Raw genomic sequence first — 56,760 nt, forward strand, 5'->3', positions numbered from 1 at the left:
GCCGCATGTGGAGCGATTTTCTGCGCCGGGCGCAAGAGCAAGGACGGGTGGATTCAGGCCTCGATCCGGACGCAACGGCGAACATCCTGATCGCGCTCATCGACGGATCCCGCGCAATGCCGATCCGCAATCCCAAGCTGGATATCAGGCAGAGCGCGGAGCATCTGAGGACGATGCTCGTCCGCTTCCTGAGCCCGCCGGAAGCGCAGAGCGCAGCGAGCAAGCCGCGCCATCAAAGGCCCAGCCGTCCCCTCAAGCTGGTCAGGAAGCGATAGGATGACCGTGCTTGGACAAGCCGCTTCGCCCAGTCAGGCCCGAGCCGCCGCCATCGCGGCTTTTGGATCGGCCGGAGTCGACGCGGTTGTTACACGGCGATGTGAACCGCCCTGCTCCACCCCTCGAAAGAAGCGCCTTGACTTAAGAGCGCATGCTCCTATTTTGCCGATATAGGAGCATATGCTCTCATATGAACGAAGGAGCGCTATCGTGAGCGAGTCAACCATTCTGGTGAGCGGTGCAACCGGACGCACCGGAGGAGCCGCCGTCGACGAACTGCTCAAGATGGGCAAGAAGGTGCGCGCCTATGTGCGCTCGGACGGCGAACGGGCGGCTGCGCTGAGACAGCGTGGCGTCGACATCGCCATCGGCGATTTCACCGAAATCGACGCCATTCGCGCGGCCATGGAAGGCATTCAATCCGCCTATTTCCTTCATCCGATCTCGCCGGGAATCATCGGCGCGGCTGCCTATTTCGCCCAGGCTGCGAAGGAAGCCGGCGTCACCGCAATCGTGAACATGTCGCAGATTTCGGCACGCAGGGAATCGGCAAGCCGTGCGGCACAGGACCACTGGGTCTCGGAGCAGGTGTTCGACTGGTCGGGTGTCGCGACCACGCACCTGCGTCCCACCTTCTTTGCGGATTGGCTGGTCTATCCGCATTGGGGCAAGGAGATCTGGGCCAGCAAGAAGATCGAATTTCCGTTTGAGAACGGACGCCACGCGCCGATCGCCAGTGACGATCAGGGGCGCGTCATCGCCCACCTCCTGGCCAAGCCGCAAGGTCACGAAGGCAAGATCTATCCGCTGCACGGCCCAGTGGAGATGAACCACACCGAGATCGCAGCAGCGATGAGCGAAGTGCTCGGCGCCAGGATCGAGTACGCGCCGACCTCGATCGCAATGTTCAAGGAGAAGATGGAGAAGCTCTACAAGTTTCCTTCATTCCTTGTGCAGCACCTGGTCGAGGTCGCCCAGAATTATCGCGACGGCATTTTCTCGGGCACCAACGATGCCGTCGAGAAGATCACAGGAACGCCGCCTCTCTCGGTCCAGCAATTCATCGCGCAGAACCGCGCCGTGTTCGCCTGAGCACGATCAAAGCCAACATGGGGGTTGAAAATGTCCCACCCACGACCCGAGCGTCACCCGTTTCTGGATGATCTGACCGCTGATGCCGAACTGGTCAGCTCCGTGCTGCGCGGCCCCGTCACCGGACGCGACGACATCCGTCGCGTCGTCGACGCCGTCGGAACCTTCTACGCGTCGCAAACACCGACCTTTGTGCAGAATGTCGGCTCGCGGCTGTTTCTCGAATACGAGGCCGTTCTCAACGGCGGAGAGAAGCTGAGCGCGGCCGTCATCGTCGACCACGGTCCCGACGGCTCGGTGCCGCGCGTCAGCGTGCGCATGAGCCCGCTTGGCGCGGTGCTGTCCCTTGCCACTGGTCTGCGCGAGCGGCTTTCGAACCAGTTGCCGGAACGTCTTTTTCTCTGAACTGAAAGTGGGCCAGCGCCGGGAGCAAGCCTCGCTGGCACCGAAATCTGGAAAGGTAGACTGTCATGGATATCAAGAACGCAACCGTCTTCATCACTGGTGCCAATCGCGGCCTGGGCCTGGCCTTTGCGCGCGAGGCACGTCGCCGCGGAGCTGCGAAAGTCTACGCGGGCATGCGCAAAAGGGACGGCTTCAATGAGCCTGGCATCATCCCGGTCAAGATCGACGTCACCGATCCGGCATCGATCGCTGCAGCCGCAGAACTCGCTGACGATACGACGTTGCTCGTCAATAATGCCGGCATCGCCGCCCTGATCGACAGCCCCCTGTCAGCCGACGTCGCGACACAATCGGCTCGCATGTTCGATACCAATTATTACGGCGTCGTGCGCGTCACGCAGGCCTTCGAGCCGATCTTGTCGAAGAAGCCGAGCGCCGCGATCATCAACGTGCTGTCCGACATCGTCTGGCTGCCGCGTCCGATCCTGGCGCCCTATGCGGCGTCAAAGGCTGCGGCATGGAGCTATACCAACCAGCTTCGCTTTCATCTGCGCGAGCGCGGCGTCCAGGTTCTCGGCCTGCATGTCGGGTTCGTGGATACCGACCTGACCAACGGCATTGACGTGCCGAAAGCGAGCCCCGAAGACGTAGTGCGCCAGACCTATGACGCCCTCACCGCCGGCAAGAGCGAGGTGATGGCCGACAAGGGGACGGTGGTGCTGAAGGGTACGCTTGCGGCTGAAGAGCCCGGCTATATCACCCCACCACAAGGGTTTTGAGAATATCGTTGCGCCCGCGCTACGCCTATATTCGGCGGCGCGGGCCGACGATGGAAATGGGAAGGACAAGAGATGTTGCCGGTGAGCAAGCCTCTGGGACTAGATCAATGCAACTGCTCCGCGATGAGGAAGGCCAACCGGCAGATCTCGCGTTTCTACGATGCTCATCTCGAGCCCGCGGGCCTGCGCATCACGCAATTCCTGACCTTGTCGGCCCTGAACGAACTCGGCAGCGCCGCTGTCAATGCGCTCGCCGAGCGGCTCGACATCGAACGGACCGCGATGGGCAAGATGGTCGGCTTTCTCGAGCGTGATGGCCTCGCCCGAATCCGTCCCTCCCCCACCGATGGAAGAAGCCGCCTCATCGAGCTCACCGATGCGGGGCGGCGTCTTCACGACAAGGCCGCCCCGCTTTGGCAGCGCGCACAGCGCGAATTCGAAGAGCTGAACGGCGCGAAAAACGTTGCCGTGCTGCGGGGCGCCCTGCGGGACATGGTCGTCGGCGACATGAAGCCGGACTCATCCGAGGACTGAGCGCCGCGACCCGATGGCCTGCCGCCGCGCGTTAGTTGCGCCGCGTCTTCAAGGGACCGATCATCGCCGCCGGCGGTTTTGAGCGCGACAGCGGCGATGCCGACCTCGTCGCCTTCGGCCGGCACTTCGCTGCCAACCCGATCTCGTCGAGCGCCTCCGCCGCAACCTCGCAGTCAGCCCACACGATCGCGACACGTTCTACGGCCCGGGTCTCGCCATCATGACCGCCGCCGCGTCCTTAGAGGGGCGAAATCCGGTTCAGCAATTCGAGCAGCGTCCGCTGCTCGGTCTCGGTGAGCGGAGCCAGCATTCGCTCGTTATAAGGCTCCGTCAGCCTCGCCCCCTCGGCAATGAGCTTTGCGCCCTTTGGCGTCAGCATGAGCTCGACGGCGCGACGATCGGACTTCGAGCGATTGCGCTTGATGAAGCCGGACGATTCCAGTTCGTTCAGGATCTTGATCAGGTTCGGCAGACGCAGCCGGAGCAGGCTGGCGAGGCTGCTCGGCGGCACGCCGGGATTGTCGCGAATGACGGCGAAAATCGCATAGGTCGCGGGCGTCAGGCCCAATGCGGCGAATTCCTCGTAGAAGCCCTCGAAGAACTTCAGCTGCGCGAGCCGCAGCATGAAGCCGGGTGTCCGTTGAAGTGCACGCAGATCCAGCGGTTTCTCCGGTTGCTGAGCGGATTTCGCTCCGGGTCTAACGCGTTTCGAGCTCATGATTCTCACCTTCCGGAGGGGAAAAATACGACGAATTGACACTCTCAAAAATAGATATAAAATATAACTATTATTTAGCGGCACCAAGACCGCCCACGGGAGGGACACAATGAACAGCAAATTCCTGCATAAATTGTGCATTTCGGCCTTGATGCTGGCCGCGGCACCGGCATTCGCCCAGGACACGGTGAAGATCGGCATCCTCAACGACCAGTCTGGGCCGTTCGCGAGCTATCAGGGCATCGGTTCGGTCGTCGCCGCAAAAATGGCGGTCGAAGATTTTGGCGGAAAGGCCGCCGGCAAGCCTGTCGAGGTCGTCGCAGCCGATCACCAGAACAAGACCGACATCGGGATTGGCATTGCCCGGCGCTGGTACGAGAACGACGGCGTCGACGCGATCTTCGACATCCCCAACTCGTCGATCGCGCTTGCGGTGGCCGGCATGAGCGCCGAGAAGAACAAGGTCTTCGTCGGATCGGGCGCAGGAACGGTGCTGCTGACCGGCGAAAAATGCACGCCGAACACCGTGCACTGGACCTACGACACCTATGCCTACGGGCGCGGCCTCGGCAAGGCGATCGTCCAGCAGGGCGGCAAGAAGTGGTTCTTCATCACCGCCGACTACGCCTTCGGACATGACCTGGAGAAACAGGCGGCGGAGGCCGTGAAGGCGTCCGGCGGCGAAGTGCTCGGCAGCGTGCGGCATCCGCTGGGAACGGCCGACTACGCCTCGTTCCTGCTCCAGGCCCAGGCTTCGGGCGCGAACGTCGTCGGCTTCGCCAATGCCGGCGACGATACCATCACGTCGATGAAGCAAGCCGCCGAGTTCGGCCTGACCAAGGACCACAAGCTGGTCGGATTGATCCTCGGCATGAACGGGCTTCCCGCGCTCGGGCTGAAGTTCGCGCAAGGCGCGCAGATCATGAACCCGTTCTACTGGGATCTGAACGACGGCACGCGGGCTTTCGCCAAGCGGTTCGCCGAACGCATTCCGTCGAAGGCCTATCCGAACGACATGCAGGCCGGCGTCTATGCCTCGGTCATTCACTATCTCAAGGCGGTCGACAAGGTCGGCAGTGCCAAGGACGGCAAGGCGACGGTCGCGGCGATGAAGGAGATGCCGACCGACGATCCGCTGTTCGGCAAGGGCTACATCCGCAAGGACGGGCGCAAGATCCATCCGCTTTACCTCTTGCAGGTCAAGGCGCCGGAGGAGTCGCATTCGGCCTGGGATCTGCTGAAGGTCGTCGGCACGATCAAGGGAGAAGATGCGTTCCGGCCGGAGAGCGAAGGCAAGTGTCCGCTCTCCAGTCAATAAGTGCTTCAGGAGTTCACGATGACCGGCATCCCGTGCAGCCAAGCCGATCCGTTTGCACCTGATTTCCTGACCAATCCCTACCCCGCCTACGAAGCGCTGCGCGCGCTCGGACCGGTGTTCAGGCTCGAGCGTTACGACGTGTGGGCCATGGCGGGCTATGCCGGGGTCGAGGCGGCGCTGAAAGACTGGAAGAGCTTCATCAGCGGCGAGGGTGTCGGCCTCAACGGGATGAACCCCGCTTTGCCGAGACCGCTGACGCTTCAGATCGATCCTCCCGACCACGACAAGGGCCGCCGCGTCCTCGGCCGCACCCTGTCCCCGGGCGTCGCGCGGCGACTGCGCGAAACGTTTCAGCACGAGGCGGAGAAAAAGGTTTCGGAGCTGATCGACAGAGGCACGTTCGATGCCGTTACCGATCTCGCCGAAGCCTATCCGATGAAGGTCTTTCCGGACGCGATCGGCATCCGGCCAGATGGCCGCGAAAAGCTGCTGGCCTGGAGCACCTTTGTATTCGACAGCTTTGGTCCCGAGAACGATCTGCTGGCGGCATCGCGGAAGGAAGGTCTCGCGGCGCAGAGCTGGATCATGGAATGTTGCGCGCGAGACGCGTTACAGCCCGACGGGCTCGGCATGATGATCTATCAGGCGGCCGACGAAGGCGAGATCAGCGAGCACGAAGCAACCCATCTGGTGCGGCCGTTTCTCACCGCCGGGATCGACACCACCGTCAACGGCATCGGCAACACCCTTCTGGCGCTCGCCACGCATCCGGACCAATATCGCAGGCTCCACCACAAGCCGGAGCTGGCGCGCAACGCCTTCGAGGAAGGCCTGCGCTACGAGTCGCCGGTGCAGACGTTCTTTCGAACCACCTCGCGCGACGTCGAGATCGGCGGCAATTTGATCCCGGCGCACCGCAAGGTGCTGCTGTTCATGGCGTCGGCCAACCGGGACCCCGCGCGCTGGAATAATCCGGATCGTTTCGAGGTGGAACGGGTTGCGACCGGACATGTCGGTTTCGGCGCCGGCATTCACGCCTGTGTCGGCCAGATGATCGCACGCCTGGAAGGCGAGTTGATTTTTGGCGAGCTCGCCAGACGCGTGAAGACCATAGAGCTTACGGCGGAGCCCCGGCGCAAGCTCAACAATTCCCTGCGCGGGATGGAGAGCATGCCGGTCCGCGTGACGGCGGCCTAGGCCGCATCACGCGGCGCGACGGGCGTGGTCCTCAGTTCCGCGGAGCCGCTGCCGCCGCCGAGCGCGCCGGACGCGGTGCGCCCGGTTCGGCGACGGGCGCTGCCGGTGCGCGCGAGCGCATGATCGCGGCGTCGATCTCGCCGATGACGCGGCGCTGGATCGCCTCGTTCTTGTCGATCGAGATGTGGCCGACGCCGGTGCCGCGCACGTCGACGTTGTCGAGCTTGCCGCGCAGGCCCGCTGCAGCTCGCACCGGCTCGCCGGGGCCATCGCCGATATAGATGTTGATGTAGCGCTCGGCGCCGGTCGACAGTTTTGTCTTGAACACGGAATCGAGACCGATCGCGAGCTTCACGGGAACGCCGAGCTGATTGAGCTTGGCGATCATGTCGGGCAGCGCGGTCGCGCCCGAGGAATGGCCGACCAGGACGATGGTCTTGATGCGCCCGGCCCTGTAGTTGGCCGCGGCTTCGTCGGCGAGCGAGGACCAGGACACAAAGTTGGCGACGGTCACCGGGATGCCCTGCGCCTGGAGGCGGGAGCCGATCGTGTCGAGCCCGAGCGAGAAGATGTTGAGCACGCCGCGCAGCAGGTAGACATGCGTGGTCTGGGCCGCGGCCTGGCTCGGCGCTGCCTTGGCAGGGGCCGGGTTGATGGCAACAGCTGACAGCAGGAGCAGGCAGATCGCCCACATCCGGAGGGCGGGCAACTGGCTGGCGCCGGCGGTGTGACGGCCGTTCGGTCTCATCGATCTTTTCCCTGGGGACATACGCTTTGCGATTGGCCGGAATCGTAGCCACGACCTGCTCGCAGACGCAACAAAGAGGCGCGTGAACGGCAAATCTTAGCAGCACGCCGTGACCATAGCGCAACACCCGCCCGAAACCTGCCACCGAAGCGCCTGTTTTGAGACCATTTTTCTCCGGCCAATTGCGACCGGGCAAGGCCATTCCTATCTCAGGGCTCCGCTGACCCGCCTCCCCGCAGGTTCCAGCTTCCCTTCCCCTGCCATTGCCCCCTCAGACCTGCGGCCATCATGTCCTCCATCATTTCCGTCGCCAATTTGTCGAAGACCTATGGGTCCGGCTTCAAGGCGCTCAAGAACGTCAATCTCGATATCAAGCGCGGCGAGATCTTTGCGCTGCTCGGGCCGAACGGCGCGGGCAAGACCACGCTGATCTCGATCATCTGCGGCATCGCCAATCCGAGCGAGGGCAAGGTTCTCGTCGGCGGCGAGAACATCCAGACCTCCTATCGCAAGGCGCGCTCGCTGATCGGCCTCGTGCCGCAGGAATTGCACACCGACGCCTTCGAGAGCGTGTGGGCCACCGTGAGCTTCTCCCGCGGCCTGTTCGGCAAGCCGAAGAATCCTGCGCACATCGAGAAGGTGCTGAAGGACCTCTCGCTCTGGGACAAGAAGGACAACAAGATCATCACGCTTTCCGGCGGCATGAAGCGCCGCGTGATGATTGCGAAAGCGCTCTCGCACGAGCCGCAGATCCTGTTCCTCGACGAGCCCACCGCCGGCGTCGACGTCGAGCTGCGCAAGGGCATGTGGGAGGTGGTGCGCGGCTTGCAGCAATCCGGCGTCACCATCATCCTCACCACGCATTACATCGAGGAAGCCGAGGAGATGGCCGACCGCATCGGCGTCATCAACAAGGGCGAGATCGTGCTGGTCGAGGACAAGGCGACCCTGATGTCGAAGCTCGGCAAGAAGCGCCTGACGCTGCATTTGCAGGGCAAGGTCAATTCGCTGCCGGACAGTCTCGCGCATTACGAACTCGACCTCTGCGATGGCGGCGCAACGCTGGTCTACGATTACGACACCAAGGGCGAGCGCACCGGCATCACCAGCCTGCTCAGCGACCTCCGCACCGCCGGCATCCGCTTCAACGATCTCGACACGACCCAATCGTCGCTCGAGGACATCTTCGTCGACCTCGTGAGGACGTCATGAATCACCGCGCCATCCGCGCCATCTATCTGTTCGAAATGGCACGCACCTGGCGCACGGTGCTGCAAAGCATCGTCTCGCCGGTGGTCTCGACCTCGCTTTATTTCGTGGTGTTCGGTGCTGCGATCGGCTCGCGCATCAGCCAGGTCGAGGGCGTCAGCTACGGCACCTTCATCGTGCCGGGCCTGATCATGCTCTCGGTGCTGACGCAGAGCATCGCCAACGCCTCGTTCGGCATCTACTTCCCGAAATTCACCGGCACGATCTACGAGATCCTGTCGGCGCCGATTTCTTACTACGAGATCGTGCTCGGCTATGTCGGCGCGGCCGCGACCAAGTCGATCATTCTGGGCCTGATCATCCTGGCGACGGCCGGGCTCTTCGTTCCCTTGCACATCCAACATCCGATCTGGATGCTCGCCTTCCTGGTGCTGACGGCGGTGACGTTCAGCCTGTTCGGCTTCATCATCGGCATCTGGGCCGACGGCTTCGAAAAGCTGCAGATGATCCCGATGCTGGTGGTGACGCCGCTGACCTTCCTCGGCGGCAGCTTCTATTCCATCGACATGCTGCCACCGGCCTGGCACACGGTCGCGCTGCTCAACCCGGTCGTCTATCTGATCTCCGGCTTCCGCTGGAGCTTTTACGAGATCGCGGATGTCAGCGTGGGCGTCAGCATCGGCATGACGACGGCGTTCCTGGTGGTCTGCCTCGCCGTGATCTGGTGGATTTTCCGCACGGGATATCGGCTGAAGAATTGATACCCCGCTGTCATTCCGGGCTCGCCACTCGCGCGCCCCGGAATGACGGCGATCAACTCACCGATAACAATGGAAGCGGTGATAGCCGTCATAATAGCCGCGGCAGCGGTAATGGCGGTGATGTGGAATGCCGAACACACCCTCCACCGCCCCTACGGCCCCACCAACACCGGCACCGACCGCGCCACCAACAACGCCGCCCACGGGGCCGGCGATCCGGTTACCCTCATAAGAGCCTTCCTGCGCGCCGCGCACGATGCCCTGAGCACGGCCGGCATGCGGCAGCGCCAACAGCGCGAGCAGAATAGCGGCTGCTGCGAACAGCAGGCGGGCAGGTAAACCGGCCGGCATTGACGTGGCGGCGATACGGGCTTTGTTCATCTTCGATCCCAAGGGAAATACGGGGCTAACGGCGGCGGGTGCTGCCTGTCGGGTAGGTGATAATCAACGTCTGACGCGGCCAAATGGTTGCGCCTTTGTGACGAATTGTCGGCGTCGTGAACGCATCGCCGCTCGCGAAAATGTCAGCACCGCCGGCAGCCACGCGGCACAAAGCGGCCTTGCTTACGCCCGGCGTCACGTTAACGATGGCTGGGCGAGCCGCTGGAACGAAAGCCGGATTGCAGGCATATTGCAGGCCGGGGGACGGAGAGCCGCGGCGCCTTGCACGAACAGGCCGGAGGCCAGGACTCAAATGCGTTTCCAGATGCGTTCATATTTCATCGCTTTCACCTCCCTGATCCTTTTGAGCGCCGGCACCGCGCAGGCCAAGGTCGAGATCACCGTCGACAAGGACAATCAGCAGATGACCGTCGCCGTCGACGGCGTCGCGCGCTATCACTGGCCGGTGTCGACAGGCATCCCCTCGCGCGAGACGCCGGGCGGCGCATTCCGCGCCTTCCGCATGGAAGAGGATCACTACTCCAAGGAATTCGACGACGCGCCGATGCCGCACGCGATCTTCTTCACGAAAGTCGGCCACGCCATCCACGGCACCGACTCGGTCGGCCGCCTCGGCACGCCCGCCTCGCATGGCTGCGTGCGGCTGTCGCGCCAGAATGCCTCGACGCTCTACGCGCTGGTGCAGCAGCAGGGCGTGCTCAACACCACGGTGACACTGACCGGCTCGGCGCAGGTGGCGCTCGCCCGCAATCCGCGCGGCCGCAACCCCACAGCCGTGGCCCGCGCTCCGCAGCAGCCTGCCGAAGAGCAGTACGCCACCACGGGCGATCCGGTGAACCTGACGCCACCGGCGCAGCCCGCCCGCCGCTACATGCCGCAGGACGACAATTACATCTATCCGGCCGACGGCAGCGACACCGGCGCGCGCTATCCGGCGCCGCGCGGCGGCCGCCCGCTCTATGACGCGCAGGTCTATCAACAGCAGCAGCCGCAGCAATATTACAATCAGGGCTCCGGCCAGCAGGGCTATTACTATCAGCCCCAGCCCCGGCAGCTTTATCAGCCGCGCGGCTACTATTACCAAAACTGATTCTATTTGAACGCGGCGTCGCCGCGCTCGACGATTTTTCGCGCAGCTTCGACGAAGGCACGGGCGACGGGTTCGAGGATCTCGGGCCCGGTCGTTGTGAGATCGTCCGACGGCGTGTGGAATGTGCGATGGCGGCCGGCCATGCCGAGGAAATTGGCATAGCCCGCCGCATGCACGTCGCGCAGCTCGCCGACCGCCTGCTTCTCCGTCACCAGACGTTTTGCCTCGACTCTGGCGAAGGCCTCATCGGTCAGAGCGACCGCGGATTTGCTCAGCACGAGATAGCGCTCTTCCTCCGCCCGATCGGTGCGGGCGCCTTCCGCAAAGGCATAGCACGCGTTCGACGAACCGAAATGAATCCACGCCAGCGTGTCCTTCGGGGCCGGCGCGCCGTTCTTCAGGAATAGCTCCATGCCGCCATGGCCGATCTCGTGGCCGGCGGTGGCGATGAAGACAAAATGCGCCGGCCATTTCTCCGCGGCGACGGTGCGCGCCAGCGCGAGGAAATTGGCGATGCCGGGGCCGCGTTCACAGACGCACGTATACCAGCCAGTCATCGGCGTCGAGACGACGATGGTCGGCCCACGGCCGGTGCCGATCGAGGCAATGACGTTGCGGCCGGCAACGTCGCGCTCGTAATGGCCCTTGACGTCGAAGGTGACAGGCGTGCCTGCGGCGAGCGCGCGCTCGAACAAGGCTCGCGACTTGGCACCGACCACGATCACCGGCACCGGCCAGGGCGCATCCTCCTGCGTGACATTGTAGGCGAAGCGCTCGTCGGCGGGATTGCCGATCATCACGAGGATCGCCGCGGGCTTTTTCGCGGCCGCTTCCGTGATCGCTGCACGATGATTTGGGCCGAGATAGGCGCCACGGTCGAACGGCAGGTCGAGCAGAAGGATTTTTCCGGCGACATCGCCCTCGCGCGCCAGCGGCGCGGCGAGATGGAAGCTCGCTCTGTCCTCCGGCGGCCACCAGAACGGCGTCGCCTCGACAGACGTGCCGGCCGCCTCGGCGCTCGCCTGCTCGACCACGTATTGCCGGCCGAGCACGACCGCCTGGAAGCTGACGTCGAACCCCGCCTGCTTCATCCCGCCCGCGATCCAGTCGGCAGTCGCGCGGTCGCCGGGGGAGCCGAAACGATGCAGGCCGAACGAGGCATAGCGCGCGACGTCTTCGTGAAGACTGGCGCCGGAGAGCACATCCTTGGCTGCTGCTTGTCCGGCCATGAGAACCGCCATGATCGCGATGATGATGTGCCGCATGTGAATGGCTCCCTGTCTTTTTTTGAGGGTCAGTTTCCGCTTTCCGCGACGGCCGTCAACCATTTGTCGACCACGAAGCTGGACGACCCCGGCAAGGATTTCATAAGCTCCTCCCTTCCCTTCCTCTCACTTGGGCTGCGAACCTTGATGCTCTCACGTGCCGCAACAATCCTGACGGTGCTCTCGGTTCTCACTGCGGGACAAGCCATGACCTTACAAGCTATGGCCTTTGATCTCGAGGCGCATCGCGGCGGGCGGGCGCTGTTGCCGGAAAACACCCTGCCGGCCTTTGCCAACGCGCTGTCGATAGGCGTGGACACGCTGGAGCTCGATGTCGGCATCACCGCCGATGGCGCGGTCGTCGTGTCGCATGAGCGGGGGCTCAATCCCGACCTCGCACGCAGCCCCGACGGCAACTACATCACGCCACCCGGTACGCCCTTCGTGAAGCTGCGGCTCGAGGACGTCAGGACCTACGATGTCGGCCAGATCCGGCCGGACAGCGCTTACGCCAAGCAATTCCCCGAGCAGCGCGCTGTGCCGGGCACGCGCATTCCGACGCTGGAGCAGCTGTTCGCGCTGGTACGCAAATCCGGCAACATGCGCGTGCGCTTCAACATCGAGACCAAGATCGATCCGAACCATCCGGACGAGTCGCTCGGCCCGCAAGCTTTCGTGTCGAAGCTGCTGAGACTGATCGAGACTGAAAAATTCTCCGACCGCGTCATGATCCAGTCGTTCGACTGGCGGACCTTGCAGCTCGTCCAGCAGCAGGCACCGGCGATTCCAACCGTCTATCTGACGCTTCAGCGCGGCTCGGCCCCCACCATCGTCCTCGACCAGGCGACCAACTGGACAGCGGGTTTCAGTCCGGCCGATCATGGCGGCTCACTGCCGCGCACCATCAAGGCTGCGGGCGGCGCGATCTGGTCGCCCTATTTCGGCGATGTGACCGCGGCGCTGATCTCGGAGGCCCACGGGCTCGGGCTGCGCGTCGTGGTCTGGACGGTGAACAAGCCCGACGACATCGCGCGCATGATCGAGCTCGGCGTCGACGGGATCATCTCGGACAGGCCGGACCTGCTGCGCCAGGTCGCCGGCGAGAAGGGAATTTCGCTGCCGGCGGGAACGCCGGTCGAGCCGTAAGCTTCAGTCTCGTGTCCCGGACGCGGTGCAGCGTGCAACGCTGCTCCGCAGAGCCGGGACCCAGATTGCCGCTAGCATGGGCCTCGGCTCTGCAGCGCACCGCTGAAGAAGCGCTGCGCTGCGTCCGGGGCACGAGAAACTTCTGCCGCGGCCCTACTCTCCATCCCGCAAGCGCCGATACAACGCGCCGAGGATGTTGGAATAATCGTCGGTCCAGACCCGCACCCTGTCGTCGGCTTCGGTCTGCTCCCACACCTTCGAGGAGGCGAGCTTCCCGACATCTTCCTCCTCGCGCGCGGAGATGACGACGTCGGTCGAGAAGATGTAGTCCCCATCGCGCCCGGAATCCTCGTTGAAGACCCAGCTCTTCATATCGTTGGCGTCCGCAATTCCGACCACGACGGTCTCGAGATCGAGGTGCCGGTTAGAGACGTGCATCACCACGGCGCCGTGCGGAGCAAGCTTGTCCTTGTAGATCTTCATCGCCTCTTCGGTGGCAAGATGGATCGGGATCGCATCGGACGAATAGGCATCGACGATGATGAGATCATAGACGCCGTCCGGCTCCTTCGCGAAAGTGAGGCGCGCGTCGCCGATCACCGGCTTCAGGCCGGGCATGCAGCTCGAGATGTAGCGGAAATTCTTCGGGTCGCTCGCGGCGTCGACCATGGACTGGTCGATCTCGAAGAAGGTCCAGTTCTCGCCGGGCTCGGCGGCGCAGGCGAGCGTGCCCGAGCCGACGCCAATCGCCGCGACCTTCAGCGGAGCGCCCTTGCGCTCGCGGATCGCGGTGATGGCCTGACCGATGCCACCGTCCTTGTGGTAGTAGGTGATCGGCTCGGGCCGGCCGGTGACCGGCGTGCCGTCATTGTTGCGGAAGCGCTCGGCGCCGTGGATCGTGGTGCCGTGCATCAGCACATGGAAATAGCCGCCGGGCGTCTCCACGATCTTGTGCACGCCGAAGAAGCTGCGCACGGTGGTGACGCGGCCTTCGTCCGCCGGATAGATCCGGATCAATGCCAGCGCCAGCGCGACGGTGGCAAAAATCTTCCAGCGCCCGGCATTGAGCGCCAATGTCAGCAGCGCCGCGAGCACTCCAACGGAGCCGGCGACCCAGACGCGGTGATCCTCGAACCAGGTCGAGAGGCTGCCGGTGGTGTAGGACGGCGCAACCAGCGCCGCCGCGAGCACGGCGAGCGCCACCCAGTACCATTTGGCGATGCCGGCGAGGCGCTCGTTCGCGGACGGGCGGCACAGCGCGGCGAGCGCGATCAGGATCGGGTATTCGGCGATCCACGAGAAGGTGAAGGGCGCGACGAGCCCGGCAAACAGGCCGCCGACCATGCCGCCAAACGACAGCGCGACATAGAAGCCGGTGAGATATTTGGCTGCGGGGCGGGTCCGCGCCAGTTCGCCGTGACAGGCCATGGCGATGACGAAGAAGCACAATTGATGACCGCCGAGCGTCAGCAGCAGGTTCTGCTCGCCGCCGAAGGCCAGCAGGAAAATGACGCCCGCGATCGCGACCGGCTGGAGCATCAGCATCCATGTGTGCGGCAGCAGCGGCCGCGACTGGAACACCACCACCCAGGTCAAGAGATACAGCGACAGCGGCAGCACCCACAGCAGCGGCGCGGCCGCGACGTCGGTCGAGATATGCGCGGTGACCGCAATGAGCAGGCCGGACGGCACCGCGGCGAGGAAGATCCAGCGCAGTCGCATCACCAAGCCGGGGGCCGGCGCATTGATCTCCTCGGTTCGCGCGTCGGGCAGCGCCAGCTTCGGCGAGCGCAACAGCAGCACGCCGCAGGCGGCAATCAGGAGAATCAGCAGACCGTAGCCGCCGGTCCAGAGCCGGTTCTGCGTGTGCAGCGTGAACATCGGCTCCAGCAGGAACGGATAGGACAACAGCGCGAGGAAGCTGCCGATGTTGGAGGAGGCATAAAGGAAATAGGGATCATGGCCGGCGGGATGGCCGGTGCGGACGAACCAGGCTTGCAGCAGCGGATTGTTGGCCGCCAGCGCAAAGAACGGCAGCCCGATCGAGACCACGAACAAACCTAGCAGCCAGAACGCATAGCCCGACGCGGGCGGCTCGCCATAGGCTGTGGCGATGCCGAGCGGCAGCGTGACGAAGGCCAGCACCAGCAGCAAGAGATGCACCACCACCGGAATAATGCGATTCCGGACCTGCATCAGCAGGTGCGCATAGGCATAGCCGGCCAGAAGCAGCGACTGGAAGAACACCATCGCCACCGACCACACCGCCGGCGAGCCGCCGAGCCGCGGCAGCACCATCTTCGTGAACAGCGGCTGCACCGAGAAAAGCAGGAGCGCGCTGACGAAGATCGCGGCGGTGTAGACCGTCAGCAGCAGCCGGTTGCGCGACGAGGACGGCTGCTCCGTGGCGGCGGGTTGCACGATCGAATCCATGGAAGCTCCAGCAAAACCCCGGCGGGCGCCGGACGGGCGCAATGGAGCACAAGGCGCCTGAACGGGCAATAAAGGGGCTCGTGATGTTGCAGCAAGGAATGGCTGATATACAGATGTCATTCCAGGTCCGTTCCTTCGGACCATCCCGGAATGGCAGCGGAACAACTCGAACTCGTCATGACCGAAACTGACGTCGTCATCATCGGCGCTGGCCATAACGGCCTCACCTGCGCGACCTATCTCGCGAAGGCGGGCCTGCGTGTGCGCGTGGTCGAGCGCCGCAGGGTGGTCGGCGGTGCCGCGGTGACCGAGGAGTTTCATCCGGGGTTCAGGAATTCGGTCGCGGCCTATACCGTGAGCCTGCTCAATCCGCAGGTCATCCGTGACCTCAAGCTGGCCGAACAGGGCCTGCGTATCGTCGAACGGCGCGCCCAGAATTTTTTGCCCGCGCCTGACGGCAGCTATCTCCTCACCGGCGAGGGGCGGACCAAAGCGTCCGTCGCGCGGCTCAGCGCGCATGATGCGGAGGCACTCGACGGTTTTTCGCGCGAGCTCGAAGACATCGCGGACGTGCTCAGGCAATTCGTGCTGCGGGCGCCGCCGAACCTGCTCGACGGTTTCGGCACCAACGCGATCCGCGAGGCCGTGAACGCATTGCAGAGCGCCAACATCCTGCGTGGCCTCTCGCTGGAGCAAAGCCGCAGCCTGCTCGATCTCTTCACCCGCTCGGCCGGCGAGATGCTGGACGAGCGCTTCGAGCACGATCTGGTCAAGGCGCTGTTCGGCTTCGATGCTATCGTCGGCAATTATGCCAGCCCCTACGCGGCGGGCTCGGCCTATGTGATGCTGCACCACGCCTTCGGCGAGGTGAACGGCAAGAAGGGCGTCTGGGGCCACGCCATCGGCGGCATGGGTGCGATCACGCAGGCGATGGCGCGCGCCGCGCGCGACAAGGGCGTCGTGATCGACATCAATGCGGGCGTGCGCGAGGTGATCGTCGAGCGCGACCGCGCCGTCGGCGTGGTGCTGGAGAACGGCGAGACCATCCGCGCAAAGTATGTCGCGGCCAACGTCAATCCAAAACTGCTCTATACGCGGCTGATCGCGGCCGACGCCCTGCCCCAGGATTTCCTGACCCGCATCCGGCACTGGAAGAACGGCTCCGGCACCTTCCGCATGAATGTAGCGCTGAACCGCCTGCCCTCCTTCACCGCGTTGCCTGGCGACGGCGATCATCTCTCCTCCGGCATCATCCTGGCACCCAGCCTCGGCTACATGGACCGCGCGTATCTCGATGCGCGGGCGCAAGGTTGGAGCCGGGAGCCAGTTGTCGAGATGCTGATCCCCTCGACGCTCGACGACACGCTGGCGCCCGAAGGACAACACGTCGCGAGCCTGTTCTGCCAGCACGTCGCGCCCGAACTGGCCGACGGAAAGTCCTGGGACGACCATCGCGATGAGGTCGCCGATCTCATGATCGCGACGGTGGACAACTACGCGCCGGGCTTCGCGGGAAGCGTGCTCGGCCGCCAGATCCTGTCCCCGCTCGATCTCGAACGGGAGTTCGGTCTGTTAGGCGGCGACATCTTCCACGGCGCGCTGAGCTTGAACCAGCTGTTCTCGGCGCGGCCGATGCTGGGCCATGCCGATTATCGCGGGCCCCTGAAGGGTCTGTATCACTGCGGCTCCGGCGCCCACCCCGGCGGCGGCGTCACCGGCGCGCCCGGCCACAATGCGGCGCAGGCGATCCTGAGGGATCACCGCTCGCTGTTCGGAAGCCGTGGATAGGTCTGTGGATGGGTTGTTGAAAGGTCTGTGGTCGGGCAGGCGACACCTGCGCAAAACTGATTGGGACCGGCTGGGGAGAGCCAGTGGAAAAGTTGGGGATGAGCGGCGGGATAGGCCCTGGATAGCGTGCGGAAAACGAGCGGACAGGCTGTGGGTAATTCCTGCGAGCCCCCAAAACGACCTCGCCCGCCAGGGGGCAATTCCCCGTGCGGGCGATCGTCAGGAAACAGCCTATGAAGAAAGTAGCCCCGCTGGGAAATGGGAGGCGGAAATTACTTCAAGGAGGTGCTAATCGAACCGAACTTGTCGTTCATTGTGCTGCCCAGGCTGTTCACCACGGTGATGATCGCCAACGCGATACCGGCTGCGATCAGGCCGTATTCGATCGCGGTCGCACCAGATTCGTCGGACCAAAACTTCAAAACCACGCGCTTCAAGACTCGCCTCCGTCCTATTCCAGGGTGTGTTGGTTGGTTCCAACATCCGGAAATATACGGAGTACAACCTGCGGGCAGGTTAACTCGGGAACTGCAAGTTATACGGAAAATTGGGAACAAAAGTTCCAAAAATTGAACTCAACGGAACCCTAAATGCAGCCTTCTCCCACCCATCGCGCCAGCTTTTCGATCGGCACCGAGGCTGCGGCGAGGCGTGTCGTCGACGTGCTCACGGAGGTCTTTTTCGAGGGCGATGCGGCGGTCGCCGCATTCGAGCGGCCGGACGGACAATGGGACGTCACGCTGCATTTCGCCGACGCGCCGGACCAGGCGCTGCTGCGCGAACTCGTTGCGACTTCAGCAGGAAATGAGATCGCCGCGACGCTTGCCTTCGACACGGTCGAGGCCAAGGACTGGGTCAAGGCCAGTCTGGAAGATCTCGTCCCGGTCCCGGCTGGACGTTTTGTCGTGCACGGCAGCCATGACCGCGACCGCGTGGCGCCGAACAAGCTCAAGATCGAGATCGAGGCGGCGCTCGCCTTCGGCACCGGCCATCACGGCACCACGCGCGGCTGTTTACTGTTGCTTGACCATGTCCTGAAGAGCACCCGCCCGAGCAACGTGCTCGACTTGGGCACCGGGACCGGCGTGCTGGCCATTGCCGCGGCGAAGGCGCTGCATCGCAGGGTGCTGGCCTCCGACATCGACCCACCCTCGGTGCGGGTGGCGGCCGAGAACGCGACGCTGAACGAAACAGGTCAACATGTGCGGGTGATCCGCGCCACCGGCTTCGCCGCGCCGGATTTTGCGAAATGCGGCCCGTTTGACCTGGTGCTGGCCAACATCCTGGCCAATCCGTTAAGGCAATTGGCCGGCCCCATGACGCGGCACCTTGCCGCTCGCGCGCGCGTCATCCTCTCCGGCCTGCTGACACACCAGGCACCAGCCGTGATCGCCGCCTACCGCGCGCGTGGCCTGGTGCCGGTGAAGCACCTGCGGATCGAGGGGTGGAGCAGTTTGTTGCTGCGGAAGATGGATTGAGGTGCATCCGCGGCGGCGGTGCGCCCCCTCGCCCCGTTCTTATGGGGAGAGGGTTGGGGTGAGGGGCCTCTCTCCGCACGCGAGATCGTCGAGAGACCTGTACCCCCTCACCCGGATCGCATCTCCGATGCGATCCGACCTCTCCCCGCAAGCGGGGCGAGGTGAAGACCGCCTTACTCCGCCGGCTTGTCGTCCCGACGCACCACGCGCTCGTCCTGTAGTGCGCGCCTTGCGCGTCGCTCGGCAAAACGATCAATGATCTGGCTGATGAGGCCGCGCGGCTTCTTCGGTGTCGTTGCGGCCGGGGCGCGGCGCGTCGGCGGCGAAATCTTCTCAAACGTGAACGCTGGCATCGTGTGTCCCCTCGCCGTTGAGATGAACCACTTGCTCGAATTTCCCTGTTATCCGGACGAAGCGCAACTGCTGCATCCTGTACTCCACTCAATTCGAATGGAACTTTTTCAAGCACAGTCCATGCCAGTTGCGACCTCAAATGCGTCTACATTGCGGACTGATCCTCATGATCCTAAACTGAGCCATGTTCGAAGCACACTTCCAGACATTCGAGGAGCCCGAGGCCGGCGTCGCGTTGACGGCGCGCCTTGCTGCACTTCGCGAAGAACTCGCCCGCCGCAAGCTGACCGGCTTCGTCATTCCGCGCGCCGACCAGCAGCAGAATGAATATGTACCCCCGTCGGAAGAGCGGCTGGCCTGGCTGACCGGTTTTACGGGCTCGGCGGGATTGGCGGTGGTGCTGACGCATGAGGCCGCGGTCTTCGTCGACGGCCGCTACACGATCCAGGCCGCCAAGCAGGTCGACGCAAAGGCCTGGGCGGTGGAATCGCTGATCGATCCGCCGCCGGAAAGCTGGGTATCGGCGCATCTGAAAGCCGGCGACCGCCTCGGATTTGATCCGTGGCTGCACACTTCTTCGGCAGCCGAGCGCCTGTCCGCCGCCTGCGTCAAGGCCGGCGCCGAGCTGGTCGCCGTCGACAGCAATCCGGTCGACGCCGTCTGGCAGGACCGGCCGCAGCCGCCCCTCGCCCCGGTCGCCGTGCATAGCCTGCAAAACGCCGGCGCCGCCGAGGCCGAGAAGATTACGCAGATCAAGACCGAGATCGACAAGCTCGGCGTCGACGCGCTGGTGCTGTCCGACAGCCACGCCGTGGCCTGGACCTTCAACATCCGCGGCGCCGACGTCGCGCATACGCCGCTGCCACTGTCCTACGCGCTGGTGCCGAAGGACGGCCGTCCCACCATCTTCATCGACCACCGCAAACTCTCCAACCTCTCGCGCGATCATCTCGAGCAGTCCGCCGACGTGCGCGAGCCCGATGCGATGGCGCCGACACTGATGGCGCTGGCCAAGAGTGGCGCCGCGGTCGCGCTCGACAATGCCACCGCGGCAGATGCGCTGAGCCGGCTGATCACGGGCGCCGGCGGCAAGCCGGTGCGCGGCAGCGATCCCGTTGCGCTGCTCAAGGCGGTCAAGAACGCGACCGAGATCAAGGGCACGCAGACGGCGCATCGCCGCGATGCCGTGGCGCTGGCGCGCTTCCTCGCATGGATCGATCGCGAGGCGCCGAGCGGCAGGCTCACCGAGATCGACGCGGTCGAGGCGCTGGAGACGTTCCGCCGCGACACCGGCGCGCTGAAGGACGTCTCGTTCCCGACCATCTCCGGCACCGGCCCAAACGGCGCCATCGTGCACTACCGCGTCACCCGCAAGAGCAACCGGCGCATCGCGCCCGGCGATCTGCTGCTGATCGATTCCGGCGCGCAATATGAAGACGGCACCACCGACGTCACGCGCACCATGGCCGTGGGCGAACCCACGGACGAGATGCGCGACCGCTTCACCCGCGTGTTGCGCGGTCATATCGCGATTGCACGCGCGATTTTCCCGGATGGCACCACCGGCGCGCAGCTCGACACGCTGGCGCGGCAATATCTCTGGGCCGCCGGCGTCGATTTCGAGCACGGCACCGGCCACGGCGTCGGCAGCTACCTCAGTGTGCATGAGGGACCGGCGCGGATCTCGAAACTCGGCACCACGCCGCTGAAGCGCGGCATGATCCTCTCCAACGAGCCCGGCTATTACAAGACTGACAGCTTCGGCATCCGCATCGAGAACCTCGAGCTGGTGGTCGCCGCCGACATCGAGGGCGCCGAGAAGCCGATGAACGCGTTCGAGACGCTGACCCTGGCCCCGATCGACCGCCGACTGATCGACGTCGCGATGCTGGGCAAGGAGGAGCTTGACTGGCTGAACGCCTATCATGCGCGTGTGCAGGCCGAGGTCCGGCCGTCGCTGGACGAGGCGACGAAGGCGTGGCTCGATCAGGCGACGGCGGAGCTGACGGCGTAAGATCGCGCGGCGGAGCGCGACGCATGGCGCTACTCGATTTGCGCAGGGCTGTTTCCTCACCACCGCCGTCATGCCCCGCGAAAGCGGGGCATTCAGTATTCCAGAGACAGCAAACGCATTTGGAGAAGCCGCGGCGTACTGGATTCCCCGCCTTCGCGGGGAATGACGTCTCATTTGTGGAACAAGCTATGCGCCCAATCGGTCACCATCGTGCCCTCATCGTAACCGTCCCAAAATCCGAATAGCCGCATTCCGAAACGCCGATATCCGTCTTGCGTGAGCACGCTACAGTCGATTCGAATTCGAAAGACGGACAATTATGCACGGTATGATCAGCAAGCCGCCGGGAGCGGCCACCAACATCGCGACCTCGCGCGTGGTGTTGCTGCTGCTGGTCGTCATGACCGGGATCGCTCCGATCTCGCTCTACATCCTGGTTCCTGCACTTCCCGTGCTGGCGAGGACTTTCGGCCGCGACATCTCGATCGCGCAGATGACGGTGTCGCTCTATATGGTCGGCATCGCGATGTCGCAGATCATCATGGGGCCGCTGTCGGACAAATTCGGGCGGCGCCCGGTGCTGCTATCCGGCCTCGCACTGATGGTCGCAGCCAGCATCGCCTGCATCTTCGCAGAGACGCTGCCGCAGCTGATCGCCGCGCGTTTCTTCCAGGCGCTCGGCGGAGCATCCGGCATGGTCGTGAGCCGCGCCATCATTCGCGACATCTATCCGCGCGAACGCGTCGCCTCGATGATCAGCCTCGTGATCGCAGCCCTGATGATCGGCCAGATGGTCTCGCCGCTCACCGGCGGCTTGATCGAGACCGCGTTCGGCTGGCGGGCGATCTTCTACGCCGTCACGATCGGCGCCCTTGCGGTTGCTGTCGGCATCGCGATCGCGTTGCCGGAGACGCGTCGCAGCCGCGCGGCCGGCAGCGGCGGCTTTCGCGGTGACGTCGGCACCCTGATCAAGAGCCGGGCCTTCATCGGCTATGTGATGTGCCAGGTGCTGGCCTCGCAGATCATCTTCACCTTCGCCGGCGGCGGCCCCTACATCGTGGTGACGCAAATGGGCCGGACCAGCGCCGAATACGGTGCGTGGTTTGCGACAACAGGCTTTGCATATCTCGTCGGCAATCTGCTCTGCGTGCGCTTTGCGCCGCGGCACTCGCTGGAAAGGCTGATCTGGTTCGGGCTGGCCTTGCAACTGTGCGGCAGCCTGCTGAACTTGCTCTGGAGCTTTACCGGCTGGAACGAAGCACCGGCCTGGCTGTTCGGCACGCAGATGATCGTGATGGTCGGCAATGCTTTCGTGATGGCGAACTCGGCCGCCGGCGCGATCAGCATCCGCCCCGAAGCCGCCGGCACCGCCTCGGGCGCAATGGGCTTCCTCCAGCAGGGCATCGGCGCGCTGACGTCGCAATTCGGCGCCTATCTCGGCGGCCATTCCGCAACGACGCTGCCGCTGACATCCGCGGTGCTCGCGATCTCGCTGCTCTGCGCCTGCATGATGATCTTCGTCGTCCCCCGCCGCGAATTGGTGGTGAGCGAGGCACTGATCGAGCAGGCCGAGGAGGAAGAGACGGGGATGATGTGAGGGGCGGCGGTCGTCGCAACACCCTCGGTGTCATCGCCCGCGAAGGCGGGGGATCCAGTACGTCGCGGCCTCTCGGCTCAATCACGACTGTCTCTGGAATACTGGATCGCCCGCCTTCGCGGGCGATGACAGCGGAGTGAGAGGCGCGAACGCGCTCCCCTCACTCCCCGATCAGCGTCAGCCACTCGTCCTCGGTCAACACCTTGACGCCGTGCTTGTTGGCTTCCGCGAGCTTCGAGCCGGCACCGGGGCCGGCGACGACGAGGTCGGTCTTCTTCGATACCGATCCCGATACCTTCGCTCCCAGCCGCTCCGCAGTCGCCTTGGCTTCGTCGCGTGTCATCTTCTCCAGCGAGCCCGTGAACACCACGGTCTTGCCGGCGACAGCCGAGTTGCTCTTCGGCTTCTCGGCGTCGATGATCTCGACTTCCTGCGTCAGCCGCTCGACGATGCCGCGATTGTGGCTCTCGCCGAAATAATCGGCGATGCTCTTGATCACGGTGTCGCCGATCTGGTCGAGTGCGTCCATCTCGGCGACCGCCTCCTCATCGCCCTTGGCGACCTTGAGGCAGGCATCGTGGAAAGCGTCCCAGGAGCCGTAGCCGCGCGCGAGCGCCAGCGCCGTGGTCTCGCCGACATGACGCATGCCGAGCGCATAGACGAAGCGCTCCAGCGCGATTCTGCGCCGGCTCTCGATCGCGCCGAACAGATTGCGCACCGAGGTTTCGCCGTAACCTTCGATCTCCTCGAGCTTGAGCTTCGAATTGCGCCTCTCCAGCGTGAAGATGTCGGCGGGCTCCTTCACGAAACCCTCGTCGAAGAAATACTGGAGCTGCTTCTCGCCGAGACCGTCGATGTCGAAAGCGCGCCGCGACACGAACAGTTTCAAGTGCTCGATCTTCTGATAGGGGCAGGCGAACTCGCCGGTGCAACGGGATCGCGACTCCTCCTCGCCCGCCGCCGTCTCCCCGCGCACGACGTCGGTGTGCAGCGGGCAGGGACACTTCTTCGGGAGGTGAAACTCTTTTGCAGTCTTCGGCCGCTTGTCGAGGACGACGTCGACCACCTGCGGGATCACGTCGCCGGCGCGCTGGATCACGACGGTGTCGCCGATCCGGATGTCGCGGCCCTCGCGCAATACCTCGCCCTTGTTGCCGATGCCCCTGATGTAGTCCTCATTGTGCAGCGTGACATTCTGCACGATCACGCCGCCGACGCCGACCGGCTCGAGCTTGCCGACCGGCGTGAACGAGCCGGTACGCCCGACCTGGATCTCGATGTCGCGCAGCACTGTCATGGCGCGCTCGGCCGGGAATTTATGCGCAATGGCCCAACGCGGCGTACGCGAGACGAAGCCCAGCCGTTCCTGCCAGTCGATGCGGTCGACCTTGTAGACGACACCGTCGATGTCGTAGTCGAGCTCGGCGCGCTCTTCCTCGATGCTTTGATGGAACGCGATCAGCTCCTCGACCGAATGGCACAGCTTGGTCAGCGGATTGGTCTTGAAGCCGCAGCGCTCGAACCAGTGGATCATGCCGCTCTGCGTGCCCTCGGGCATCGCGCTCATCTCGCCCCAGGCATAGGCGAAGAAGCCGAGCGGACGCGAGGCGGTGATGGTCGGGTCCTTCTGCCGGAGCGAACCCGCGGCAGAGTTGCGCGGATTGGCGAAGATGGTGTCGCCGGCCGCCTTCTGCCGCTCGTTGAGCGCCAAGAACGCCTTCTTGGTCATATAAACTTCGCCGCGTACCTCGCAGATATCAGGGACGTTGCGTCCCCGAAGCTTCTGCGGGACGTCCTCGAGCGTGCGGATATTGGCAGTGACGTCCTCGCCAACCGCACCGTCGCCGCGCGTCGCCGCGGTGACGAGCTCGCCGCCCTCATAGCGCAGCGACATCGAGAGGCCGTCAATCTTCGGCTCGGCCGAGAAATCGATCTTGTCGTCGTCGAGCTTCAGGAAGCGCACGATGCGCCCGACGAAGTCGCGCACGTCCTCATCGGCAAAGGCGTTGTCGAGCGACAGCATGGGCACGGAGTGCCGGACTTTTTTGAAGCGACCCGACGGTGCCGCGCCAACCTTCTGTGAGGGTGAATCCCCGCTGACGAGTTCAGGAAAGCGCTTTTCGATCGCTTCAAGGCGCTGGCGCAGCGCGTCGTACTCGGCGTCGGTGACGGTGGGGGCGTCGTCCTGGTAATAGCGCTCGTTGTGCCCTTCGATCTCGAGCGACAGCCGCATGTGCTCGATTTTGGCCTGCGGCTTCGTCAGGTCGGCGACGTCGCGAAGCGGTTTGGATTTTGCTGCTCTTGCCATGGTGCTTGGATACGACGGGGCGGGCGGGAGGGTAAAGGCGGGTTGGGCTCTTTGTTCCCCGGATGCAATGCGGCGGCATCGCTGCGCGCGTCCGGGACGAGAAGGCTAGCTCGCCGCCTTGAGCAGCCGGTCCGCGGCCGCCCTCGCCTCGGCGGTGATCTCGGCGCCCGCCAGCATGCGGGCGATCTCCTCGCGGCGGTGGTCGGCGACGAGCGTGTTGACGCGTGTGGCGACGCGCTTGCCCTTGTCCAGCGCATCCTTGGAGATCAAGAGATGCTGGTCGGCGCGGGCGGCGACCTGCGGGGCGTGGGTCACGGCCATCACCTGGACCTTGCCGGCAAGCCGCGCCAGCCGCCCGCCGATGGCATCCGCCACCGCGCCGCCCACCCCCGTGTCGATTTCGTCGAACACGAGCGTCGGCGCCGAGCCGCGGTCGGACAGCACGACCTTGAGCGCCAGCAGGAAGCGCGACAGCTCGCCGCCGGAGGCGACCTTCATCATCGGCCCCGGCTTGGTGCCCGGATTGGTCTGCACCCAGAACTCGACGCGGTCGAACCCTTGCGGCCCCGGAGCGGCCTCGTCGGTCGCGACCTGGGTCATGAATTTTGCGCGTTCGAGCTTGAGCGGGGCGAGCTCGGCGTTGACGGCCTTGTTGAGCTTCTCGGCCGATTTCTGCCGCACCAGCGACAGCTTCTTCGCCGCAGTGGCATAGTGTGCATCGGCCTCGATCGCGGCCTGCCCCAGCTTTTTCAGACGCGAAGCACCGGCATCGATCAGCACGACGTCGGCGGCGTATTGGGCGGCGAGCGCCGCGAGCTGGTCCACCGGGGTCGAATATTTGCGCGAGGCGGCGCGGAGCGCAAACAGCCGCTCCTCGATGCGTTCGAGCTCGGCCGGATCGAAATCGGTTGCGGCAAGCGCGGCCAGGAGATGCTGGTCAGCTTCCTCCAGCGCGTTGATCGCGATGTCGATTGCCTTCACGGCAGGCTCGACCAGCGCCGGCGAATTGACGCCGCGGCGCTCCAGCCGGCGAACCGCGGCGGCGAGTGTTGCGACCGGCGAATGGTGGCCGCCGACCGCCTCTTGGGCCTCGCGCAGATCGGAGGCGATCTTCTCGCCCTGCATCATGGTGGTGCGGCGGTTGGCGAGCGACGTCTCCTCGCCCTCCTTGGGCGCGAGCTGCTTCAGCTCGTCGGAGGCATGGCGCAGATAGTCGGCCTCGCGCGCGGCGCGCTCCATGCCGACACGATGCTCTTCCAGCGCGGTGTTGGCGGTGCGGCGGGCATCCCAAAGCGTCTCCACGGCCGCGACGTCCTTTTCCAGCCCGGCAAAGGCATCGAGCAGGCGGCGGTGGGTGGCGGCATCGACCAGCGCGCGCTCGTCATGCTGGCCATGGATCTCGACCAGGGCGGCGCCGACTGCCTTCAGCGTCTGCACGCTGATCGATTGGTCGTTGATGAAGGCGCGGGTGCGGCCGTCAGCGAGCTGCACCCGGCGGAGAATCATCTCGCCGGTATCCTCCAGGCCGTTCTCGGCGAGGATTTTCGCTGCGGGGTGATTTTTGGGGATATCGAAGACGGCAGTGACCTGCCCCTGCTCCGCACCGTGGCGCACGAGACCAGCGTCACCGCGGCCGCCGAGCGCCAGTGCAAAGGCATCGAGCAGGATGGATTTGCCCGCACCGGTCTCGCCGGTCAAAACCGCAAGCCCGGTGGCGAATTCGATATCGAGCCGTTCGATCAGGACGATGTCACGGATCGACAGACGCGCCAGCATGGAACCAAATTTCCTAGCCGAGACCTATAGGCCTATCTTCTTGAAGGCCCTGCTCATCCAGGAACCCTGATTCTCGCTCGGTTCGAGACCACCGGATTTTACAAGATTATAGGCGTCTTTGTACCAGCGGCTGTCAGGAAAATTGTGGCCAAGCACGGCGGCCGCGGTCTGGGCCTCGCCGACGATGCCGATCGCCATATAGGATTCGGTCAACCGGTAGAGCGCCTCTTCGACATGGCGCGTGGTCTGGTACTGGGTGACGACGGTCTTGTAGCGGTTGATCGCCGCCGTGTAGTCGCGCTTCTGCGCGTAATAGCGGCCGACGTTCATTTCCTTGCCGGCGAGCTGGTCGCGCGCGCCCTCGATCTTGGCCTTGGCCGAGGTCGCATATTCGGAGGTCGGATATTTGCGCACCACCTCTTCCAGGGAGGCGATCGCCTTCTCGGTGCGGCTCTGGTCGCGGCTGATGTCCGGGATCTGGTCGTAATGCGAGGCGGCAATCAAATATTGCGCATAGGCCGCATCGGGGCTGCCGGGATGCAGCGTGACGTAGCGGGTGGCGGCGCCGATGCAGCCGTCATAGTCGCCGCCCTGGTAGGAGGCGTAAGCGGACATCAGCAGCGATTTGCGGGCCCAGTCGGAATAAGGATGCTGGCGGTCGACCTCTTCGAACTTCTTGTTCGCCGCCTTCATGTCCTTCTTCTCGTTCATGAGGTACAGGCCCTCATTGTAGATCTTGTCGGCGGGCTCCTCGGTGAAGGTGTCGTCCTTGGCGGTAAATTTGTCCCAGAGCGCGCCGGTGCCGCAGCCGGCCAGCGGCAGCGCGAGCACGACGAAGGTGGCGGCGTGAAGCAGTCCGCGGACTCGGGACGAGACCTCTCGGGACAAGACCTGGAGATATCCGCGCGTCATACGCTGTGCCGACATGAGTTTAAGCCCTGACGCCCTGTGATGCGGTGCCCGCCAGCCCATGAACCCCGTCATGGGCGCGAAATATAGCCGTGGCGCCTGCCATGCGACCACGCCGGTGTAACCGAAAAACGATCTTGAACCAACCGGATAGGCAGGCATTCCGCCCGGATTAAGGCGAATGCGCCGCAATCCTAGCCGATCATCGTTACCAGGAGTTTCCCGGAGAAAGCCGCCGATCAATCGCCTGAGCAGCGGATCAGGACACGTCCGGCCCGTAGGCCGCAGCGATCCGGCCGCCGACGATACCGCGACCGACTTCGCCCACGGGACGCGTGGTGCGGCGGACCGCCTCGCCCTCGACCACCCGCCAGGCGGTACGGTCGGCGAGCAGCGCGGTCAGGACGGCGTGGTTGAGCTTGTGGCCGCCACGCACCGAACGATAGGCGCCAAGCAGCGGCAGGCCGGCCAGCGCGAGGTCGCCGATCACGTCCAGCACCTTGTGGCGGGCACATTCGTCGGCGTAGCGCAGGCCCTCGGTGTTGAGCAGCCGCTCGTCGTCGAACACGACGGTGTTGTCGAAGGAGGCGCCGAGCGCGTAGCCCGCGCTCCAGAGCCGGGCGACGTCGCTCATCAGGCCGAAGGTCCGGGCTCGGCCGACTTCGCGGCGGAAACGTTCCGGGCTGAGGTCGAGGCCGTAGTTCTGCTGGCCGATGACGGGATTGGTGAAGTCGATCTCGACCTCGGCGCGGAAACCGTTGGCGTAGGGCCGGATTTCGCCGAAGGAGTCGCCGATCTTGACCGAGATCGGCTTCAAAACCTGAATGAAGCGGCGCTGCGCCGGCTGGGTGACGATGCCGGCCTGATCGATCGCCGCAATGAAGGCCGCGGCGCTGCCGTCCATGATCGGCACTTCCGGACCGTCGATCTCGATGGTGGCGTTGTCGACGCCCATGCCTCGCAGCGCAGCAAGCACATGCTCGGCGGTCGAAACCAGCGGGCCGTTGCGATCGCCGAGGACGGTGGCGAAGTCGGTCGCGATCACCTGATCGGCGGTCGCCTGAACTTCGCGGTCACTTCCCTCAAGGCCGGTGCGGACAAAAATAAAACCTGCGTCAACGGGCGCAGGCCCAAGCGTGAGAGTGACGGGAAGACCGGAGTGAACGCCCACGCCTGCCACAGAGGCTTGCGCACGAAGCGTTGTTTGCCGGCTAAATTTCATCAGGAACCGCCCCACTACGTACGACTCATTGCGACTTATACGAGACCCGACTAACTGGCCCTGGATAGACCGTCGAATCTCCGTATCCCCAAGTCACGCTGGACCATAGTCACTGCCTCAAACAGCGCCAACTCACGCTTTTTTACCGATTGTTACCCCAAACCTGCCGTATTCGCGCCAAGGCTTAACCAAATTGCGCCGAGTTTTGGAGCCGCTTCCGGCAGTTTTACTGAACCATCGAATACGTAATTAATGATTTAAAATCAGTTGCTTGGTCGCGCAACCCGGATATGCACGGGGCAAAAGGAAAGGTCCCGGCGAGCAGCTCGCCGGGACCTTTTTTCGTCTGCCTTATTGTAACAATCCTCAGGTCGCCTGACGCCGCAGGAAGGCCGGGATATCAAGATGGTCGTCGCCCTGTGGCGCCGGCGCAACAGGTGCCGGGCGGCCGTGCATGTCCAGGCCCTGCGGCGCGGGACGGCGGGCATACTCCGATACTGGCTCGCTGGCCGCGATCTGCTGCGCCACGGACTTCTGCGGGCGGCGATCGGGCAGCGGCGGCATCGCGGGACCGGCGGTGCGAGCGGCGATCGGCGCCTCGCTCTCCTCGTCGCGGCGGCCGAGGCCGACATTGGCGAGGCGCTGGAGCAGCGACAGGCGGGTCTTCTGCGGGGTCTCTTCTTCCACCTCGCCGCGGGCCTGGCGCAGCTCGGCCTGGGCCGGCATCGGCAGTTCCTCGATCCGCGGCATCCGCGGCGCGCGGACCGGTGCACGCTCGGCCTGCGGCGGGATGAAGTTTTCGGGTGTCATCGGCTCCTGCATCGCGATCGGGGCCATGTCAGGCTCCGGGAACAGGGTCGGCTTCTGCGCGATCGGGCGCACGGTGACGTCGCCATAGGTCTGCATCGGCGCAGGCGCGTGCGGGACTTCGGCAACGGCAGCGGCGATGGCGGCGAGCGCAGCGCGCTCGACATTGGGACGCGGCGCGACAGGCGCAGCGGCCGGGGTCTGCGCTTCCAGCTTCTGGGCACGTTCGGCCAAACGCTGGTTATCGGCACGCAGACGCGCGGTCAGGTCGGCGAGACGGCTCTCGGCAGCAGCGGCCGGAGCAGCTGGAGCCTGCTGCACCTGCTGCGGTGCCGCGTTCGCAACCGGAGTGCTGGTGGTCTGGCTGTTGCGGGCGATCGCGGCCTGCTCGATGCCGGTGGCAACGACCGAGACGCGGATCAGGCCGTCGAGCGCTTCGTCGAAGGTCGCGCCGACGATGATGTTGGCGTCCTGGTCGACTTCCTCGCGGATACGGGTCGCGGCTTCGTCGACCTCGAACAGCGTGAGGTCCTTGCCGCCGGTGATGGAGATGAGGAGGCCCTTGGCACCCTTCATCGAGCTGTCGTCGATCAGCGGGTTGGCGATCGCAGCTTCAGCGGCGGTCAGCGCGCGCTTGTCGCCGGAAGCTTCGCCCGTGCCCATCATCGCCTTGCCCATCTCACGCATCACGGCGCGGACGTCGGCGAAGTCGAGGTTGATCAGGCCTTCCTTGACCATCAAATCGGTGATGCAGGCGACGCCCGAGTAGAGCACCTGGTCGGCCATCGCGAAGGCGTCGGCAAAGGTGGTCTTCTCGTTGGCGACCCGGAACAGGTTCTGGTTCGGGATGATCAGCAGCGTGTCGACGACCTTGTGCAGCTCGTTGATGCCGGCCTCAGCGGTGCGCATGCGGCGGCCGCCCTCGAAGTGGAACGGCTTGGTCACGACGCCGACGGTGAGGATGCCCATCTCGCGCGCGATCTTGGCGATGACGGGAGCAGCGCCGGTGCCGGTGCCGCCGCCCATGCCGGCGGTGACGAACACCATGTTGGCGCCGGAGAGATGGTCGCGGAGTTCGTCCATCACCTCTTCGGCCGCGGCCGCGCCGACGACCGGCTGCGAGCCGGCGCCAAGGCCTTGCGTGGCGGCCGTGCCCATCTGCACGATGCGCTGCGCCTTCGACATCGTCAGCGCCTGCGCGTCGGTGTTGGCGACCACGAAGTCGACGCCCTGGAGGCCGGCCGTGATCATGTTGTTGACGGCGTTGCCGCCGGCGCCGCCGACGCCGAACACGGTGATGCGGGGCTTCAACTCGTGAATATCAGGAACGTTGATGCTGATGGTCATGTTTGCCTCTCGATCACGTGCGCGTGGGTTCGCCCCGGCCGTCGGCCGCGGGAGTTGGTGAAAATCGAAGATTGCGGAAAGCGGTCATCAGAAGCCCTCGCGTAGCCATCGTCCGACCTTTCCGAAATATCCGCCGGTTCCCGTTCTGACCTGCTGCCGCGTATGCCGCGGTTCGACATGTTCCTGGTGAACATATTGCGGGTAGACGAGGAGTCCGGCCGGCACCGCGAACGCGGCGTTCTTCGCCTCGTTGGGCAGCCGGCCGAAGCCGAGCGGACGACCGACCCGCACGGGCCGGCCGAGAATCTGGGTTCCGAGTTCGACGAGGCCGGTCAGCTGCGAGGCGCCGCCGGAGAGCACGACGCGGCCGTTCGGCTCTGAGGCGAAGGGCGAATCCTTCAGCTTGTCCCGAACCATTTCGAAGACTTCCTCGGCACGGTGCTTGACGATATTGGCGATGGTGGCGCGGGAGACGATCTGCGGCAGATCCTGCTCGTCACCGGCTGTCGGCACAGACATCAGCTCACGCGAGTCCGATCCGCCGGTGATGACGGTCCCGTATAACGTCTTGATTCGCTCGGCATCGGCAATGGTCGCGGAGAGTCCGCGCGCGAGATCCATCGTGATGTGTTGCCCGCCGACCGCAAAACCGGCCGCGTGCACGAAGCGGCCGCCGGCATAGACCGCGATCGTGGTGGTGCCCGCGCCCATCTCGACGACGGCGGCGCCGAGATCGGCCTCGTCGTCGGTCAGCACCGACAGGCCGGCCACATAGGGGCTCGCCGCCATGGCTTCGACATTAATGTGGCAACGCTCGACCGCCAGCATCAGGTTCCGCGCCACGGTGGCGTCGCAGGTGACGACGTTCATGTCGACACCGAATTGATGGGCGACCATGCCGCGGGGATCGCGGATGCCCTTGACGCCGTCGAGCGTGTAGCCGACCGGCAGCGCGTGCAGCACGGTGCGGCCCTCGCCGGTGGCATGGCGCATGCCGGTGGAGGTGACGCGGCTGACATCGGCCGGCGTCACGGCGCCGCCGCGGATATCGGCGGCAGCCTCGACCAGCTGGCCGGACAGCCGGCCGCCTGAGACGGACAGCAGCACGGAATCAACCCGCACCTTGGCCATTTTCTCCGCAAGCCCGACGGCCTGGCGCACTGCCTGCTCGCATTCGCCGAGATCGACCACCGCGCCGGCCTTCATGCCGCGCGACTGGATCTGGCTGTAACCGATCAATTCCACCGCATGGGTGCGGTCGCGCAGGGCTTCGCTCGGCGCCGACGGCTTCAGCCGCGCGATCATGCAGGCGATCTTGCTGGTGCCGATGTCGAGGCAGGCGACGAGGCCGCCGCGCTTGTGCGGCATCGGGCGCGTCTTCGGCGTCTGGGTGCGATCAAGACCGGTCATGCGGCGTCCCCGGCCTTCTTTTTCTTCTTGTCCTTGAACAGGTCTTCGCGCGACTTGGCGGCGTCGTCGGAGAGCTGCACCACCAGGCGATCGGGCAGGCGCATGTCGACGGCGACGATGTCGCGGGAGAACAGCCTGTCCTCCTTGTCGAGCCTGGACAACATCGCCAGCGCGTTGCCGACGTCCTGCTCGGGCAGGCGGATGTCGAGGCCGTCCTTGAGCCGGAGGTTCCAGCGCCGCTCGCCGACATAGATCGCGGCCTTGGTCAGCGCATTGACCTGCGGATAGCGCGCCAATAGCGCCAGGAAATCGCGCGCCTGCGTGTCGGCGCCCTTGCCGACCACGAGCGGCAGCGACAGGAACCGGCGCGAGACATAGGGCTCGAGCACGGCGCCGTCGTCGGCGATGACGGAGAGCCGGCCGGCCTCCTGCCACAGCGCGAAGGCCTGGCGCTCGGTGATGTCGATCATGAGCCGGCCCGGATAGAGCTTCAGCACGGTCGCATCCGCGATCCAGGGATTGGCCTTGAGCTTCTCGCGCACGACGTCTGCATCGAGGAACAGCAGCGAGGAACGGCCGCTGACGCCGCCGATCGCCAGGATCTCGTCCTGGCTGAGCTGCTTGCGGCCGTTGATCGCGACGGAGGTGATGCGGAAGCCGGCGGAATTGGCCATCGCGTTGCGGGCATCGCTGACCGCGGTGATGAAATCCTGGAGATGGCCGCCCTTGACGATGCCGAAGCCGCAGCTGCCGATCAGCAGCAGCACGGTCATCGTGATTCCGACCCGGCGCGGCGCATAACGCTCGACCAGCGCGACCAGGCGCGGCGGCGGCTCCCGCTCGATGACGGCCTTGGCTTTGCTCTTCGCGGCAGCGCGCTTGGCGTGAAGTCTTTCCTGGCGCCTGTCCTGCACCCACTCGCGCAGAAGCACGACCGCTCCGATAGCGGCCGCCTTCAGGTCAGCTTGGGGCCTCAGCGATCTGAAAAGCGACCGGGTGAGGCTTCCTGCACCATCCATTGCACGAGCTCGTCAACAGTTTGCCCGCAACACCGCGCGGGTCCTGGCGAACATGACGTCTCGGTCTTGCCGGGCCGGGTACTGGTCTTCAGCAGAAGAAGCCTCTCCCCATCAAAGCGCTTGCTGGAGGTGACATCACCCGAAACAGCTCACGCGCCGGCAGCCCAAAACGCCATATGCGCCGCCAGCGTTAACCTTCGGATGTCCTGGTAAACAAAAGGTAAAGTTCGTTAACGCGGAATGCGTTTTGCCCAGGCATGTGAGGCATTTATGCCGCGATGTCCGGCATTTTACCGGTTTTGGGTTCCAAAACCGGCCGTTTCGCCCCTGCGGCCGTTAACCAATCCTAATTATTTTCGCGCGCCCCGCCCGGCGAGCTCGACCAGGCCGCGCAGGAAGTCGACGAACTCGATGCCCTCGGCCTTCAGCGCCTTGGGGTAGAGCGAGGACTTGGTCAGCCCGGGCAGCGTGTTGGTCTCGAGATAGACCAGGCCCTTGTCCGAAACGATGAAGTCCGAGCGTGAATAGCCGGTGCAGGACATCGCCCGGTGCGCGAGCATGGCCTGCTCCCTCAGCGCGGTCGTGATCTCGGGCGTGAAACGGCCGGGGCAGATCTCCTGGGTCGACTTCAAGAGATATTTTGCGGCGTAGTCGAAACTGCCCTCGCCCGGAATGATCTCGATCGGCGGCAGCGCGATGACCGAGCCGTCGGTGCGCTCCAGCACGGCGCAGGTGGCCTCGACGCCGGCGATGTAGGGCTCGATCACGTACTCCTCGTGCCTGGCGGCATTGCGGACGGCGACGAGGTCCTGCTTCGCGTTGACAAAGATCAGGCCGTAGCTCGACCCGTCCCGCGCCGGCTTGGCGATCAACCTTCCGTATTCGGCGAAGGCCTCGTCGATATGATCCAGCGCAATGTTGGCCGGCGGCGTCACGCCGCCGAGCGCGGCGAAATGCTTGGCCGCGATCTTGTCGAAGGCGAGATGCGATGAGGCCGAGCCCGAGCCGGTGAACGGCACGCCGCGCGCCTCGCACATCACCTGCAATTCGCCGTTCTCCGCGCGCCCGCCATGCAGGCCGAGCACGAGCACGCGATCTTCCGCCTTGGCCTGGTCAAGCGCCTGCGCCAGCGGAATGCCACGCGTGCCGGGCTTGAACTCGTCCTCGAACGGACGGGCATGCTCAAGCAGCTGCTTTGACTGCACCACATGCACCTTGTCCTCGACGTCCCACCACCAGAGATCGGCCTCGGGCAGCGCCTGATGCAGCGCCTGGGCCGAGGCGACCGAAACCAGACGCTCGCGGTTGGAGCCGCCGAAGAGGATGGTGATGCGCATGTTCTCTCGTCGCTTGTCCAAGTGTTAGCCGGGAATTCCGATCCGCTTGATTTCCCAGTGCAGCTCAATTCCGGAATTCGCCTTCACGCGTTCGCGCACGGTCTCGCCCAGCGTCTCGATGTCGTGCGCGGTGGCGTCGCCCGTGTTGATCAGGAAATTGCAGTGCATCTCCGAGACCTCAGCGCCGCCGACGCGCAGGCCGCGGCAGCCGGCGGCGTCCACCAGCTTCCAGGCGGAATGACCGGGCGGATTCTTGAAGGTCGAGCCGCCGGTCTTTTCGCGGATCGGCTGCGCGGTCTCGCGGTGGCTTTGCACCTCCGCCATGCGCGCGCGGATCGCATCAATATCCCTGATCTCGCCGCGAAACCGCGCGGAGGTGAAGACGATGGCGGGATCAACGCCGCTGTTGCGGTAGACGAACTTCATGTCGGCGTTAGAGAAGACGTGCTTCGTGCCGTCGCGGCCGACGCCGCGCGCTTCGATCAGCACATCCTTGGTCTCGCCGCCATTGGCCCCCGCATTCATGCGCAGCGCACCGCCGATGGTGCCGGGAATGCCGAAGTAGAATTCGAGCCCGCCGATATTGGCGGAGGCCGCGACCTCCGCGACGCGCTTGTCGAGCGCGGCCGCGCCTGCCGTGACGACATCGCCGCTGGCACTCGCCTCGCCAAAGGCACGCGGGGCGAGACGGATCACGACGCCAGCAATGCCGCCGTCGCGCACGATCAAATTGGAGCCGACGCCGACGACGTAGACGGGGATGTCGGACGCGAGATGCGCGAGGAAATAAGCGAGATCGTCCTCGTCCGCCGGCGTGAACAGCACCTGCGCCGGACCGCCGACGCGAAACCAGGTGAGCTCGGTGAGCGACTGGTTCGCCAACAGCCGGCCGCGGAGTTGCGGCATCGCGGCTTTGAGCGAGGGTGTGATGTCGGGAAACCCCACCGCCCTACCCCAGCGCCTTCAATTCGCCAGGCAGTGCATACGCCCATTGCGTGATGTTGCCGGCGCCAAGGCACACGACGAGATCACCCGACTTCGCCAGTCCCTTGACGATGCCTGCAAGCTCCGACGCTGCCGGCAGCGGCACCACCTCGCGGTGACCGTGCGCGCGCAGGCCCGCGACGAAATGGTCGCGATCGATGCCGTCGATCGGTGTCTCGCCGGCGGCATAGACGTCAGCGACAACAACCGCATCGGCATCGTTGAAGCAGGTACAAAATTCCTCGAACAGCGATTGCAGGCGGGTGTAGCGATGCGGCTGAACCACGGCGATGATCTTGCCGTTGCTGGATTCCCGCGCCGCCTTCAACACGGCTGCGATCTCGACCGGGTGATGGCCGTAATCGTCGATCACGGTGACGCCGTTCCACTCGCCTGTCTTGGTGAAGCGGCGCTTGACGCCGCCGAAGCCGGCAATCGCCTTGCGGATCGCCTCGTCGGACACGCCGAGCTCGCGCGCGACCGCAATCGCGGCCGTCGCGTTGGAGGCGTTGTGGCGACCCGGCATCGGCAGCATGAGATCGGCGATCTCGTGCACGGCGCCCGTCTTGCGATCGCGGAAGGCGACCTTGAACTTGGAGCCACCACCCATCGGGGTGAGATCGACGAACCGCACATCGGCCTGCGGATTCTCGCCATAGGTGATGATGCGGCGATCCTCGATCTTGCCGACCAGGCTCTGCACCACGGGATGATCGATACACATCACGGCAAAGCCATAGAACGGCAGATTCTCGACGAAGCTTCGGAACGCATCCTGCACGGCCTCGAACGTTTTGAAGTGGTCGAGATGCTCGGGATCGACATTGGTGACGATCGCGACATCGGTCGGCAACTTCAGGAACGTGCCGTCGCTCTCGTCGGCTTCGACCACCATCCAGTCGCCGGCACCTAACCGCGCGTTCGAGCCATACGCATTGATGATGCCGCCGTTGATCACGGTGGGATCGAGCCCGCCGGCATCGAGCAGGGTTGCGACCATCGTGGTCGTGGTGGTCTTGCCATGCGTGCCGGCGATGGCGACGCAGCTCTTCAGCCGCATCAGCTCGGCTAGCATCTCGGCGCGGCGCACCACGGGAATGCGGCGTTCGCGCGCCGCCATCAGTTCCGGATTGTCGCGCTTGATCGCGGTGGAGACGACGACGACCTCGGCACCGTCGACATTCTCGGCCTTGTGGCCGACCGAGACCTTTGCGCCATTCTTGCGCAGACGGTCGAGATTGTAATTGTCGGAGGCATCCGAGCCTTGCACGGGATAGCCGAGATTGAGCAGCACCTCGGCGATTCCGCTCATGCCGATCCCGCCGATCCCGACGAAGTGGATGGGTCCGATCTCGCGCGGCAGTCTCATGCTTTATCCCGCTGTTCCGTCGTCATGCCCGGGCTCGTCCCGGGCATCCACGAATCTTAGCGTCTTTCTTGCAAGACGTGGATGGCCGGGACAAGCCCGGCCATGACGGTAAAACTAAGGAAATTCGGGGTTTCGCGTCAGATTCCCGCGACTTTGACCACCAGATCGGCGAGCCGCTCGGCGGCGTCGAGCCGGCCGGCGCCGCGGGCGGCCTCGGCCATGGCGGCAAGGCGTGCAGGCTCGGCGGCGAAGGCGGAGATCTCGGACGCCAGCCGGTTGGAGGTGAACTCGGTCTGCGGGATGCGGATGGCGCCGTCGACCTTGGCCAGCACGCCGGCATTGGCGAACTGGTCTTGGTCGATCGAGCCCGGCAGCGGCACCAGGATCGAGGGCCGCCCGATCGCGGCGAGCTCGGCCACGGTGCCGGCGCCGGAACGCGACACGATCAGGTGGTTGGAGGCGAGCCGTGCCGGCAGATCGGTGAAGAACGGCGCCAGCTCCGCATTGATCTTGAGCTTGTCGTAGACCGCGCGCACGCGCGCCATGTCCTCGTCGCGCACCTGCTGGGTGAGGACCAGCCGGCCCCACAGCGCGGATTCGAGCCGTTCGATGGCCCCCGGCACGATGTCGGCCATGATGCGCGCGCCCTGGCTGCCACCGACGACGAGCAGACGGAGCGGGCCGTTCACCTCGGGCGCGACATAAGGCACGGCCGCCGCAGCGAGCACCGCCGGCCGCATCGGCGTGCCGACCGTCGTGGTCCTGGCCGAGAGCGCGGGATCGCGATCGAGCACGCCGGGCAAGGACGTTGCGATCGCACGGACGCGGCTCGACAGGAACCGGTTGGCGCGACCGAGCACCGCATTGGCGTCGTGGATGATGCTGGGTACGCCCGCGAATTTTGCCGCGACCAGCGGCGGCAATGTCGGATAGCCACCGAAGCCGACAACGGCGACGGGCTTCAATCGCTTGATCAGGCGGTAGGCGGACAACGTACCGGTGGCGAGCGTGAGGCCGGCGTAAGCGAGCTGCAACGGATTGCGCCCACGCGCGGTCTCGCTTGCGACCACGTCGATCATGTCCTTGCTGAACAGACCGCTATAGCGCAGCGCCCGGTCGTCGGTGACGAGGCGGACACGAAAGCCGCGCCGGATCAGCTCGACGCCGAGCGCCTCGGCCGGAAACAGATGACCGCCGGTGCCGCCCGCGGCGAGAAGAATCAGGGGGGAAGTGTTCATAAACGCCCTTTTACAAGGCCTTTGCCGTCATTGCGAGCCGGCTACACGGTGCGTGCCCCGGGCGTAGCGCAGCGCGCCGCTCTTCGCGGCGTGATGCGCTGCTGAACCGGGGCCCACGCTAGCGGCGTTCTGGGTCCCGGATCTGCGCTTCGCTTGTCCGGGATACGCGTGGCTACGCGTAACTGCGCATCGCGTCGGCGTGGCCGGTTGCCTCGACCTCGGTGCGCGGTCGCAGCCGCGTCAGGGCCAGCATCATGCCGACGCCATAGGCCAGCGACACGATCGAGGAGCCGCCGTAGGAAATGAACGGCAGCGTCATGCCCTTGGCGGGAATGAGCTGCAGGTTGACCGACATGTTGATCGCCGCCTGCACGCCGAACAGGATCGCTAGCCCCGAGGCCGCGAAGCGCGAGAACATGTCCTCATTGGCATAGGCCCGCGACAGCGTGCGGATGACGACGAAGGCGAACAGCGCCAGCATGGCGAGGCACAGGATGATGCCGAACTCTTCGGCAGCAACCGCGAACACGAAGTCGGTATGGCTGTCCGGCAGGCTGCGTTTTGCAATGCCCTCGCCCGGTCCGAGGCCGAACCATCCGCCGTTGTAGAAGGCTTCCATGGCGGTATCGACCTGGAACGTGTCGCCGGAGGCCGGGTTCATGAAGCGCTTGATGCGGCCGGCGACGTGCGGGACGAACAGATAGGCGCTGAACAGGCCGGCCGACGCGGCACCCGCGAGGCCGAACACCCAGATCATGCGCATGCCCGCGATGAAGAACAGCGAGCCCCACACCATCAGGATCAGCATGGTCTGGCCGAAATCCGGCTCCATCACCAGCAGCGAGACCAGCATCAACAGCAGCACCAGCGCCATCGAGGTCGCCGGCATCTCCGGCCGCTTGGTCGATTCCGCGAACAGCCACGCCGCGATGACGACGAACGATGGCTTTGCGATTTCGGAGGCCTGGATGTTGACGCCGATCAGCGTGATCCAGCGCCGCGAGCCCTTCACCTCGGGTCCGATCGCGAGCGTGAGCACGATCAGGATGATGCTGAGCGTGAAGATGATCAGCGCGCTGCGGCGGATCGCGCGCGGCGACAGGAAGGAGACCCCGAGCAGCACCATGAAGGACGGCGCCAGGAACATCACATGGCGGCTGAAGAAGTGGAAGGGATCGAGCCCGATGCGGGTCGCGACCGGCGGGCTCGCCGCCAGCGACAGGATGACGCCGGTCAGCATCAGCACCAGGATCGCACCGAGCAGCAGCTTGTCGACGGTCCACCACCACTCGGAAAAGGGGGTGCGTTCTTCACGGGAGAGCATGGGCGGCCGCTTTCGGACAGAGATCGTCCATTGGTCGCCGAGGTTGGTTACCGCTGGGTTAAGGAAATGTGGATGTTTCGAGATGACCTCCGCTGCCGCCACAAAACACACTGTCATGCCCGGCTTGACCGGGGCATCCAGTACGCTGCGGCCTTTCGGCTCAAGCGCCGTCTCTGGAATACTGGATCGTCCGCCTTCGCGGACGATGACAGCGGAGTTCGCCGAGGGAGTGCGGACTAGACCACCGGCTTCACACCCGGCAGCGCCTGCACCAGATCTCGAAACTTGGTGCCGCGGATTTCGAAGTTGCGGTACTGGTCGAAGGAGGCGCAGGCCGGCGACAGCAGCACGACTGCGTCAGTAAGGCCTGAGGCTTCCGCATCGCGCGCGGCGTGCTCGACCGCGACATCGAGGGTCTGGCTAATCTCGTGCGCGACTGCGCCGAGCGTGTCGGAAAACTCCTGTGCCGCCTCGCCGATCAGATAGGCTTTTCGGATGCGCGGGAAGAAACCGGTCAGGCCAGTGATGCCGCCTGCCTTCGGCTTGCCGCCGGCGATCCAGAAGATGTCGGCAAAGGACGACAGCGCATGCGCGGTGGCGTCGGCGTTGGTGCCCTTGGAATCGTTGACGAACAGCACATTGCCGCGGCGGCCGACCTGCTCCATGCGATGCGCAAGGCCGGGAAAGCTGCGCAGGCCGTTCTGGAGCACGTCGAGGCTGATACCCATCGCGAGGGCGGCACCAGCCGCGCAGGCCGCGTTCTGCGCGTTGTGCTGGCCGCGCAGCGAACCGATGCCGCCGAGCTTTGCGACCTCGCTCCTCGCGCCGCCCGCGGTGCGCACAATGGTGCCGTGCTCGACATGGATGCCGCTCGCCAGCGGATTCTTGACGGAGATGCGCACCACGTTCTTGCCGACGCGGTCGAGCCGGTCGGCGATGTCACGGCAGAAACCGTCATCGACGCCGACGATCGAGGTGCCGCCGGCCTGCACGCCTGCAACGAGGCGCTCCTTCACTGCGGCGTAGTGCGCGATGGTGCCGTGACGGTCGATGTGATCCTCGCTGACATTGAGCAAAATGCCGACGGAGGGATCGAGCGAGGGCGTGAGGTCGATCTGATAGGACGACATCTCGATGACGTGGACGCGGCCCATGCGCGGCGGCTCCAGCGACAGGATCGCTGTGCCGATATTGCCGCCCATCTGGGTGTCGTAGCCCGCAACTTTTGTGAGGTGCGCAATCAGCGCCGTCGTGGTCGACTTGCCGTTGGTGCCGGTGATCGCGACGAACGGCGCGTTCGGCGCATGCCGCCGCCGCTCGCGGCAGAACAGCTCGATGTCACCAATCACCTCGCAGCCCGCCTCGCGCGCCTTCAGCACGCTCCAATGCGGCACCGGATGGGTCAGCGGCACGCCCGGCGCGAGCACGAGGGCTGCGAAATTCGCCCAGGAGACGTTGCGCAAATCGGCGGTGATGAAGCCAGCCTGCGCGGCCTTGGCGACGTTCTCGGCATTGTCGTCGGCGGCGATCACCTCGGCGCCACCGGCCTTCAGCGCGTGGCAGGAGGCGAGCCCCGAGCCGCCGAGGCCGAACACCGCGACCGTCTTGCCGGCGAAGGAGGTGACCGGGATCATCAGCGCAGCTTCAGCGTCGACAGGCCGGCCAGCGCCAGCATCACCGAGATGATCCAGAACCGGATCACGATCTGCGGCTCGGTCCAGCCGAGCTGCTCGAAATGGTGATGAATCGGCGCCATCCGGAAGATGCGTTTTCCAGTCATCTTGAACGACACCACCTGCACGATGACGGAGACCGCCTCCAGCACGAACAGGCCGCCGATCACCGCGAGCACGATCTCGTGCTTTACCGCGACCGCGATCGCACCGAGCATGCCGCCAAGCGCGAGCGACCCGGTGTCGCCCATGAAGATCGAAGCGGGTGGGGCGTTGAACCAGAGAAATCCGAGACCGGCGCCCAGCAGCGCGCCGCAGAGTACGGCAAGTTCGCCGGTGCCCGCGACATATTTGATCTGGAGATAGTCGGCGAACACCGCGTTGCCGGCGAGATAGGCGATCATCGCAAAGCTCGCGGTCGCGATCATCACCGGCACGATTGCCAAGCCGTCGAGACCGTCGGTGAGGTTCACCGCATTGCCGGCGCCGACGATGACGAAGGCGCCGAACACCACGAAGAACCAGCCAAAATGCAGCACGGTGTCCTTGAGGAACGGAATCGTCAGCGCGGTCGATGCGGGATCGCGGTTCAGCCGCACCAGCGCGTAGCAGGCAACCAGGGCAATCGCGGCCTCGATCAGCAGGCGAAGCTTGCTCCCGAACCCGGTCGTGGTCTGCTTGGTCACCTTGAGGTAATCGTCATAGAAACCGACGAAGCCGAAGCCGAGCGTCACCGCCAGCACGATCCAGACATAGGGGTTGAGCGGATTGGCCCACAGCACGGTGCCAACCGTGAGGCCGGACAGGATCATCAGCCCGCCCATGGTGGGCGTGCCCTTCTTGGCGAGATGCGATTGCGGACCGTCGGCCCGGATCGGCTGGCCCTTGCCCTGCCGGATGCGTAAGTGGTCGATGATCCAGGGGCCGAACAGGAACACGAACAGCGCGCCGGTGACGACGGCGCCGCCGGTGCGGAAGGTGATGTAGCGGAAGACGTTGAGGGCGGTGCGAACGGCACCTAAGCCCGGAAATGTGTTGGAGAGCTCGATCAGCCAGTAAAACATTCAGACGGTCCTATGGCGCCTTTGCACGCGGCCTCTGATTTTGGCCTTGCCACCGTGCCTCACGCGCATTCGCTGGTCTTCATCATGGGGTCGGGCGACCTCTGGGAAAACGCCCCGCGCCGCAAAAGGTGGGATTCGGGAACAGCGCCTTCCAAGCAGTTTACGCCTTTGCCTGCAAGGCGGCCACTAGGCCCGGCACAAACTTGTTGACCCAGAACATCTTCTTGCTGCCCTTGACAACCACGACATCGCCTGCCTTCAGCAGGTTCGCGACCTCGCTGGCTTTAAGCGTCGCGGGATCGTCGTGCCAGCCCAAGCCCTTGCCTGATGGCAGCACGTCATAGAGATGGCGCATCAGGGGGCCGACGCAATAGATGCCGTCGATGCCGTCGAGATGCTTGGCGAGACCGGTGTGATAACTGGGCGCGTCGTCGCCCAGCTCCAGCATGTCGCCCAGCACCGCAATGCGGCGGCCGCCGCTGATGTTGCGGGCCTGGAGGCTTTGCAGTGCAGCAGCCACGCTGGCCGGATTGCCGTTAAAGCTGTCGTCGATCACGGTGACGCCGCCGACCGCCTGCTCGACGCCGCGGCCGGTCATGATGCCGACACGGTCGAGCTTGATCGCAAGCGTCGCGACGTCGAGATGCGCGGCATGAACTGAAGCGAGCGCGGCCAGCGCATTCTGCACGCGGTGCGGCGCGCCCGGCGTCAGGCTGAAGGCAATCTCCTTCTTGCCGATCGCGGCCACGACCTGCCAGCTCTCGCCATGCGGCGCGTGCTTGACCTCGTGCACCTCGGCACGCTCGCCGAAGCGCACGACCTTGCCCTTCCATTCGGACGCCTTGAGCCCGGCAGGCAGAACCAGCACGCCGTCCCCGGGCAGGCCGAGCGCGATCGATACTTTCTCGCGGCGGATGGCTTCGAGCGAGCCGAGCTTTTCCAGATGCACCGGCTGGACGTTGACGACAAGCGCGACCGTCGGCCGGGTCAATTCGCTGAGCCGCGCAATCTCACCGGTTTGGTTCATACCCATCTCGACGACCCAGAGGCTGGCATCGGGCCGCGCATTGCACAGCGTCAGCGGCACGCCCCAGAAATTGTTGAAGCTCGACGGGCTCGCATAAGCGTTGGGATAAGCGGCCAGGAATTCCTTGGTGCTGGTCTTGCCGGCGCTGCCGGTGAGGCCGATCACGGGCCCCTTGAAGCGCGCGCGGGCGGCGCGCGCGAGGCCCCAGAGGCCGTCGATCAGCGTGTCCTTCACGACGATCTGGGGAATGCGGATGCCCGCGATCTCGTGCGGCACGATCATCGCCACCGCGCCGGAGGCTTCCGCCTTGTCCGCGAACTCCCAGCCGTCGCGCGCACTGGCGAAGGCCGAGATGAAGCCGCCGCTCGGCGTGCCGCTCAGCGCGACGAACAGGCTGCCCGGTTTCACCAGCCGGCTGTCCTGGGTGACGAAGTCGATCGGCGTGTCGGGGAACGATCCGGCCGCGCCCAGCGCGCGCGCCACGTCGGCCACCGTCCATATCGGCGCGCTCATGCGACCCTCGATGCTAGTGCGGCGGCGACCGCCTCGTGATCACTGAAGGGCAGCACCTCGTGGCCTACGATCTGCCCGGTCTCGTGGCCCTTGCCGGCGACGAGCAGCGCATCGCCCTCCTGCAATTCCTCGATCGCGGTGCGGATCGCAGCCGCACGGTCGCCGATCTCGCGGGCGCCCTTGGCGGTTGCGAGGATCGCGGCGCGGATGGCTTCCGGCTTTTCGCTGCGCGGATTGTCGTCTGTGATGATGATGCCGTCGGCGTTGTCGGCCGCGATCTCGCCCATGATCGGGCGCTTGCCGGCGTCACGATCGCCGCCGGCGCCGAACACGACGATGAGCCTGCGCTTGGCGTAGGGGCGCAGCGCCTGCAACGCTTTGGCCAATGCATCGGGCTTGTGCGCATAGTCTACGAAAACAGGCGCGCCGTTATGCTCGCCGACACGCTCGAGCCGGCCCTTGGCGCCTTCGAGATGCTCGAGGCCCGCAAACACTTTTGCCGCATCGCTCCCGGTGCCGATAGCAAGACCGGCCGACACCAGCGCGTTCTCGATCTGAAATTCGCCGACCAGCGGCAGCCGGACCGCATAGGCCCTGTCGCGATGTACGAGCGAAAGCTCTTGAGCGAAGCCTGAGACCTCGGCATTGACCAGCCGGATGCCCTCGCCTGTTCCGTCGCCGTTACGGCCCACCGCCATCACGCGCAGACCGCGTGCCTTTGCGACATTGACCGCTTCGGCCGAGCACTCATGATCGGCCGAGATCACCGCGGCGCCGCCGGGCGGTACGAGTTCGCGAAACAGCCTGAGTTTGGCAGCGAGGTAATGCGCAACGGTCGGATGGTAATCCATGTGGTCGCGCGACAGATTGGTGAAGCCCCCGGCCGAGACGCGCACGCCGTCGAGACGATATTGGTCGAGCCCGTGCGAGGACGCCTCGAAGGCGAGATGCGTGACGCCCTCGCGCGCGATCTCATCGAGCTGCCGGTGCAGCGCGACCGGATCCGGCGTCGTCAGCGAGCCGTACACCGTGCGCTTGGGCGAGACGAGGCCGATGGTGCCGATGCTGGCGGAGGCACGCCCCAGCCGCTCCCAGATCTGGCGCGTGAACGCCGCGACCGAGGTCTTGCCGCTGGTACCGGTCACCGCGGCGATCGTCGCGGGCTGCGCGGGGAAGAATTTTGCCGCAGCCAGCGCCAGCGCGCGACGCGGATTGGCCACCGTGACGAACGGCACCCCGCTGCCCGGGGGTGCGTGGTCGCCGACGACCGCCACGGCGCCTGCGGCAATTGCGGCGTCGATGAAGCGCGCGCCGTCGGTCTTGCTGCCGGCGAGAGCGAAGAAAAGGTCGCCCGGCTTCACCGCGCGACTGTCGAGCGCAATCCCGGTCACCTCGATCGCCCCGAGCGCGGGGTCGAGGGCGGCATCATTGCCAAGGAGATCGGAGAGTTTCATGGCCTTCCAGTCGACAAGCCGCGCCGGAATACCTCAGGCCAAGGCCCGGGGAACACCGACTCAAGGGCAGTACCCTAGGAATTACTGGGTTGTCCTGGATGCTGCAAGAATAAGGCGGTCCGCAGGCGGCAGGTCGAACCGCGGCTCGACGCCCAAAAGCGGAGCGATACGGGCGATCACCTTGCCCCCCGTCGGCACAGCATTAAAGCCCGACGTGATAAAACCGTGCGTTTCCGGCAACGGCTGCGGCTCGTCCAGCATGATCAGGATCTGATATTTCGGATCGTCGCAGGGCATGATGGCAGTGAACGAGTTGAGCACGCGCTTCTTGGCATAGCGGCCGTTGATGACCTTTTCGGACGTGCCGGTCTTGCCGCCGACATAGTAGCCCTTGACGTCGGCGGTCTTGGCGGTGCCGATCTCGGCATTGAGGCGCATCAGGAACCGCATCTTGTCGCTGGTCTCCGTCTTGACCACGCGCTTGGCCATCGCCGCCGCTTCGGATTCGGTTCGCTTCATGAAGGTCGGCGGAATCAGATAGCCGCCGTTCACCAGCGCGTTGATCCCCATCACGGCTTGCAGCGGCGCTACCGACATGCCCTGGCCGAACGCAATGGTTACGGTGTTCAGCTCGCCCCAGCGGCGCGGGATCAGCGGAGCCGCGCTTTCCGGCAGCTCGGTGCGCAGCCGCGTCAACTGGCCCATTTTGGCCAGGAACGCCTTGTGCGCCTCGACGCCCTGGCCGAGCGCGATCCGCGCAGCGCCGATGTTGGAGGAGTAATAGAACACTTCCTTGGTGTTGATGAAACGTCCGAGCGAATGACTGTCGTGGATGGTGAACTTGCCGTAGTGCAGGTTTCCCCGTGCATCCCACATCGAGTTCAGGTTGATCTTGCCGGAATCGAGCGCCATCGCCAGCGTGAACGCCTTGAAGGTCGAGCCCATCTCGTAGACGCCCGTGGTCAGGCGGTTGATGCGGTCGGGGTCGTGCGCTTCCTTCGGATTGTTGGGATCGAAATCCGGAAGCGAGACCATCGCCACGATCTCGCCCGTCTTGACATTCGAGACAATGCCGGAGGCGGCCTTGGTGTGGTACTTCTCCTTGGCCTTCAAGAGCTCGTCGCGCAGCGCGTGCTCGACGCGCAAATCGACCGAGAGCTCGATCGGCTTTTGCAGCCGGTCGGTGGCAAAGCCGGCGCGGTGGAGATCGGCGAGCCCTTGATTGTCGAGCCACTTCTCCATACCGGCGATGCCCTGGTTGTCGATATTGACCAGACCAATGAGGTGGGCGACCTCGTTGCCGGTCGGGTAGACGCGCTTGTTCTCACGCAGAAAGCCGATGCCGGGAATTCCGAGCTTGTGGATGTCCTGCTGCTGCTTCGCCGTGATCTCGCGCTTGAGCCAGACGAATCCCTTTCGCCCCGAAAGACGCTCGCGCACTTCGACCTCGTCGAGGTCGGGCACCGTGGCGGTCAGAAGCTCGATCGCCTCGTCCTTGTCGATGATGCGGCGCGGCTCGCCGAACAGGCTCGCCGCCTTGACGTCGGTCGCAAGGATGGCGCCGTTGCGGTCGACGATGTCGGGGCGCGCGGTCGCTACCACCTCTTGCGAGGCCGCACGGCGCGCACCGTGGGCGTCGGCGCCGATCGCGAACATCACGAGCCGGCCGCCGATCAGGGCGTAGACCGAGGCGAAGGCAAGCATCGCAAGGCCAACGCGCGCGCGCGCCTTCGCGGCGCGATCGACGTTGCGCCCGTAGAGCAGGCTGCGGATCAGCCGCTGGCGCCAAGGCTCATTCGGCTTCTCTACAGGTTTGGCCGGGGTCGGAGCGCTCATTGCTTGTCCTCGGGCTGAGGCACGGAGCCCGTCACGGTGTCTGGGTCGCTTGCGGCTTCGATGGTGTTGAGCATGGCCCCGATCGGGTCGGGCTCGCCCGGCCTGAACATCCGCGGCGGACGCTCCGGCAAATTCTTCAGCGAGTCATATTGCGTGCCGTTGACCGGCTTGAGCGGCAGATGCCGCTCGGACAAGCCTTGCAGACGCAAGGGCGCATCGAGCTTGGCCCATTCGGAGCGCAGTGATGCGATCGCATCGCGCTGCTCGCGGATCTCCGCATGCAGCCGCAGCACCTTCTCGGTGCGCGCCGTGGAATCCATCTTGATCCGGTAGACATAGGCCGCCGCAAAAATCAGCGCGCCGATGACGAGGAGGTGGATGAAGCGCATGCGCTAGCCGCCCCTCATCACGTCGGAGAGTTTTGGCCAGGGCGACTGTTCATCGTCATGATGCGCGGGCGCGTCGGTGCGCTCGGCGGCGCGCAGCTTTGCGGAACGGGCGCGCGGATTGTTTGTGACTTCCTCGTCGCCGGCAATGACAGGCCGCCGCGTCAGCAGCTGGAAGCTTGGAGCGGTTTGCGCCACTTCCGGCAGATGCCGCGAGCCGCCGCCGGTCTTCGAACGTTCGCTCAGGAAATTCTTGACGATGCGGTCTTCCAGCGAATGGAACGAGACCACCACGAGCCGGCCGCCGGGCTTGAGCACGCGCTCGGCCGCGGCCAGCGCGGTCTGAAGTTCCTCGAGCTCCTCGTTGACGAAGATGCGCAGGGCCTGGAACGTCCGCGTCGCCGGATGAATATCACCGGGCTTGGAACGAACCACCCGACCGACGAGATCGGCGAGCGCACGCGTGGTCGTGAATGGCGTCTCCCCGCGGTCCGCGACGACGGCGCGGGCGATACGCCGCGAATGCCGCTCCTCGCCGAGGAGATAGATGATGTCGGCGAGATCGCCTTCCGAGGCACGCGCGACCACGTCGGCCGCGGTCGGTCCCGCCTGCCCCATCCGCATGTCGAGCGGACCGTCGAGACGAAACGAAAATCCGCGGCCAGCCTGGTCGAGCTGCATCGAGGACACGCCGACGTCCATCACGACACCGTCAACGCCATCGACGCCTTGCGCCGCACAGACCTCGGCGAGATTGGAGAAGCGGTCCTCGACCAGTGTCAGCCGGCCCGCGGAGCGTTCGACCAGCTCGGCGCCGCCTGCGATGGCGGTGCGGTCGCGATCAATGGCAATGAGTTGGGTTCCCGGCACGTCGAGGATGGCGCGGCTGTAGCCGCCGGCGCCGAAGGTGGCATCGACATAGATGCCACCCGCGCGCGGCGCGAGGTAGTCAACGGCCTCGCGGCCGAGGACGGGGATGTGCGGAACAGCCGAGCTCATGCGTAACGCCCGCCGAACGCACATGCGAGATCGCGGACGAGCGAGCTCATAACGCCTCGAATAGTTCCGCGTCGCACCGGTTCCACGACCCAACCCCTGCCCATCATGGTACCCGAGCCCGGTCGTCCCGGGCCGCCAACCCAGTATTCCCGTTGGAATTTGTCGGGCAGCCATGGGATTTCGAGCCAAAATACGCTTTGGCCGCCTCCGGACGCGGGTCGGCTCTTCATCTCTCAGTAACGGCCCTTAGCGTTAAGAAAGCGTTGATCGGCTCGTTACAAGTCGAAAAGGTGACGCCCTGGTGATGCCCCATCCACACACCCGGCCCAAAATGCATCCGTTAACCGCGACGCGCGATTGCGCACAACGGAGGGTAAAGGAATAGTAAAGAGAAGGGCTTGGCCCACCCTCCTGTCCGACTTGAGCTTCTTATGTCGCCCGGTTCGTCCACGCCATCTGGAACTGATTCGAAGCGTCAACGCGTTCTCCCGGTTCCCAAGGCCGCGGCGAACATGCGGACGTTCGAGCCGGATTCCTCGACCGTCTCCGACATCATCCCTTCGCCGAACCATGGCGAGCGCAACAGGGGACGGCAGCCCGACATGATCGTGGTGCACTACACCGGCATGCCCGATGTCGAGGGTGCGCTGGCGCGGCTGTGCACGGCGGGCACCGAAGTGTCGGCTCATTATGTCGTGCTGGAGGACGGCCGCATCGTGCAATGCGTGCCGGAGGCGAGGCGCGCCTGGCACGCCGGCATCTCGGCCTGGGCCGGCGAGGACGACATCAATTCCTGCTCGATCGGCATCGAGATCGTCAATCGCGGTCACGACTGGGGCTATCCGGAGTTTCCGCTGCGCCAAATCGCAGCCGTGATCGCGCTGTGCCGCGGCATCATGCTCCGCCGCAAGGTGCCGGCGCACCGGGTGCTCGGCCATTCCGACGTCGCGCCGGCGCGCAAGAAGGACCCCGGCGAAAAATTTCCGTGGCACTCGCTGGCCAATTCCGGCGTCGGACATTGGGTGACGCCGGCGCCAGTCGTGCGCGGCGAGAGCCTGATGCTCGGCACCATCAGCGACGAGGTGCTGAGCCTGCAGCAGGCGCTCGCCCGATACGGCTATGGCGTGCCGCTGACCGGCAAATACGACGCCGCGACGATGGAAGTCGTCACCGCCTTCCAGCGCCATTTCCGCCCGGCGCGCCTCGATGGCGTCGCGGATCATTCGACGCTGTCGACCTTGCAGGCGCTGCTGGCGAGCTTGCCGGCCGATGCGACGGTCGTCGCTTCGAAGTGATGGCGTAGGCCGCCCACTCCGTCATTGCGAGGAGCACTTGCGACGAAGCAATGACGACGCAGATGCAGCCCTACCCCATCTCCCTCACTCTTCGCGCATACAGTCTCCGCAACGGCTCGAGCTGCGTCGCCTCCGTCGCGGCAACATACGCCTCGCGCGCTTCTTTCTTCCTGCCGAGTCGTCGCAGCAGATCCGCGCGCACTGCGGGCAACAGTTCATAGCCACGCAGGCCCCCGCGCGCGGCGGTCGCATCGACGAGATCGAGTGCGCGTCCCGGCCCGTCCACCATCGACACCGCCGCAGCGTGGTTGAGCTCGATCACCGGCGATGGGTTGATGCGCAACAGCACCTCGTAGAGCCCGGCGATCTGCGGCCAGTCGGTTTGTTCATAGCTTGGCGCCCGCGCGTGCAGCGCGGCGATCGCGGCCTGCACGACATAGGGCTGCGGCAGGCCGGGCAGGCGCAGCGCATCGTCCACCAGGCGCAGCCCCTCGTCGATCTGCGCGCGGTCCCAGAGCGTGCGGTCCTGTTCTTCCAGCAGCACGATGTCGCCGGCCGCAGTCTCGCGGCCGGCGCGCCGCGCGTCATGAAGCAGCATCAACGCCAGCAGGCCCTTGATACCGGCGCGATCCGGCATCAGCCGGTCGAGCAAGCGACCAAGCCTGATTGCCTCGACCGCGAGATCGGGCCGCATCAAATCCGCGCCTGATGTCGCGACATAGCCTTCGGTGAAAACGAGATAGATCACGGCGAGCACGCCATCGAGCCGCGGTACCAGCGCATCGCGCTCGGGCACTTCATAGGGAATGCCGGCGAGCCTGATCTTCTGCTTGGCGCGGACGAGGCGCTGCGCCATCGCCTCTTCGCTGACGAGGAAGGCGCGCGCGACCTGCGCGGCCGAGAGCCCGCAGACGGTGCGCAGCGTCAGCGCGACCTGAACCTCGGGCGCGAACGCGGGATGGCAGCAGGTGAAGATCAGCCGCAGCATGTCGTCGTCGAGCATCGCCGGCGGCTCGTCGGGCGCTTGCGCGTTCAGCTCCAGCTCGTGCATCAGCGCCTGCTGCTTGCCGCGGAAAACGGCCTGGCGGCGGATGCGGTCGATCACCTTATGCTTGGCGACATTGACCAGCCAGGCGCGCGGATTGTCCGGTATCTCGCACGCCGGCCAGCGCTCCAGCGCGACCGCAAAAGCATCCTGGAGCGCCTCCTCGGCGAGATCGAAATCACCGACGAGGCGGATCAGCGTGGCCAGCGCCCGCCCCGCCTCGTCGCGAAAAATCTTGTCGATCTCGCCCGGATTCATGCGTCGATATGGAGCCTGGCCGTCACTTGTCGTACACCCAGATCGGCCGCACCTCGATCGACCCGATGCGCGCGCTCGGAATGCGCGCCGCGATCTCGATCGCAGCATTGAGATCCTTGGCCTCGACCAGATAGTAGCCGCCGAGCTGTTCGCGCGTCTCCGCAAACGGCCCGTCGGTCGCCAGCATCTTGCCGTCGCGCACGCGCACCGTCGTCGCGGTCGTGGTCGGCCGGAGCCGATCACCGGCCTTGAAATTGCCGCTCTGGATGATGTCTTGAGTAAAAGTCTGATATTCGGCCGTCATCTTCTGGACCGTGGCAGCGTCGTGCTTCGCGTATTCGACTTCGTTCTGATAGATCATCAGCAGATACTGCATCGCTCAACTCCTGTTGTTCGGCTGTGTCGCCGACATCCAGTCGAACGAGCCCGCCGCCAAACGACATCTTCAGGATAAATTATTTGCAGGCCGCGTGCGCGGCGATATCGGCTTGACGAAACCGTCACAAATGCCCATGCGTAAGCCGTCAGTCGGCCGGACGGCCGCTCCGGCAAGTGCCGAAAGGCCGCCGGGGAGGAAAGTCCGGGCTCCCTTGACATACGGTGCCGGATAACGTCCGGCGGGGGCAACCCCAGGGAAAGTGCCACAGAGAACGAACCGCCCGCCTTTGCAGCGCAAGCTGCATAGGCAGGTAAGGGTGAAAAGGTGCGGTAAGAGCGCACCGCGGCTTCGGCAACGAAGCCGGCATGGTAAACCCCACCGGGAGCAAAACCGAATAGGGACGGCGTAGCGGGCTGTTCGCGCAAGCGATAACGCCGCGGGGCGATGTCAGGCCCGCCGTCCGGGTAGGTTGCTCGAGGCCATGTGCAAACATGGCCCCAGAGGAATGGCCGTCACGTATCGTTCGCGCAAGCGGACGGTGCCTTACAGAACCCGGCTTACAGGCCGGCTGATATTCTAAAGCGCTTTCGAGCGAAGTGGTGTTCCGGTTCGCGTGAAGACAGCGCGTCTTACTAAGGAAGCAACGAGGGGTTCGATGCTAGCGCATCGGACCCCTCACCATTTAAGCCACGCGCGTGTCTGCCTTCACGAAGACGGGTGCAAGCTGATCAGCCTCGCGCCGCAGTTTGCCCGCTTCGAAGCCGTGCATGCCGATCTGCCATTGCAGGCCGACGATGGCGCCCTTGGTCGGCTGCAGCAGCGCGAGCGAGGCAAACAACGTCACCGGCAGCCACACCGCCAGTTGCAGCCAGACGGCCGGCGCATAGGCAGTCTCGACCGCGAGGATCGCGGGCACCACGAGATGGCCGACCACGACCATCACCAGATAGGCCGGGAAGTCATCGGCGCGCTGGTGGAACAGCTCCTCGCCGCAATGGTCGCAGGCGTCCGCGACCTTCAGGAAGCGGCCGAACATATGTCCTTCGCCGCAGTTCGGGCACTTGCCCAGAAAACCACGCCACATCGCCTTCGAGAGAGAGACTGAACCGGTTGCCATCACAGCACCTCTTCCTTTTCGCCGATCCATACAATAATATCTTGCATCCATACATTCAAAGGATATGGGCCTAAATTGCATGGATTGGACTCCTACAATCTCGGAGCTATCAGGGCCGCGGTATCAACGCATCGTGGATGCCATGGAGGCCGATATCGCTGCCGGCCGGCTGGTGCGGGGACAGCAACTGCCGACGCAGCGCGCGCTCGCAAAAGCGCTCGGCATCGATCTCACCACGGTGACGCGCGCCTACACCGAGGCGCGGCGCCGCGGCATCATGGAAGCGCGCGTCGGCCAGGGCTCGTTCGTGTCCGAGACCAGCGCGCGCCGCGCGGTCGACCTGCCGCATCCCGTGGCGATCGACCTCTCGATGAACGTGCCGCCGCATCCGCTGGAAGCGCAGCTCGACGAGCGCATCATGGCAGGGTTGGAAGCCCTTCGCGCGCAATCGGGGCTGACCGCGTTCCTGAACTACCAGCCGCCCGGCGGCAGCGCGCACGAGCGCGAGGTCGCGGCGCGCTGGATGCGTGCACGCGTCCCGCACGCGCATGCCGACAGGCTCGTGATCTTCCCAGGCGCACAGACAATCCTGTTCAACCTGCTCGCTTATCTCGCGCGTCCCGGCGACATCGTCCTCACGGAGGCCGTCACCTTCCCCGGCATCAAGGCGGCCGCAGCGCAGCTCGGTGTCAGGCTCGTCGGTGTCGCCATGGATGACGGCGGCATCCTGCCCGATGCATTGGCGAAGGCCTGCCGCACGCACAAGCCAAAGGCCGTCTATCTGATTCCGACGTTGCACAATCCGACGACAGCGACGTTGTCCGCCGAGCGGCGCGGCGCGATCGCAAAGATCATTCGCGATGCCGATACTGTTCTGATCGAGGACGACGCCTACGGGCTGCTCGACCGTTCGGCCTCGCCGATCGCCAACCTCATTCCGGAGCGGGCTTATCTCGCGACCACGCTGTCAAAATGCATCGCCCCGGCGCTGCGCGTCGCTTATCTCGTGACGCCCGACAACGCTGCACAGCAGGACATGAGAACCTGCTTGCAGGCCACCGTGCAGATGCCGGCGCCGCTGATGGTTGCGCTGGTGACGCACTGGATCGAGACCGGCATCGCCGATCGCATCATCACCGCGATCCGCAGCGAAGCGATCGGCCGCCAGCAGCTCGCGCAGCGGGCACTGAAAGGCTTTCAGTTCCTGGCCAAGCCGGCTGCACATCATCTCTGGCTGCGGCTGCCGGAAGGCCGGCCCGACGTCGCGGCGCATCTGTTGCGGAATGGACTCGCGGTCGTCGCCGGCGGTGCCTTCGCCGTGGACGGAACACCGCCGCATGCGGCGCGCGTCTCACTCGGCGCAGCGCGCAACAGGGCCGAACTGACGGAAGCGCTGCGCATCCTCGTCGGCGCGCTGCGCAGGCCCGCCGACACGAGACAAATCGTCTAGATCATTGGTGGTGACGGCGATGGCGCGAGCGCCCAGCCGGCGCAACGGCTGACGGATAGGCCGCATAGGCCTCGCTCGGTGCCGCTGTCTCGCCGCGGGCCGCGCGCCCCGCGGGCGTCAGTTGGCCGCCATTGAGCACATCGCGGTCGGGATGGGCGGCCTGATACGCCGCGGGCTCGGAAAGCTGCGCCTGCGCCAATGTCGGCATCAGGGCGGCGGCCGATAACAGTGCGGCCGCAATTGCAATGTTCACGCGGATCATGGTCATACTCCATCATCTCATCAGGGACGGGGCGGCATGATGTCCGGCAGGTCCCCCAAATTGCTGTACGAGCGTCATGTAAGTGCGTCCTCCGCGAACGCCCGCGCTTCTGGATCACGCTTGCGTGCGGTTTTGAAATTGACCTTCCCTGCCGCATCTGTGCTATGCGCCAAGTCGGCACCAGGTGGCGATCAACCGTTTGGCATCGCCGCTAACGACAGGAAATGATTGGTGGAAACGCTCACCTACGCGCTGCTGCTGTTCGGCGCCTTGGCCGGCGGCTTCGTCTCGGGGCTGGCCGGATTCGGCACGGCGCTGATGGCGCTCGGGATCTGGCTCTACGTGCTGCCGCCCTCGCTTGCGGTGCCGCTGGTGTTGATCTGCTCGGTGATCGCGCAAACCTCGACGCTGCCGTCGATGTGGAAGAGTTTTGATCTGTCGCTGGTGTGGCCGTTCCTGATCGGCGGGCTGATCGGCGTGCCACTCGGAATCATGATGGTCGCCTCCGCCGATCCAAAAGTGTTCAAGCTGAGCATCGGCGTGCTGCTGCTGATCTTTTCCAGCGCGCTCTATCTGAACAAGCGACCGCTCGCCGTCAAATTCGGCGGCCGCATCGCCGACGGCGCCATCGGTTTTGCCGGCGGCATCCTGGGCGGACTTGCGGGCCTCTCCGGGCCGCTGCCGATCCTGTGGGCCAACATCCGCGGCTGGAACAAGCATGAGCGGCGCGGCATCTTCCAGCTGTTCAATTTCACGGTGCTCGCCACCGCGCTGGTGTTGCAGACGGCGTCGGGCCTGGTCGCGTTCAAGGTGGTCTGGCTCGCAGCCGTCGCATTCCCGGGCACGCTGATCGGCGCATGGGCCGGCGCGCGCGTCTATCACGCGCTGAGCGACAAGCATTTTGGCGACATCGTGCTCGGCCTGCTGTTCCTGTCGGGCCTGACGCTCGTCTGGAACAGTATCGGCGCGCTTTAGGGCGCTACCCCATCACCGGCCTGCTTGCGCACTGATTGCTTATCGGCGATCCTGATCCCGCCGCAGAGGGCCTGGCGATGTCGACGGATTTCGAACATAGGCGAGAAGCGCTTATCGGATCGATGTACGATGCCGTGCTCGACGCATCGCTCTGGAGCGCGGTGCTGGAGGGCATTGCTGATCTGACCGACAGTGCGGGCGCGCTGATCCACGGCTTCAGCGTCAATCGTGAGATGTACACGTTCCACGAACTCGGCCGGATCGATCCAGACTGCAAGCGCCGCCATGAACTCTATCATGTCGCCAATCCATGGATGCGCTCGAGCCGATTCAGGGCCGGCCACGTCGTACGCTCCGACGACCTGATTGCGCTGGCGCAGCTCAAGCGCACGTCGTTTTACGACGATGTGCTCCGGCCGCAGAACATCGCGCACGGCACGATCGTCAACGTGATCAGCCGTCCGGACTTCAAGGTCTCGATCAACATCGAGCGTAGCGAGACGAAGGGGCCCTTCAGCGAACGAGACATTGCGGTCTTGAATTCGCTGCTTCCGCATTTGCGGCGGGCCTCCGAACTGCGATTACGCATGCTCGATTATCGGGCGGCCGCGCAGGCTGAGCGCGACGCGCTCGATGCACTGTCGACCGGCATTATCACTTTCGATGCCGGGCACCGGGTGCTGTTCGCCAATGCCACGGCTCGGGCACACGCCGAGGAACTGTCGCTTCACCTCAACACCGGCACCGACGTCTCCGGTCCCCCGTCCGTCACCAACGCGTTCCGCGCGCTGGTCGGCGACGCCGTACGCGGTGGTGCCGGAGGGGCGATCCGCCTGCCACGGGGCGACGGCGGGGACATCGGCGTCACTGTGGCACCGGTCAGGGGTCATGCGCTCGATCGCCCGTCGCACCACGCGATGGCGCGCCCTGTCGCGATCGCGCTGCTGGTCGACGTGTCGCGCACCCACGATGCGGCGAGCGCATTGTTGGCCGCGCGCCACGGCTTGACCGCCGCCGAAATGCGGGTGGCGACCGCGCTTGCGCAAGCGAATGACATGTCGACCGTCGCGGCCACGCTCGGCATCAGCCGGAATACACTGAAAACCCACGCCAAGCGGATTTACGCCAAGGTCGGAATCCGCGGCCACACCGAGCTGGTGCGAGCCATCGCTCAGATCGCCGGTACGCTCGGCCCGGCGATCTGAGGCGGCCGTCCCCATTGGGGGCTGGTGTCGTCGTCACCCCCTGGGGTGACGACGAACGGCCTGTCAGCGCGGACAATCCCTCGCGCTGACAGGAGACGGATCATGACACGGCTGGCATTCACTTTGGCGGCGCTTTTGTTTCTGGCGCACCCGTTGCGCGCGGAACCC

The 56,760-nt window shown here is 65.0% G+C and carries 51 protein-coding genes and 1 other RNA gene (2 of these 52 running past the window's edge); 22 read left to right on the forward strand and 30 right to left on the reverse strand.

Annotation, left to right across the window (positions count from 1 at the left end; translation table 11 throughout):
* The 6 genes from B5V03_RS22435 to B5V03_RS22460 all read left to right on the forward strand — a co-directional run.
* Positions 1-275 carry the end of a TetR/AcrR family transcriptional regulator gene (locus B5V03_RS22435; RefSeq protein WP_129272564.1) on the forward strand. It extends 388 nt beyond the left edge of the window, so only the last 275 of its 663 coding nucleotides appear in the window; its start codon lies off the left edge, out of view; the stop codon is at positions 273-275.
* Positions 276-486: 211 nt separating this feature from the next.
* Positions 487-1,368 (forward strand): NmrA family NAD(P)-binding protein, encoded by an 882-nt coding sequence (locus tag B5V03_RS22440; RefSeq protein WP_129272565.1) that lies wholly within the window; start codon positions 487-489, stop codon positions 1,366-1,368.
* Between the two features lie 30 nt (positions 1,369-1,398).
* On the forward strand, positions 1,399-1,773 hold the full coding sequence (locus B5V03_RS22445; RefSeq protein ID WP_129272566.1) for a hypothetical protein: 375 nt from the start codon (positions 1,399-1,401) through the stop codon (positions 1,771-1,773).
* Positions 1,774-1,838: 65 nt separating this feature from the next.
* Positions 1,839-2,552 carry an SDR family oxidoreductase gene (locus B5V03_RS22450; RefSeq protein WP_129272567.1) on the forward strand — a complete coding sequence of 238 codons (714 nt, stop codon included), beginning with the start codon at positions 1,839-1,841 and terminating at the stop codon, positions 2,550-2,552.
* A gap of 123 nt (positions 2,553-2,675) precedes the next feature.
* A complete protein-coding gene (locus B5V03_RS22455) occupies positions 2,676-3,086 on the forward strand; it encodes a MarR family winged helix-turn-helix transcriptional regulator (RefSeq protein WP_283811543.1) in 411 nt (136 codons plus the stop codon).
* Between the two features lie 35 nt (positions 3,087-3,121).
* Positions 3,122-3,310: a hypothetical protein gene (locus tag B5V03_RS22460; RefSeq protein ID WP_129272569.1), complete on the forward strand. Its 189-nt coding sequence runs from the start codon at positions 3,122-3,124 to the stop codon at positions 3,308-3,310.
* Between the two features lie 14 nt (positions 3,311-3,324).
* Here B5V03_RS22460 and B5V03_RS22465 read toward each other — a convergent pair whose 3' ends face one another.
* Positions 3,325-3,804, reverse strand: coding sequence for a MarR family winged helix-turn-helix transcriptional regulator (locus B5V03_RS22465; protein WP_129272570.1), 480 nt, complete (start codon positions 3,802-3,804; stop codon positions 3,325-3,327).
* 109 nt (positions 3,805-3,913) lie between these two features.
* Here B5V03_RS22465 and B5V03_RS22470 point away from each other — a divergent pair, with 109 nt between their 5' ends.
* Entirely contained in the window at positions 3,914-5,122 is a 1,209-nt protein-coding gene (locus tag B5V03_RS22470; RefSeq protein ID WP_129272571.1) for an ABC transporter substrate-binding protein, read from the forward strand.
* A gap of 18 nt (positions 5,123-5,140) precedes the next feature.
* Positions 5,141-6,319 (forward strand): cytochrome P450, encoded by a 1,179-nt coding sequence (locus B5V03_RS22475; RefSeq protein WP_129272572.1) that lies wholly within the window; start codon positions 5,141-5,143, stop codon positions 6,317-6,319.
* A gap of 31 nt (positions 6,320-6,350) precedes the next feature.
* On the opposite strand, the gene B5V03_RS22480 is transcribed toward B5V03_RS22475, so the two are convergent.
* Positions 6,351-7,067, reverse strand: coding sequence for a hypothetical protein (locus B5V03_RS22480; protein WP_129272573.1), 717 nt, complete (start codon positions 7,065-7,067; stop codon positions 6,351-6,353).
* Between the two features lie 288 nt (positions 7,068-7,355).
* On the opposite strand from B5V03_RS22480, the gene B5V03_RS22485 reads away from it, so the two are divergent.
* A complete protein-coding gene (locus B5V03_RS22485) occupies positions 7,356-8,279 on the forward strand; it encodes an ABC transporter ATP-binding protein (RefSeq protein ID WP_129272574.1) in 924 nt (307 codons plus the stop codon).
* Complete coding sequence (locus B5V03_RS22490; protein ID WP_129272575.1) at positions 8,276-9,037, forward strand: ABC transporter permease; 762 nt, start codon at positions 8,276-8,278, stop codon at positions 9,035-9,037. The genes B5V03_RS22485 and B5V03_RS22490 overlap by 4 nt, the downstream gene beginning before the upstream one ends.
* Positions 9,038-9,094: 57 nt before the next feature.
* Here B5V03_RS22490 and B5V03_RS22495 read toward each other — a convergent pair whose 3' ends face one another.
* Positions 9,095-9,418 (reverse strand): hypothetical protein, encoded by a 324-nt coding sequence (locus tag B5V03_RS22495; protein WP_129272576.1) that lies wholly within the window; start codon positions 9,416-9,418, stop codon positions 9,095-9,097.
* Between the two features lie 325 nt (positions 9,419-9,743).
* On the opposite strand from B5V03_RS22495, the gene B5V03_RS22505 reads away from it, so the two are divergent.
* Complete coding sequence (locus tag B5V03_RS22505; protein WP_164988202.1) at positions 9,744-10,529, forward strand: L,D-transpeptidase; 786 nt, start codon at positions 9,744-9,746, stop codon at positions 10,527-10,529.
* 2 nt (positions 10,530-10,531) lie between these two features.
* Here the strand turns inward: B5V03_RS22505 and B5V03_RS22510 are convergent, their stop codons facing one another.
* On the reverse strand, positions 10,532-11,794 hold the full coding sequence (locus B5V03_RS22510) for a hypothetical protein (protein ID WP_129272578.1): 1,263 nt from the start codon (positions 11,792-11,794) through the stop codon (positions 10,532-10,534).
* 147 nt (positions 11,795-11,941) lie between these two features.
* Between B5V03_RS22510 and B5V03_RS22515 the strand changes: the two genes are divergently transcribed.
* Positions 11,942-12,940: a glycerophosphodiester phosphodiesterase gene (locus B5V03_RS22515; protein ID WP_129272579.1), complete on the forward strand. Its 999-nt coding sequence runs from the start codon at positions 11,942-11,944 to the stop codon at positions 12,938-12,940.
* A gap of 153 nt (positions 12,941-13,093) precedes the next feature.
* On the opposite strand, the gene B5V03_RS22520 is transcribed toward B5V03_RS22515, so the two are convergent.
* Positions 13,094-15,373, reverse strand: a complete 2,280-nt coding sequence (locus tag B5V03_RS22520) for a spermidine synthase (protein ID WP_129272580.1) — start codon at positions 15,371-15,373, stop codon at positions 13,094-13,096.
* Positions 15,374-15,550: 177 nt separating this feature from the next.
* Between B5V03_RS22520 and B5V03_RS22525 the strand changes: the two genes are divergently transcribed.
* Positions 15,551-17,161, forward strand: a complete 1,611-nt coding sequence (locus tag B5V03_RS22525; RefSeq protein ID WP_129272581.1) for a phytoene desaturase family protein — start codon at positions 15,551-15,553, stop codon at positions 17,159-17,161.
* A 272-nt stretch (positions 17,162-17,433) separates the two neighbouring features.
* Here the strand turns inward: B5V03_RS22525 and B5V03_RS22530 are convergent, their stop codons facing one another.
* Positions 17,434-17,598 carry a Flp family type IVb pilin gene (locus tag B5V03_RS22530; RefSeq protein ID WP_164988203.1) on the reverse strand — a complete coding sequence of 55 codons (165 nt, stop codon included), beginning with the start codon at positions 17,596-17,598 and terminating at the stop codon, positions 17,434-17,436.
* A gap of 153 nt (positions 17,599-17,751) precedes the next feature.
* On the opposite strand from B5V03_RS22530, the gene B5V03_RS22535 reads away from it, so the two are divergent.
* On the forward strand, positions 17,752-18,639 hold the full coding sequence (locus B5V03_RS22535) for a 50S ribosomal protein L11 methyltransferase (protein WP_129272582.1): 888 nt from the start codon (positions 17,752-17,754) through the stop codon (positions 18,637-18,639).
* 173 nt (positions 18,640-18,812) lie between these two features.
* Here the strand turns inward: B5V03_RS22535 and B5V03_RS22545 are convergent, their stop codons facing one another.
* The gene (locus tag B5V03_RS22545; protein ID WP_129272583.1) at positions 18,813-18,992 is read right to left on the reverse strand and encodes a hypothetical protein; all 180 of its coding nucleotides are present in this window, start codon (positions 18,990-18,992) and stop codon (positions 18,813-18,815) included.
* A 185-nt stretch (positions 18,993-19,177) separates the two neighbouring features.
* On the opposite strand from B5V03_RS22545, the gene B5V03_RS22550 reads away from it, so the two are divergent.
* A complete protein-coding gene (locus tag B5V03_RS22550) occupies positions 19,178-21,007 on the forward strand; it encodes an aminopeptidase P family protein (RefSeq protein WP_129272584.1) in 1,830 nt (609 codons plus the stop codon).
* Between the two features lie 319 nt (positions 21,008-21,326).
* Positions 21,327-22,604 carry a multidrug effflux MFS transporter gene (locus tag B5V03_RS22555; protein ID WP_129272585.1) on the forward strand — a complete coding sequence of 426 codons (1,278 nt, stop codon included), beginning with the start codon at positions 21,327-21,329 and terminating at the stop codon, positions 22,602-22,604.
* 160 nt (positions 22,605-22,764) lie between these two features.
* Here the strand turns inward: B5V03_RS22555 and ligA are convergent, their stop codons facing one another.
* The 19 genes from ligA to rsmH form a co-directional block, all read right to left on the reverse strand.
* A complete protein-coding gene (gene ligA, locus B5V03_RS22560) occupies positions 22,765-24,912 on the reverse strand; it encodes an NAD-dependent DNA ligase LigA (protein WP_129272586.1) in 2,148 nt (715 codons plus the stop codon).
* 105 nt (positions 24,913-25,017) lie between these two features.
* A complete protein-coding gene (gene recN / locus B5V03_RS22565) occupies positions 25,018-26,688 on the reverse strand; it encodes a DNA repair protein RecN (RefSeq protein WP_129272587.1) in 1,671 nt (556 codons plus the stop codon).
* A 24-nt stretch (positions 26,689-26,712) separates the two neighbouring features.
* Positions 26,713-27,615: an outer membrane protein assembly factor BamD gene (locus B5V03_RS22570; protein WP_129272588.1), complete on the reverse strand. Its 903-nt coding sequence runs from the start codon at positions 27,613-27,615 to the stop codon at positions 26,713-26,715.
* A gap of 241 nt (positions 27,616-27,856) precedes the next feature.
* Positions 27,857-28,819 carry a UDP-3-O-acyl-N-acetylglucosamine deacetylase gene (lpxC, locus tag B5V03_RS22575; RefSeq protein WP_129272589.1) on the reverse strand — a complete coding sequence of 321 codons (963 nt, stop codon included), beginning with the start codon at positions 28,817-28,819 and terminating at the stop codon, positions 27,857-27,859.
* A gap of 366 nt (positions 28,820-29,185) precedes the next feature.
* A complete protein-coding gene (gene ftsZ, locus B5V03_RS22580; protein WP_129272590.1) occupies positions 29,186-30,973 on the reverse strand; it encodes a cell division protein FtsZ in 1,788 nt (595 codons plus the stop codon).
* Positions 30,974-31,060: 87 nt separating this feature from the next.
* The gene (ftsA, locus tag B5V03_RS22585; protein WP_129272591.1) at positions 31,061-32,383 is read right to left on the reverse strand and encodes a cell division protein FtsA; all 1,323 of its coding nucleotides are present in this window, start codon (positions 32,381-32,383) and stop codon (positions 31,061-31,063) included.
* On the reverse strand, positions 32,380-33,402 hold the full coding sequence (locus B5V03_RS22590) for a cell division protein FtsQ/DivIB (protein ID WP_129272592.1): 1,023 nt from the start codon (positions 33,400-33,402) through the stop codon (positions 32,380-32,382). Before B5V03_RS22590 ends, ftsA begins: the two co-directional genes overlap by 4 nt.
* A 350-nt stretch (positions 33,403-33,752) precedes the next feature.
* Positions 33,753-34,739 (reverse strand): D-alanine--D-alanine ligase family protein, encoded by a 987-nt coding sequence (locus tag B5V03_RS22595; protein WP_129272593.1) that lies wholly within the window; start codon positions 34,737-34,739, stop codon positions 33,753-33,755.
* Positions 34,740-34,763: 24 nt separating this feature from the next.
* Positions 34,764-35,684, reverse strand: a complete 921-nt coding sequence (gene murB / locus B5V03_RS22600) for a UDP-N-acetylmuramate dehydrogenase (RefSeq protein ID WP_129272594.1) — start codon at positions 35,682-35,684, stop codon at positions 34,764-34,766.
* Between the two features lie 4 nt (positions 35,685-35,688).
* Positions 35,689-37,092, reverse strand: coding sequence for a UDP-N-acetylmuramate--L-alanine ligase (gene murC, locus B5V03_RS22605; RefSeq protein WP_129272595.1), 1,404 nt, complete (start codon positions 37,090-37,092; stop codon positions 35,689-35,691).
* A gap of 137 nt (positions 37,093-37,229) precedes the next feature.
* The gene (murG, locus tag B5V03_RS22610; RefSeq protein WP_129272596.1) at positions 37,230-38,330 is read right to left on the reverse strand and encodes an undecaprenyldiphospho-muramoylpentapeptide beta-N-acetylglucosaminyltransferase; all 1,101 of its coding nucleotides are present in this window, start codon (positions 38,328-38,330) and stop codon (positions 37,230-37,232) included.
* Between the two features lie 172 nt (positions 38,331-38,502).
* Positions 38,503-39,654 (reverse strand): putative lipid II flippase FtsW, encoded by a 1,152-nt coding sequence (gene ftsW, locus B5V03_RS22615; protein WP_129272597.1) that lies wholly within the window; start codon positions 39,652-39,654, stop codon positions 38,503-38,505.
* Between the two features lie 236 nt (positions 39,655-39,890).
* A complete protein-coding gene (murD, locus tag B5V03_RS22620) occupies positions 39,891-41,288 on the reverse strand; it encodes a UDP-N-acetylmuramoyl-L-alanine--D-glutamate ligase (protein ID WP_129272598.1) in 1,398 nt (465 codons plus the stop codon).
* Positions 41,288-42,391, reverse strand: a complete 1,104-nt coding sequence (gene mraY, locus B5V03_RS22625) for a phospho-N-acetylmuramoyl-pentapeptide-transferase (protein ID WP_129272599.1) — start codon at positions 42,389-42,391, stop codon at positions 41,288-41,290. Before mraY ends, murD begins: the two co-directional genes overlap by 1 nt.
* Positions 42,392-42,551: 160 nt before the next feature.
* Positions 42,552-43,931 carry a UDP-N-acetylmuramoyl-tripeptide--D-alanyl-D-alanine ligase gene (locus B5V03_RS22630; protein WP_129272600.1) on the reverse strand — a complete coding sequence of 460 codons (1,380 nt, stop codon included), beginning with the start codon at positions 43,929-43,931 and terminating at the stop codon, positions 42,552-42,554.
* On the reverse strand, positions 43,928-45,385 hold the full coding sequence (locus B5V03_RS22635; RefSeq protein ID WP_129272601.1) for a UDP-N-acetylmuramoyl-L-alanyl-D-glutamate--2,6-diaminopimelate ligase: 1,458 nt from the start codon (positions 45,383-45,385) through the stop codon (positions 43,928-43,930). The genes B5V03_RS22630 and B5V03_RS22635 overlap by 4 nt, the downstream gene beginning before the upstream one ends.
* Before the next feature lie 81 nt (positions 45,386-45,466).
* Entirely contained in the window at positions 45,467-47,221 is a 1,755-nt protein-coding gene (locus B5V03_RS22640; protein WP_129272602.1) for a peptidoglycan D,D-transpeptidase FtsI family protein, read from the reverse strand.
* Positions 47,218-47,610, reverse strand: a complete 393-nt coding sequence (gene ftsL / locus B5V03_RS22645) for a cell division protein FtsL (RefSeq protein ID WP_011089349.1) — start codon at positions 47,608-47,610, stop codon at positions 47,218-47,220. The genes B5V03_RS22640 and ftsL overlap by 4 nt, the downstream gene beginning before the upstream one ends.
* A gap of 3 nt (positions 47,611-47,613) precedes the next feature.
* Positions 47,614-48,606, reverse strand: coding sequence for a 16S rRNA (cytosine(1402)-N(4))-methyltransferase RsmH (rsmH, locus tag B5V03_RS22650; protein WP_164988204.1), 993 nt, complete (start codon positions 48,604-48,606; stop codon positions 47,614-47,616).
* 512 nt (positions 48,607-49,118) lie between these two features.
* Here rsmH and B5V03_RS22655 point away from each other — a divergent pair.
* Positions 49,119-49,901, forward strand: a complete 783-nt coding sequence (locus B5V03_RS22655) for an N-acetylmuramoyl-L-alanine amidase (protein WP_129272604.1) — start codon at positions 49,119-49,121, stop codon at positions 49,899-49,901.
* Between the two features lie 70 nt (positions 49,902-49,971).
* Here B5V03_RS22655 and B5V03_RS22660 read toward each other — a convergent pair whose 3' ends face one another.
* Positions 49,972-51,204, reverse strand: coding sequence for an RNA polymerase sigma factor (locus B5V03_RS22660; protein WP_129272605.1), 1,233 nt, complete (start codon positions 51,202-51,204; stop codon positions 49,972-49,974).
* 22 nt (positions 51,205-51,226) lie between these two features.
* Positions 51,227-51,580, reverse strand: a complete 354-nt coding sequence (locus tag B5V03_RS22665; protein ID WP_129272606.1) for a YciI family protein — start codon at positions 51,578-51,580, stop codon at positions 51,227-51,229.
* Between the two features lie 148 nt (positions 51,581-51,728).
* Here B5V03_RS22665 and rnpB point away from each other — a divergent pair.
* An RNA gene (gene rnpB / locus B5V03_RS22670) (RNase P RNA component class A) lies at positions 51,729-52,159 on the forward strand.
* A 106-nt stretch (positions 52,160-52,265) separates the two neighbouring features.
* Here the strand turns inward: rnpB and B5V03_RS22675 are convergent.
* Positions 52,266-52,730, reverse strand: coding sequence for a DUF983 domain-containing protein (locus B5V03_RS22675; RefSeq protein WP_164988205.1), 465 nt, complete (start codon positions 52,728-52,730; stop codon positions 52,266-52,268).
* Between the two features lie 49 nt (positions 52,731-52,779).
* Between B5V03_RS22675 and B5V03_RS22680 the strand changes: the two genes are divergently transcribed.
* Positions 52,780-54,150: a PLP-dependent aminotransferase family protein gene (locus tag B5V03_RS22680; protein WP_164988206.1), complete on the forward strand. Its 1,371-nt coding sequence runs from the start codon at positions 52,780-52,782 to the stop codon at positions 54,148-54,150.
* Position 54,151: 1 nt separating this feature from the next.
* Here B5V03_RS22680 and B5V03_RS22685 read toward each other — a convergent pair whose 3' ends face one another.
* Positions 54,152-54,412, reverse strand: coding sequence for a hypothetical protein (locus B5V03_RS22685; RefSeq protein WP_164988207.1), 261 nt, complete (start codon positions 54,410-54,412; stop codon positions 54,152-54,154).
* A gap of 231 nt (positions 54,413-54,643) precedes the next feature.
* Between B5V03_RS22685 and B5V03_RS22690 the strand changes: the two genes are divergently transcribed.
* The 3 genes from B5V03_RS22690 to B5V03_RS22700 form a co-directional block, all read left to right on the forward strand.
* Entirely contained in the window at positions 54,644-55,387 is a 744-nt protein-coding gene (locus B5V03_RS22690; protein WP_129272610.1) for a sulfite exporter TauE/SafE family protein, read from the forward strand.
* Between the two features lie 122 nt (positions 55,388-55,509).
* Entirely contained in the window at positions 55,510-56,592 is a 1,083-nt protein-coding gene (locus tag B5V03_RS22695) for a helix-turn-helix transcriptional regulator (RefSeq protein WP_164988208.1), read from the forward strand.
* 102 nt (positions 56,593-56,694) lie between these two features.
* Positions 56,695-56,760: the 5' end (the start) of a Bug family tripartite tricarboxylate transporter substrate binding protein gene (locus B5V03_RS22700; protein WP_129272612.1), read on the forward strand. Its footprint extends 903 nt past the window's final position; only the first 66 of its 969 coding nucleotides appear in the window; its start codon is at positions 56,695-56,697; the stop codon falls past the right edge of the window.

The organism is Bradyrhizobium betae (assembly GCF_004123905.1).
Taxonomy (GTDB): Bacteria; Pseudomonadota; Alphaproteobacteria; order Rhizobiales; family Xanthobacteraceae; genus Bradyrhizobium; species Bradyrhizobium betae_A.

Bases quoted from the DNA above. Each gene is read 5' to 3' on its own strand.
- murG (WP_129272596.1), bottom strand. From the start codon at position 38,330: ATGAACACTTCCCCCCTGATTCTTCTCGCCGCGGGCGGCACCGGCGGT.
- mraY (WP_129272599.1), bottom strand. From the start codon at position 42,391: ATGTTTTACTGGCTGATCGAGCTCTCCAACACATTTCCGGGCTTAGGT.
- rsmH (WP_164988204.1), bottom strand. From the start codon at position 48,606: ATGAGCTCGGCTGTTCCGCACATCCCCGTCCTCGGCCGCGAGGCCGTT.
- murC (WP_129272595.1), bottom strand. From the start codon at position 37,092: ATGAGACTGCCGCGCGAGATCGGACCCATCCACTTCGTCGGGATCGGC.
- B5V03_RS22685 (WP_164988207.1), bottom strand. From the start codon at position 54,412: ATGATCCGCGTGAACATTGCAATTGCGGCCGCACTGTTATCGGCCGCC.
- B5V03_RS22630 (WP_129272600.1), bottom strand. From the start codon at position 43,931: ATGAGCGCGCCGATATGGACGGTGGCCGACGTGGCGCGCGCGCTGGGC.
- recN (WP_129272587.1), bottom strand. From the start codon at position 26,688: ATGCTGGCGCGTCTGTCGATCCGTGACATCGTCCTGATCGAACGGCTC.
- ftsL (WP_011089349.1), bottom strand. From the start codon at position 47,610: ATGCGCTTCATCCACCTCCTCGTCATCGGCGCGCTGATTTTTGCGGCG.
- B5V03_RS22640 (WP_129272602.1), bottom strand. From the start codon at position 47,221: ATGAGCGCTCCGACCCCGGCCAAACCTGTAGAGAAGCCGAATGAGCCT.
- B5V03_RS22505 (WP_164988202.1), top strand. From the start codon at position 9,744: ATGCGTTCATATTTCATCGCTTTCACCTCCCTGATCCTTTTGAGCGCC.
- B5V03_RS22695 (WP_164988208.1), top strand. From the start codon at position 55,510: ATGTACGATGCCGTGCTCGACGCATCGCTCTGGAGCGCGGTGCTGGAG.
- ligA (WP_129272586.1), bottom strand. From the start codon at position 24,912: ATGGCAAGAGCAGCAAAATCCAAACCGCTTCGCGACGTCGCCGACCTG.
- B5V03_RS22470 (WP_129272571.1), top strand. From the start codon at position 3,914: ATGAACAGCAAATTCCTGCATAAATTGTGCATTTCGGCCTTGATGCTG.
- B5V03_RS22570 (WP_129272588.1), bottom strand. From the start codon at position 27,615: ATGTCGGCACAGCGTATGACGCGCGGATATCTCCAGGTCTTGTCCCGA.
- B5V03_RS22555 (WP_129272585.1), top strand. From the start codon at position 21,327: ATGCACGGTATGATCAGCAAGCCGCCGGGAGCGGCCACCAACATCGCG.
- B5V03_RS22515 (WP_129272579.1), top strand. From the start codon at position 11,942: ATGCTCTCACGTGCCGCAACAATCCTGACGGTGCTCTCGGTTCTCACT.
- B5V03_RS22455 (WP_283811543.1), top strand. From the start codon at position 2,676: ATGAGGAAGGCCAACCGGCAGATCTCGCGTTTCTACGATGCTCATCTC.
- B5V03_RS22675 (WP_164988205.1), bottom strand. From the start codon at position 52,730: ATGGATCGGCGAAAAGGAAGAGGTGCTGTGATGGCAACCGGTTCAGTC.
- lpxC (WP_129272589.1), bottom strand. From the start codon at position 28,819: ATGAAATTTAGCCGGCAAACAACGCTTCGTGCGCAAGCCTCTGTGGCA.
- ftsZ (WP_129272590.1), bottom strand. From the start codon at position 30,973: ATGACCATCAGCATCAACGTTCCTGATATTCACGAGTTGAAGCCCCGC.
- B5V03_RS22590 (WP_129272592.1), bottom strand. From the start codon at position 33,402: ATGGATGGTGCAGGAAGCCTCACCCGGTCGCTTTTCAGATCGCTGAGG.
- B5V03_RS22485 (WP_129272574.1), top strand. From the start codon at position 7,356: ATGTCCTCCATCATTTCCGTCGCCAATTTGTCGAAGACCTATGGGTCC.
- B5V03_RS22450 (WP_129272567.1), top strand. From the start codon at position 1,839: ATGGATATCAAGAACGCAACCGTCTTCATCACTGGTGCCAATCGCGGC.
- B5V03_RS22635 (WP_129272601.1), bottom strand. From the start codon at position 45,385: ATGAAACTCTCCGATCTCCTTGGCAATGATGCCGCCCTCGACCCCGCG.
- B5V03_RS22480 (WP_129272573.1), bottom strand. From the start codon at position 7,067: ATGAGACCGAACGGCCGTCACACCGCCGGCGCCAGCCAGTTGCCCGCC.
- B5V03_RS22465 (WP_129272570.1), bottom strand. From the start codon at position 3,804: ATGAGCTCGAAACGCGTTAGACCCGGAGCGAAATCCGCTCAGCAACCG.
- B5V03_RS22595 (WP_129272593.1), bottom strand. From the start codon at position 34,739: ATGCGCATCACCATCCTCTTCGGCGGCTCCAACCGCGAGCGTCTGGTT.
- B5V03_RS22510 (WP_129272578.1), bottom strand. From the start codon at position 11,794: ATGCGGCACATCATCATCGCGATCATGGCGGTTCTCATGGCCGGACAA.
- B5V03_RS22525 (WP_129272581.1), top strand. From the start codon at position 15,551: ATGACCGAAACTGACGTCGTCATCATCGGCGCTGGCCATAACGGCCTC.
- B5V03_RS22445 (WP_129272566.1), top strand. From the start codon at position 1,399: ATGTCCCACCCACGACCCGAGCGTCACCCGTTTCTGGATGATCTGACC.
- B5V03_RS22550 (WP_129272584.1), top strand. From the start codon at position 19,178: ATGTTCGAAGCACACTTCCAGACATTCGAGGAGCCCGAGGCCGGCGTC.
- B5V03_RS22535 (WP_129272582.1), top strand. From the start codon at position 17,752: ATGCAGCCTTCTCCCACCCATCGCGCCAGCTTTTCGATCGGCACCGAG.
- ftsA (WP_129272591.1), bottom strand. From the start codon at position 32,383: ATGACCGGTCTTGATCGCACCCAGACGCCGAAGACGCGCCCGATGCCG.
- ftsW (WP_129272597.1), bottom strand. From the start codon at position 39,654: ATGCTCTCCCGTGAAGAACGCACCCCCTTTTCCGAGTGGTGGTGGACC.
- B5V03_RS22655 (WP_129272604.1), top strand. From the start codon at position 49,119: ATGCGGACGTTCGAGCCGGATTCCTCGACCGTCTCCGACATCATCCCT.
- B5V03_RS22665 (WP_129272606.1), bottom strand. From the start codon at position 51,580: ATGCAGTATCTGCTGATGATCTATCAGAACGAAGTCGAATACGCGAAG.
- murD (WP_129272598.1), bottom strand. From the start codon at position 41,288: ATGATCCCGGTCACCTCCTTCGCCGGCAAGACGGTCGCGGTGTTCGGC.
- B5V03_RS22495 (WP_129272576.1), bottom strand. From the start codon at position 9,418: ATGAACAAAGCCCGTATCGCCGCCACGTCAATGCCGGCCGGTTTACCT.
- B5V03_RS22490 (WP_129272575.1), top strand. From the start codon at position 8,276: ATGAATCACCGCGCCATCCGCGCCATCTATCTGTTCGAAATGGCACGC.
- B5V03_RS22520 (WP_129272580.1), bottom strand. From the start codon at position 15,373: ATGGATTCGATCGTGCAACCCGCCGCCACGGAGCAGCCGTCCTCGTCG.
- B5V03_RS22545 (WP_129272583.1), bottom strand. From the start codon at position 18,992: ATGCCAGCGTTCACGTTTGAGAAGATTTCGCCGCCGACGCGCCGCGCC.
- B5V03_RS22660 (WP_129272605.1), bottom strand. From the start codon at position 51,204: ATGAATCCGGGCGAGATCGACAAGATTTTTCGCGACGAGGCGGGGCGG.
- B5V03_RS22475 (WP_129272572.1), top strand. From the start codon at position 5,141: ATGACCGGCATCCCGTGCAGCCAAGCCGATCCGTTTGCACCTGATTTC.
- B5V03_RS22680 (WP_164988206.1), top strand. From the start codon at position 52,780: ATGGATTGGACTCCTACAATCTCGGAGCTATCAGGGCCGCGGTATCAA.